57 protein-coding genes, 1 other RNA gene and 2 pseudogenes (1 of these 60 running past the window's edge) are annotated in these 55,036 nt (G+C 61.0%); 34 read left to right on the top strand and 26 right to left on the bottom strand.

Features of this window, described 5'->3' with window-relative positions; genetic code table 11:
• The 11 genes from EC86_RS0102945 to ompA form a co-directional block, all read right to left on the bottom strand.
• On the bottom strand, nt 1-1,936 hold the 5' portion of the coding sequence (locus EC86_RS0102945; RefSeq protein ID WP_029524209.1) for a heavy metal translocating P-type ATPase. The gene continues 734 nt to the left of window position 1, outside the view; the window shows 1,936 of its 2,670 coding nt (coding positions 1-1,936); its start codon is at nt 1,934-1,936; its stop codon lies beyond the left edge, outside the window.
• A 71-nt stretch (nt 1,937-2,007) separates the two neighbouring features.
• Nucleotides 2,008-2,400, bottom strand: coding sequence for a hypothetical protein (locus EC86_RS0102940; protein WP_029524208.1), 393 nt, complete (start codon nt 2,398-2,400; stop codon nt 2,008-2,010).
• A gap of 87 nt (nt 2,401-2,487) precedes the next feature.
• Entirely contained in the window at nt 2,488-2,925 is a 438-nt protein-coding gene (locus EC86_RS0102935; protein ID WP_029524207.1) for a heavy-metal-associated domain-containing protein, read from the bottom strand.
• 23 nt (nt 2,926-2,948) lie between these two features.
• Entirely contained in the window at nt 2,949-3,809 is an 861-nt protein-coding gene (ppk2, locus tag EC86_RS0102930) for a polyphosphate kinase 2 (protein ID WP_029524206.1), read from the bottom strand.
• Entirely contained in the window at nt 3,806-4,042 is a 237-nt protein-coding gene (locus EC86_RS0102925) for a heavy-metal-associated domain-containing protein (RefSeq protein ID WP_029524205.1), read from the bottom strand. Before EC86_RS0102925 ends, ppk2 begins: the two co-directional genes overlap by 4 nt.
• Before the next feature lie 346 nt (nt 4,043-4,388).
• Complete coding sequence (locus tag EC86_RS29430; RefSeq protein ID WP_029524204.1) at nt 4,389-4,841, bottom strand: hypothetical protein; 453 nt, start codon at nt 4,839-4,841, stop codon at nt 4,389-4,391.
• Between the two features lie 389 nt (nt 4,842-5,230).
• Nucleotides 5,231-5,479, bottom strand: a complete 249-nt coding sequence (locus EC86_RS30515) for an ISAzo13-like element transposase-related protein (RefSeq protein WP_408633913.1) — start codon at nt 5,477-5,479, stop codon at nt 5,231-5,233.
• A 168-nt stretch (nt 5,480-5,647) separates the two neighbouring features.
• Nucleotides 5,648-6,034: a transfer-messenger RNA gene (ssrA, locus tag EC86_RS27475) on the bottom strand.
• A 12-nt stretch (nt 6,035-6,046) separates the two neighbouring features.
• Nucleotides 6,047-6,712, bottom strand: coding sequence for an HAD family hydrolase (locus tag EC86_RS27470; RefSeq protein ID WP_084181122.1), 666 nt, complete (start codon nt 6,710-6,712; stop codon nt 6,047-6,049).
• Between the two features lie 5 nt (nt 6,713-6,717).
• Nucleotides 6,718-7,458 (bottom strand): bifunctional 2-polyprenyl-6-hydroxyphenol methylase/3-demethylubiquinol 3-O-methyltransferase UbiG, encoded by a 741-nt coding sequence (gene ubiG, locus EC86_RS0102910; RefSeq protein ID WP_036771752.1) that lies wholly within the window; start codon nt 7,456-7,458, stop codon nt 6,718-6,720.
• A gap of 68 nt (nt 7,459-7,526) precedes the next feature.
• Nucleotides 7,527-8,159, bottom strand: coding sequence for an outer membrane protein OmpA (gene ompA / locus EC86_RS0102905; RefSeq protein WP_029524201.1), 633 nt, complete (start codon nt 8,157-8,159; stop codon nt 7,527-7,529).
• A gap of 258 nt (nt 8,160-8,417) precedes the next feature.
• On the opposite strand from ompA, the gene gyrA reads away from it, so the two are divergent.
• From gyrA to EC86_RS0102840, 13 genes are all read left to right on the top strand, one after another.
• Entirely contained in the window at nt 8,418-11,078 is a 2,661-nt protein-coding gene (gene gyrA, locus EC86_RS0102900) for a DNA gyrase subunit A (protein ID WP_029524200.1), read from the top strand.
• On the top strand, nt 11,078-11,650 hold the full coding sequence (locus EC86_RS0102895; RefSeq protein ID WP_029524199.1) for a DUF2059 domain-containing protein: 573 nt from the start codon (nt 11,078-11,080) through the stop codon (nt 11,648-11,650). Before gyrA ends, EC86_RS0102895 begins: the two co-directional genes overlap by 1 nt.
• A complete protein-coding gene (gene serC / locus EC86_RS0102890) occupies nt 11,647-12,753 on the top strand; it encodes a 3-phosphoserine/phosphohydroxythreonine transaminase (protein ID WP_029524198.1) in 1,107 nt (368 codons plus the stop codon). Before EC86_RS0102895 ends, serC begins: the two co-directional genes overlap by 4 nt.
• A 1-nt stretch (nt 12,754) precedes the next feature.
• Nucleotides 12,755-13,837 (top strand): prephenate dehydratase, encoded by a 1,083-nt coding sequence (gene pheA, locus EC86_RS0102885; protein ID WP_029524197.1) that lies wholly within the window; start codon nt 12,755-12,757, stop codon nt 13,835-13,837.
• Nucleotides 13,838-13,898: 61 nt separating this feature from the next.
• Nucleotides 13,899-14,777, top strand: coding sequence for a prephenate dehydrogenase (locus tag EC86_RS0102880; protein ID WP_029524196.1), 879 nt, complete (start codon nt 13,899-13,901; stop codon nt 14,775-14,777).
• An 11-nt stretch (nt 14,778-14,788) separates the two neighbouring features.
• A complete protein-coding gene (locus EC86_RS0102875) occupies nt 14,789-16,792 on the top strand; it encodes a bifunctional 3-phosphoshikimate 1-carboxyvinyltransferase/cytidylate kinase (protein WP_029524195.1) in 2,004 nt (667 codons plus the stop codon).
• A gap of 169 nt (nt 16,793-16,961) precedes the next feature.
• A complete protein-coding gene (rpsA, locus tag EC86_RS0102870) occupies nt 16,962-18,650 on the top strand; it encodes a 30S ribosomal protein S1 (RefSeq protein ID WP_029524194.1) in 1,689 nt (562 codons plus the stop codon).
• 68 nt (nt 18,651-18,718) lie between these two features.
• Nucleotides 18,719-19,033 carry an integration host factor subunit beta gene (locus tag EC86_RS0102865; RefSeq protein ID WP_029524193.1) on the top strand — a complete coding sequence of 105 codons (315 nt, stop codon included), beginning with the start codon at nt 18,719-18,721 and terminating at the stop codon, nt 19,031-19,033.
• 62 nt (nt 19,034-19,095) lie between these two features.
• On the top strand, nt 19,096-19,380 hold the full coding sequence (locus tag EC86_RS0102860; protein WP_029524192.1) for a LapA family protein: 285 nt from the start codon (nt 19,096-19,098) through the stop codon (nt 19,378-19,380).
• Nucleotides 19,370-20,515 carry a lipopolysaccharide assembly protein LapB gene (gene lapB, locus EC86_RS0102855; protein WP_029524191.1) on the top strand — a complete coding sequence of 382 codons (1,146 nt, stop codon included), beginning with the start codon at nt 19,370-19,372 and terminating at the stop codon, nt 20,513-20,515. The genes EC86_RS0102860 and lapB overlap by 11 nt, the downstream gene beginning before the upstream one ends.
• A gap of 19 nt (nt 20,516-20,534) precedes the next feature.
• Complete coding sequence (gene rfaE1 / locus EC86_RS0102850; RefSeq protein ID WP_029524190.1) at nt 20,535-21,476, top strand: D-glycero-beta-D-manno-heptose-7-phosphate kinase; 942 nt, start codon at nt 20,535-20,537, stop codon at nt 21,474-21,476.
• A gap of 33 nt (nt 21,477-21,509) precedes the next feature.
• Entirely contained in the window at nt 21,510-22,517 is a 1,008-nt protein-coding gene (rfaD, locus tag EC86_RS0102845; protein ID WP_029524189.1) for an ADP-glyceromanno-heptose 6-epimerase, read from the top strand.
• 140 nt (nt 22,518-22,657) lie between these two features.
• Entirely contained in the window at nt 22,658-22,957 is a 300-nt protein-coding gene (locus tag EC86_RS0102840; RefSeq protein WP_029524188.1) for a ComEA family DNA-binding protein, read from the top strand.
• 129 nt (nt 22,958-23,086) lie between these two features.
• Here EC86_RS0102840 and phbB read toward each other — a convergent pair whose 3' ends face one another.
• The 3 genes from phbB to EC86_RS0102825 all read right to left on the bottom strand — a co-directional run bounded on the left by phbB (nt 23,087) and on the right by EC86_RS0102825 (nt 26,978).
• Nucleotides 23,087-23,824, bottom strand: coding sequence for an acetoacetyl-CoA reductase (gene phbB, locus EC86_RS0102835; protein WP_029524187.1), 738 nt, complete (start codon nt 23,822-23,824; stop codon nt 23,087-23,089).
• 102 nt (nt 23,825-23,926) lie between these two features.
• Nucleotides 23,927-25,105: an acetyl-CoA C-acetyltransferase gene (locus EC86_RS0102830; RefSeq protein ID WP_029524186.1), complete on the bottom strand. Its 1,179-nt coding sequence runs from the start codon at nt 25,103-25,105 to the stop codon at nt 23,927-23,929.
• 106 nt (nt 25,106-25,211) lie between these two features.
• Nucleotides 25,212-26,978, bottom strand: a complete 1,767-nt coding sequence (locus EC86_RS0102825) for a PHA/PHB synthase family protein (protein ID WP_029524185.1) — start codon at nt 26,976-26,978, stop codon at nt 25,212-25,214.
• A 102-nt stretch (nt 26,979-27,080) separates the two neighbouring features.
• Here EC86_RS0102825 and EC86_RS27465 point away from each other — a divergent pair, with 102 nt between their 5' ends.
• Nucleotides 27,081-27,422: a hypothetical protein gene (locus EC86_RS27465; protein ID WP_084181120.1), complete on the top strand. Its 342-nt coding sequence runs from the start codon at nt 27,081-27,083 to the stop codon at nt 27,420-27,422.
• On the opposite strand, the gene pgeF is transcribed toward EC86_RS27465, so the two are convergent.
• The 8 genes from pgeF to EC86_RS0102785 all read right to left on the bottom strand — a co-directional run bounded on the left by pgeF (nt 27,327) and on the right by EC86_RS0102785 (nt 32,687).
• The gene (pgeF, locus tag EC86_RS0102820) at nt 27,327-28,163 is read right to left on the bottom strand and encodes a peptidoglycan editing factor PgeF (RefSeq protein ID WP_408633862.1); all 837 of its coding nucleotides are present in this window, start codon (nt 28,161-28,163) and stop codon (nt 27,327-27,329) included. The two genes, EC86_RS27465 and pgeF, sit on opposite strands and share 96 nt — an antisense overlap.
• Nucleotides 28,160-28,798, bottom strand: coding sequence for a maleylacetoacetate isomerase (maiA, locus tag EC86_RS0102815; RefSeq protein ID WP_029524183.1), 639 nt, complete (start codon nt 28,796-28,798; stop codon nt 28,160-28,162). Before maiA ends, pgeF begins: the two co-directional genes overlap by 4 nt.
• Before the next feature lie 89 nt (nt 28,799-28,887).
• Nucleotides 28,888-29,505, bottom strand: a complete 618-nt coding sequence (locus EC86_RS0102810) for a hypothetical protein (protein WP_029524182.1) — start codon at nt 29,503-29,505, stop codon at nt 28,888-28,890.
• 68 nt (nt 29,506-29,573) lie between these two features.
• Nucleotides 29,574-30,464, bottom strand: coding sequence for a hypothetical protein (locus EC86_RS0102805; protein ID WP_029524181.1), 891 nt, complete (start codon nt 30,462-30,464; stop codon nt 29,574-29,576).
• Nucleotides 30,461-31,063, bottom strand: a complete 603-nt coding sequence (locus tag EC86_RS0102800; protein ID WP_156955200.1) for a hypothetical protein — start codon at nt 31,061-31,063, stop codon at nt 30,461-30,463. Before EC86_RS0102800 ends, EC86_RS0102805 begins: the two co-directional genes overlap by 4 nt.
• The gene (locus EC86_RS0102795) at nt 31,056-31,805 is read right to left on the bottom strand and encodes a phosphate/phosphite/phosphonate ABC transporter substrate-binding protein (protein ID WP_029524179.1); all 750 of its coding nucleotides are present in this window, start codon (nt 31,803-31,805) and stop codon (nt 31,056-31,058) included. Before EC86_RS0102795 ends, EC86_RS0102800 begins: the two co-directional genes overlap by 8 nt.
• Nucleotides 31,802-32,314 (bottom strand): PAS domain-containing protein, encoded by a 513-nt coding sequence (locus EC86_RS0102790; RefSeq protein ID WP_029524178.1) that lies wholly within the window; start codon nt 32,312-32,314, stop codon nt 31,802-31,804. Before EC86_RS0102790 ends, EC86_RS0102795 begins: the two co-directional genes overlap by 4 nt.
• 10 nt (nt 32,315-32,324) lie before the next feature.
• Nucleotides 32,325-32,687, bottom strand: a complete 363-nt coding sequence (locus tag EC86_RS0102785) for a roadblock/LC7 domain-containing protein (RefSeq protein WP_011802192.1) — start codon at nt 32,685-32,687, stop codon at nt 32,325-32,327.
• A 228-nt stretch (nt 32,688-32,915) separates the two neighbouring features.
• Between EC86_RS0102785 and EC86_RS0102780 the strand changes: the two genes are divergently transcribed.
• From EC86_RS0102780 to EC86_RS27460, 6 genes are all read left to right on the top strand, one after another.
• The gene (locus tag EC86_RS0102780; protein ID WP_029524177.1) at nt 32,916-33,218 is read left to right on the top strand and encodes an antibiotic biosynthesis monooxygenase family protein; all 303 of its coding nucleotides are present in this window, start codon (nt 32,916-32,918) and stop codon (nt 33,216-33,218) included.
• Between the two features lie 32 nt (nt 33,219-33,250).
• Complete coding sequence (locus tag EC86_RS0102775; protein ID WP_084181118.1) at nt 33,251-34,294, top strand: Bug family tripartite tricarboxylate transporter substrate binding protein; 1,044 nt, start codon at nt 33,251-33,253, stop codon at nt 34,292-34,294.
• A 159-nt stretch (nt 34,295-34,453) separates the two neighbouring features.
• Nucleotides 34,454-35,149, top strand: coding sequence for a fumarylacetoacetate hydrolase family protein (locus EC86_RS0102770; protein WP_029524175.1), 696 nt, complete (start codon nt 34,454-34,456; stop codon nt 35,147-35,149).
• Between the two features lie 171 nt (nt 35,150-35,320).
• On the top strand, nt 35,321-35,875 hold the full coding sequence (locus EC86_RS0102765) for an NUDIX hydrolase (protein ID WP_029524174.1): 555 nt from the start codon (nt 35,321-35,323) through the stop codon (nt 35,873-35,875).
• 159 nt (nt 35,876-36,034) lie between these two features.
• A complete protein-coding gene (locus tag EC86_RS0102760; protein WP_036771742.1) occupies nt 36,035-37,021 on the top strand; it encodes a recombination-associated protein RdgC in 987 nt (328 codons plus the stop codon).
• Between the two features lie 223 nt (nt 37,022-37,244).
• Nucleotides 37,245-37,532, top strand: coding sequence for a hypothetical protein (locus EC86_RS27460; protein WP_029524172.1), 288 nt, complete (start codon nt 37,245-37,247; stop codon nt 37,530-37,532).
• 155 nt (nt 37,533-37,687) lie between these two features.
• On the opposite strand, the gene EC86_RS0102750 is transcribed toward EC86_RS27460, so the two are convergent.
• Both EC86_RS0102750 and EC86_RS29805 read right to left on the bottom strand, forming a co-directional pair.
• Nucleotides 37,688-39,016 carry a sigma-54 interaction domain-containing protein gene (locus EC86_RS0102750; protein ID WP_029524171.1) on the bottom strand — a complete coding sequence of 443 codons (1,329 nt, stop codon included), beginning with the start codon at nt 39,014-39,016 and terminating at the stop codon, nt 37,688-37,690.
• Between the two features lie 51 nt (nt 39,017-39,067).
• Complete coding sequence (locus EC86_RS29805; RefSeq protein ID WP_156955198.1) at nt 39,068-39,310, bottom strand: hypothetical protein; 243 nt, start codon at nt 39,308-39,310, stop codon at nt 39,068-39,070.
• A 39-nt stretch (nt 39,311-39,349) separates the two neighbouring features.
• On the opposite strand from EC86_RS29805, the gene petA reads away from it, so the two are divergent.
• From petA to EC86_RS0102720, 6 genes and pseudogenes are all read left to right on the top strand, one after another.
• Nucleotides 39,350-39,988 carry a ubiquinol-cytochrome c reductase iron-sulfur subunit gene (gene petA, locus EC86_RS0102745; protein ID WP_051676097.1) on the top strand — a complete coding sequence of 213 codons (639 nt, stop codon included), beginning with the start codon at nt 39,350-39,352 and terminating at the stop codon, nt 39,986-39,988.
• A 14-nt stretch (nt 39,989-40,002) separates the two neighbouring features.
• A complete protein-coding gene (locus EC86_RS0102740) occupies nt 40,003-40,656 on the top strand; it encodes an MBL fold metallo-hydrolase (protein ID WP_232229764.1) in 654 nt (217 codons plus the stop codon).
• A 37-nt stretch (nt 40,657-40,693) separates the two neighbouring features.
• Nucleotides 40,694-42,117: pseudogene (gene ccoG / locus EC86_RS25835) on the top strand (cytochrome c oxidase accessory protein CcoG).
• 332 nt (nt 42,118-42,449) lie between these two features.
• Nucleotides 42,450-43,202 (top strand): annotated as a pseudogene (locus tag EC86_RS30330) (alpha/beta hydrolase); the annotation flags it as partial.
• A gap of 108 nt (nt 43,203-43,310) precedes the next feature.
• Nucleotides 43,311-43,691 (top strand): rhodanese-like domain-containing protein, encoded by a 381-nt coding sequence (locus EC86_RS27455; protein WP_084181488.1) that lies wholly within the window; start codon nt 43,311-43,313, stop codon nt 43,689-43,691.
• Between the two features lie 169 nt (nt 43,692-43,860).
• Entirely contained in the window at nt 43,861-44,721 is an 861-nt protein-coding gene (locus EC86_RS0102720) for an MBL fold metallo-hydrolase (RefSeq protein WP_029524167.1), read from the top strand.
• Nucleotides 44,722-44,771: 50 nt separating this feature from the next.
• On the opposite strand, the gene EC86_RS0102715 is transcribed toward EC86_RS0102720, so the two are convergent.
• Entirely contained in the window at nt 44,772-45,761 is a 990-nt protein-coding gene (locus EC86_RS0102715; protein ID WP_029524166.1) for a c-type cytochrome, read from the bottom strand.
• 124 nt (nt 45,762-45,885) lie between these two features.
• The gene (locus tag EC86_RS0102710) at nt 45,886-46,224 is read right to left on the bottom strand and encodes an ArsR/SmtB family transcription factor (RefSeq protein ID WP_029524165.1); all 339 of its coding nucleotides are present in this window, start codon (nt 46,222-46,224) and stop codon (nt 45,886-45,888) included.
• A gap of 164 nt (nt 46,225-46,388) precedes the next feature.
• Here EC86_RS0102710 and EC86_RS0102705 point away from each other — a divergent pair, with 164 nt between their 5' ends.
• From EC86_RS0102705 to EC86_RS0102670, 8 genes are read left to right on the top strand one after another with little or no spacing between them, the layout of a single operon-like run.
• On the top strand, nt 46,389-47,447 hold the full coding sequence (locus EC86_RS0102705) for an efflux RND transporter periplasmic adaptor subunit (protein ID WP_029524164.1): 1,059 nt from the start codon (nt 46,389-46,391) through the stop codon (nt 47,445-47,447).
• A gap of 1 nt (nt 47,448) precedes the next feature.
• Nucleotides 47,449-50,688: an efflux RND transporter permease subunit gene (locus tag EC86_RS0102700; protein ID WP_029524163.1), complete on the top strand. Its 3,240-nt coding sequence runs from the start codon at nt 47,449-47,451 to the stop codon at nt 50,686-50,688.
• Between the two features lie 3 nt (nt 50,689-50,691).
• Nucleotides 50,692-50,901 carry a YgaP family membrane protein gene (locus tag EC86_RS0102695; protein WP_029524162.1) on the top strand — a complete coding sequence of 70 codons (210 nt, stop codon included), beginning with the start codon at nt 50,692-50,694 and terminating at the stop codon, nt 50,899-50,901.
• A 13-nt stretch (nt 50,902-50,914) separates the two neighbouring features.
• A complete protein-coding gene (locus EC86_RS0102690) occupies nt 50,915-52,285 on the top strand; it encodes a TolC family outer membrane protein (protein ID WP_029524161.1) in 1,371 nt (456 codons plus the stop codon).
• A gap of 37 nt (nt 52,286-52,322) precedes the next feature.
• Nucleotides 52,323-53,594 (top strand): NAD(P)/FAD-dependent oxidoreductase, encoded by a 1,272-nt coding sequence (locus EC86_RS0102685; RefSeq protein ID WP_029524160.1) that lies wholly within the window; start codon nt 52,323-52,325, stop codon nt 53,592-53,594.
• A gap of 37 nt (nt 53,595-53,631) precedes the next feature.
• On the top strand, nt 53,632-53,961 hold the full coding sequence (locus EC86_RS0102680) for a rhodanese-like domain-containing protein (RefSeq protein WP_051675697.1): 330 nt from the start codon (nt 53,632-53,634) through the stop codon (nt 53,959-53,961).
• A 21-nt stretch (nt 53,962-53,982) separates the two neighbouring features.
• Nucleotides 53,983-54,459: an OsmC family protein gene (locus EC86_RS0102675; protein ID WP_029524158.1), complete on the top strand. Its 477-nt coding sequence runs from the start codon at nt 53,983-53,985 to the stop codon at nt 54,457-54,459.
• Nucleotides 54,456-54,836: a rhodanese-like domain-containing protein gene (locus tag EC86_RS0102670; RefSeq protein ID WP_029524157.1), complete on the top strand. Its 381-nt coding sequence runs from the start codon at nt 54,456-54,458 to the stop codon at nt 54,834-54,836. The genes EC86_RS0102675 and EC86_RS0102670 overlap by 4 nt, the downstream gene beginning before the upstream one ends.
• Nucleotides 54,837-55,036 lie beyond the last annotated feature (200 nt).

Raw genomic sequence — 55,036 nt, 5'->3', positions numbered from 1 at the left:
CCATCAGCAGGCGGTTGCCGAGGAAGACCATGCCGGCGGCAGTTTGCGCCTGCGCGCCCTGGCCGTCTATGCTCTTGAACCCGGTCGGGGTGACGACCTGCAGCTTTGCAGCGCGTCGCAAGACCGCTTGCGCCAAGGGGTGAGCCGATCCTTGCTCGACGGCCGCAGCCGCGACCAGCAGCACGTCCTCGGTGATGCCTTCGGCCATCACCATGTCCACCACCTCGGGCTTGCCCACGGTGAGCGTGCCGGTCTTGTCGAAGACGATGACGTTAAGCTTGGTGGCGTCTTCCAGCGCGGAAGCGTTCTTGAACAGGATGCCGTTGGCCGCGCCCAGTCCCGTGCCCACCATCACCGCCATCGGTGTCGCCAGGCCCAGCGCATCGGGGCAGGCAATGACGAAGACTGTGATGGTCAGCGTCACGGCAAACAGCAGCGGCTGGCCGATCCACCAGAACCACACCGCGAAGGTCACGAGCCCGACGGCGATGGCGGCGACCACCAGCCACTGCGCGGCCCTGTCGGCCAGCAGTTGCGCCGGCGCCTTGGAGTTCTGCGCCTCCTGCACCAGCTTGACGATCTGGGCCAGGGCAGTGTCGGAGCCGACCTTGGTGGCCTTGTAGCGAAAGGTGCCGCTGGTATTGATGGTCGCACCGGCCACCTTGGCGCCGGGGCCTTTTTGCACCGGCATTGACTCGCCGGTGAGCATCGATTCATCAACCAGTGAATCGCCTGACTCGACCGTGCCATCCACCGGGATCTTGTTGCCGGGGCGGATGACAACGGTGTCACCGACCACCACGTCAGCAGTTGCGACTTCGACCTCGGCGCCCTTGCGCAACACGAAGGCTTTGGCAGGTGCCAGATTCATCAGCGCCTTGATCGCCGACGACGCACCGGCACGGGCGCGCATCTCCAGCCAGTGGCCGAGCAGGATAAACACCAGCAGCACGGAGACTGCTTCGAAGAACTGGTCGCTCTCGAAAAAGAAGGTGGCGCCGACGCTGAACAGGTAGCCGGTGCCTACACTTAAAACAATCAAAGCGGCCATGCCGAGCGTGCCCTTCCTGAGCCCACGCCAGGCGGAGACGAAGAACGGCCAACTCGGGTAGATAACTGCGGCACTGGCCAGCCCGAACAGCCACTGGTTGAGCGGCAGGCCAAAGGGCGGTGTCGGTGCCGGGAACATATTGCCCATTGGCGAGTAGATGAAAATCGGTACCGCAAACACCAGGCAAATCCAGAAGCGGTTGCGCATGTCGCGGACCATGGCTGGGAGGTCCATGTTGCTGCCATGACCCATTTCCTGGGCCATGTCTGACGACATCGGCGACGATGTACCGCCGTGGGCGGCGTGACCCTTGTGGTCGGCCGCGACTGGGGCCGGCGAAGCAGCCTTGTCTTCAGCAGTTGCCGGCGAAAACCACGACTTCAGTTTCTGAAACAAGGATGTAACCGGCACCGGCGCGGCCGAATCGTGAGAAGTGCTTGGCTTGGGTGGGCTGACAGCGTCGGCAGCGGGCGGAGCCATATCAGGCATCGCCATGCCCGCAGGCATGGCGTCAGCGCTGGGCGTCGCCGTCTCGCCTGGTGTGGCTTGTACGGCTGGTGTGGCCGATGCGGCTTGAGCAGTTGCCGGGGCCACCGGTACCGCTGGCAGCGCGGCAGCAAGGGGGGCAGGGTCAACGTCATGGCCTGCTGGCCCGGTATCGGACGCAGGCCCAGCGGGCGTGGAGGGTTCGTGCGCGCGCCGGCGAAGAGCGGACTTGATGTCGGCGACTTCCAGCCGGGTCTCGTCGTAGCGCACGGTGGCGTTCTTGGCGGCGTAATTCACCGTCACGCTTTCGACGCCCGGCACCTCGCCGATGCGCTTTTCCACTTCGTCCACGCGTAGCACCGACAGCATGGCGTGAACTTCGATAACGCTGGTCTTCATCGTGTTTCCTTGGTCGGATTCATGTGCAGGGGTCTTTGCCGGTGCCATGAAACCGGCTCATCTAAACAGGATTAGTTCCGTGTTGGCATCTTATGTTTGACAGTGGGCATCTCATCGTCTGAACAGTAGTCGTTCTGCACCATCTCGCAGACGGCCGACGGCATCGACACGCCACAACGCCAAACCCAGGCTACGGGCAGAAATCGGCCCGCCTGCCTGGCGATTTCTGCTGTGGGTTGGAAGCTCACCTCCAGACCAGCCTCTACTTGCATGATCTCATCGGGAAGCGGCTGGAATTCGCCGGTGGCTTCGTCGTGCATATGCGGCATACAGATGCCCAGCCCGTACGCGGACAGCCGGCACAGCATCTCCTGCACTTCGGCCGATTGCATCGCTGCCTGGGCGGTTATCACCGCGGATGGCAAGCCTAGCGCGTTGCGTTGTGAAGCGGTCGCTGTCGTCATGGTGATCTCCAGAAGAGCAATTGCTGGCCCATTAAAGTGGCTGGGTCAAATGCCACATGCGTTCGGTTTGGAGAGCTGAAAACGGCGCTAACCTTTCTCGGCTGCACTTTTGTCTTCTTGGGAATCGCCCGCAGGGGCAGCATCCGGCGCATCTGGCGTGGTCGATGGCGCTGCCGTGTCCGGCGGTGCCGCATCGGCAGGACCCGTGGCCGCTGGTGCGCCCGGGGCACTCGTCGGTGCTGCCGACTTGGGGGATTCGGACGGCGCGGCAGGTGGTGCATGTCCAGCGTGCCCCTCTTTCAGTGCGGTACCAGCGGGCGTGGCCGCGTCATGGCCGCGTTGGCGCACGGCCGACTTGATATCGGTCGCTTCGAGCTGTGTCTCGTCATAGCGCACGGTAGCGCTGCCGGCCGCAAAGTTCACGGTCACGCTCTGGACACCAGGCACCTCGCCGATCCGCTTTTCGACTTCGTCGACGCTCAATACCGACAGCATGTCGTGCACTTCAATGGAGCTGGTTTTCATGGTGGTTCCTTGGTGAATGGGGTTCAGCGAGCCAGGCGCTGTGACTCGATACAGTCGGGTGTGAACTCAAACGCAACGTCTGCATCGGGCTGGACGAGCTTGTTCTTCTTGCCAACGTAGTGGAGCCGGGACAAGAAGTCGCGGATCAGGTTCAAGCGCGCCAATCGCTTGTTGTTCGTCCGTACGATGTGCCACGGAGCGATGGCGGTATGGGTGCGCAGCAGCATCGCGTCGCGTGCTGCCGAGTACGCCTTCCAGTGCTTGACCGCTACGGCATCAATGGGGCTGTATTTCCATTGTTTGAGCGGGTCGCGTTGGCGCTCAGCCAGGCGTTTCGCCTGTTCGTCCTTCTCGATGTCGAGGTAATATTTAAGCACCTTGATGCCCGAGTTGACCAGCATCTCCTCGAACTTCGGCACCGAACGCATGAACTCTTCATGCTCTTCCTTGGAGCAAAAGCCCATGACGTGCTCGACACCAGCGCGGTTGTACCAACTGCGGTTGAAGAGGACGAACTCCTCGGCCACCGGGAGTTGGGCGATGTAGCGTTGGAAGTACCAGCTGCGCAGTTCCCGGTCGGAGGGCTTGCCGAGCGCGACCACACGCGTCTCCCGAGGGCTCAGGTGTTTGACGATGCGCTTGATGCTACCGTCCTTGCCGGCGGCGTCGCGGCCCTCGACCAGCACCAGAATCTTGTCGCCGCATCCGATGAAGTGACGCTGCAGCTTCACCAACTCGACCTGCAGAAGATGAAGCTGCGCGTGGTATTGCTTGGACGAGATCGCCAACTTCTCGTCCACCGCGTCCACTGCGGGCGCGGCAGACAGGTTGCGGTGGTCGCTGGACGCACCGTGGTGCTTGTCCTTGTGTTCCTTCTTGCTCATGACGCGGACCGCACCTCTGACGGGTGCAGTTTGGCTTGATAGCCAAGACTACTGATCGCGGCTTCGATCTGGGTAGTCGTCACGCGCGTGGTATCGGCCTCCAGGGTGGCGGCGCCGGGGCGCAGCGTGACATCGACGTGGCTGACGCCATCGATCTTGCTGAGTGCGCGCTGCACGCTGCCGCTGCAGCCGCCGCAGGTCATGCCGTGGACATCAAATTTGAGGGTTTGCATGGTGAATTCTCCTTGAACTTAGGGGGTCAGGCCCCGGTGTGACCTCGTCAATTCTTTGGTGTTGCAGGGAAGCGGTAGCGGGTGATTTGGGTGCGAATCTCCATTGCCTGACAGTAGTCCATGCCATCTGGACAATGGTGGTCGCGATGACGGCGGTGCCAATGGCAAGGGCGAGTGAGGACATGAAGTTCATGCGAGGCTCCTGATGCAGGAAGGTGGGTAGCAATACCCGGTGTCTTGGTTGTGGGGAGCTGGCGGTGCAGCCTGTACTTGGGTACAGGGTCAAGACGCTTGCAACCGGAGGCATGAGTCGCGGATTGCGAGACGCCGGATTTGCCCCAAAAGGCTATAGGGCCAGGCGCGAGTAGAGCACTCTGATGGGTGGCCCGTATTCCGGGAGGCGCAGATCATTCGCTCGACTAAACAAAGTCGAAACGTGCCTTTCTGCAAACCATGCGGCTGACACGAAATGCGCCAACACAAGGTGTGGCGTGTCGAGGCTGGAAGGCTGCTTCATTAGCGACAAAGAACCCTCTTCACAGGCCTTCAGGCACGATTGCTTGGCAGGTTCCGCAGCGGGATGATATTCGTCGTGGGCAGTACCAACAGCATGGTTCTGGGCTATTCCATGTACCGCGTCCGTCGCCGGCAGTTGCACCGCCAGTGTTCCTTGGCTGTGGCTTACGCGCGCCTCCAGCAGGCAAGCGTTGACTGTTCCTGACGCCAACGTGAATAGCCAAACCACCAACATCATGCAGGCGGTATGGCACTTGGTACGGGTATTTGAGCGCAGCAACATGTAAATTATTTAGCGTCTGCGGTCAGTACCAAAGCTCGGGGCCGTTCTTCGAGCAAGGAATTCGTGCGCGCATTGGGACGTCAAAACACATTTGAGCGTTGACGAGGAATTTCTTCATCAAGTAATGTCTTTTTTAAGCGGCATGACGGCTCCGTTGATCGGTCCAACTGCCAGTGTGAACGCAGTGTGAGAAAAACGTCTGTGCGTTACCGCACTTAACGCTGTACTTGCGCTTAGTTTACGAAAACTTGTCGAAATATCGGTTGATCCAGCGCAAACAAGGTTTCGGTGACCCGCGCAGATCGCGCGGTTGAGACCAGACAAGCGCACGCCGAACTTTTTGATTGATTTCGAGTCGTAAGGATGTGGCCAGAAATAACTTCCCGAGCTCAGCCATTGGCCGGGACGGCACGGTAGTTCCAGCGGGGCAGATGTTCATCGAAGACGATACGCATATTTTCAAGAAAGTCTGCCGCGACTTTTTTGCCTTTGACGTAGACCCCGCCGAGTACCTCGGCCGTCACCTTCAGCCCTGTGGTAGTTTTGGCCTTTGCCATGAATTGCCGGGCGATGTCCACCGTGTGAAACGTCACGCCCTGGCAGGCGCGCGTCACATGGGCAAACAGGCGGTGATCGATCGGGTTGTGTTTTGAGCAGTACGGCGGGTAGTGCGCGATGCGGATCTCCAGTCCAAGCCGACCTTAGCTGTCAATGTCGAGCTTTGTACTTTCCTGAACTGTAACCTGTTGATTTACCAATGAAAAAGGCCGCTAGGTGTATGTCCCTAGCGGCCTTTGTCTTTAGTATGGTGGAGCTGGGGGGATTTGAACCCCCGTCCGCAAGCCTTGTTCGGGCAGATCTACATGTTTAGCGGTCTGGTTTTAGTCTCGCCACCTGTGTCGCACAGTCGCATGCTATACAGGACGCCAGCACCCTATTTTCTTGTCCCGGGTTAAGGTACCCAGCCCGAGACCAGCCGATAAAATTATCTTTACAGCCTGGAACCTTTAACTTGCGCTAAAGACCCCTTGCCCAGCCCATCGGCCTGCTGTTGTAAAGCTCACAGGCAATTAAGCTGCGAGTGCGAAACGTTCGTCGTTTGCAGTTAGTTTGTTTGAATCAGTTTTACGAGCACACTCAGCTCGACATGCACCACACCGCGTCCGAACCCGCGTCGAAACCAATGCAGCCCCAAGATAGTTATTTTAAGCCATTTTCAATAAATTCAAGAGTTCTGAAGGTTTAATGATCGTAAAGTCAGCGTTCCAGCTTTTCGTATCGCTGGTATTTCCCAGATAGCCGTAGGCTGCAGCCACTGTTGGCATACCAGCCGCGCGACCTGCGACGATGTCGCGTTCATCATCACCGACGTAAACACAGCGTTCCGGGGGCAGGTCAAGTTGCCGCGCCGCTTCAAGCAAGGGGGCAGGATGTGGTTTTGGATGAGACGTAGTATCACCACTGATGATGGTCTGGGCTGTCGCGAAAAGTGACATTGCCCGGGTCAGTGGAAGTGTAAATCGGGCTGACTTGTTGGTGACTACACCCCATTTGAATCCGGAATCACAAATTCGAGTAATCAGTTCGGCTACGCCATCAAACGCATAGGTACTCTTAACCAGCCGTGCTTCATAGTTTGAAAAAAACTCTTCCCTCAATGCTTCAAATGCAGCATCTTGAGGCGTCATGCCGAAAGCCACGGCAATCATTCCTCTGGCGCCGGCACCCGCCATTGGACGATAAAGGGACAGAGGAAGTGACTCAAGATATCTGTCTGTGCGCATTTTATCAGCTGCTGCACCCAGATCAGGGGCGCTGTCGATGAGAGTACCGTCCAGGTCAAACAGTACTGCACTTACATTATTTAACATTCTGCCTACAATTTCTCTTCGACATGATTTGATGCCATTTCAGGCCTTTGGGTAGCAACTAGATAATTCACGCTGGTGTTGTTGCTCAGCCAGTAATGACGAGTCATCGGGTTGTATTCAAGGCCCTTGGTCTGCACGAAATCGAGATTTTCTGCCCGGAAATAACGAGCGAGTTCACTAGGTTTGATCAACTTTGAATACTCATGCGTGCCGCGGGGCAGCATATTGAGCACGTATTCTGCACCGATGATTGCAAAGAGAAACGCTTTGGCGTTACGGTTGATAGTCGAAAAAAACACGTAACCGCCCGGCTTGACCAAAGCAGCGCAGGCTTTTACCACTGCGGCCGGATCGGGCACATGCTCAAGCATTTCCATACAAGTGACCACATCAAAAGTGCCCTGTTGCTCAGCCGCGAGAGCTTCTGCACTTATTTCACGGTACTCAACACCCTGAGTCTGGGCCTCAAGCGCATGAAGTTCAGCAACTTTCAATGCCTTGCCTGCCAGATCTATTCCAAGCACGGTTGCGCCTCTGCGTGCCATCGAATCTGTCAGAATGCCGCCACCGCAACCTACATCAAGTACGCGTGAACCATTCAAGGGGGCCAGACTTGCAATCCAGTCAAGCCTAAGCGGATTGATTTCGTGCAATGGTCGAAATTCACTCTCTTTGTCCCACCAGCGATGGGCAAGGTCAGAAAATTTAGCCAGTTCGGCAGGGTCAAAATTTTTGGTTGTGGGCATCAGGCTATTATCGTCGAGGCATAAAAAAACCGCGCTGATGCGCGGTTTTTTAGGTAATCTGAAAAGGATTACTTGTTGGCGCGGGTACCAACCACTTCGATTTCAACGCGGCGATTTTTCGCGCGACCTTCAGCGGTTTTGTTGTCAGCAACGGGCTGTTTCTCGCCTTTGCCTTCGGTATAAACACGGTTTTTCTCAATGCCCTTAGACACCAGATAAGCCTTCACAGCCTCTGAGCGGCGAACCGACAGTTTTTGGTTGTACGAATCACTGCCAACAGAGTCAGTATGACCGACAGCGATAATGACTTCAAGGTTGATGTCCTTGATCTTTCCGATCAGGTCGTCAAGTTTTTCTTTTCCTGCTGGCTTGATTACTGACTTGTCAAAGTCAAAGAAAGCATCGGCGGCGTACGTGACCTTGGTAGCAGCAGGTGGAGCTACAGGAACAACGACAGGAGCGGCTACAGGAGGAGCAACAGCCACAGGAGCAGGAGCAACTACAGGAACAATCGCACCATCGCAACCTGGAGCAGCAGTTGCCGGGGTCCAGAAGTTGTCACGCCAGCACAGTTCGTTGGTACCGTTTTTCCAGACCAGCTCGTTGTTGCCGTTTTTCCAGTTGTCGATTGTTTGCGCACCAGCGGCGGTAACAAGCGCTGCGGAAGCAAACAACATTGCCACTTTGTTGAGTTTGTTCATGATTCTCCTCTAGAGAAAAGCCGCAGACTTGCTGCGATTATTAAGATTACACGCCCCAAGTGACCATCACTCGGGGAGTTGGTTTGATTGTGCCACACACATTCTGGCCTTCAAGCGCGCTATAGGCTTCGTCCGACACAGAGCGGCGTTTCTTCCAAATATGTTGCGGACCTGCCACAAACAAGGCGTTTTAAACTCGAGCATTAAAATCAAACCACTTTTCGCTCATTCCTCAACACTTCCCAAACCAGGCTTTTCATGACTCAGTTCGCAAAAGAAACCCTGCCCATCAGCCTAGAAGAGGAAATGCGAAGAAGCTACCTCGACTATGCGATGAGCGTTATCGTGGGCCGGGCTCTGCCTGACGCGCGCGACGGGCTCAAGCCGGTACACCGGCGTGTGCTGTTCGCCATGCATGAGTTGAACAACGACTGGAACCGGCCCTATAAGAAATCTGCCCGTATCGTCGGCGATGTCATTGGCAAATACCATCCGCACGGTGACCAGTCGGTGTATGACACCATAGTGCGCATGGCCCAGGACTTTTCACTGCGCCATTTGCTGGTGGATGGTCAGGGAAACTTCGGCTCGGTCGATGGCGACAGCGCTGCGGCGATGCGTTACACGGAAATCCGGCTGTCCAAGATTGCTCACGAACTGCTGGCTGATTTGGACAAGGAAACGGTTGATTTCGGCCCCAACTACGATGGGAGTGAACAGGAACCGCTGGTCATGCCGACCCGCCTGCCGAATCTGCTGGTGAACGGCTCCGGTGGCATCGCTGTGGGCATGGCAACCAACATTCCGCCGCACAACCTGAATGAAGTGGTGGATGCTTGCTTGCATCTGCTGAAACAGCCTGAAGCGTCAATTGATGAACTGATGGAAATCATTCCAGCGCCAGACTTTCCCACAGGCGGAATCATTTATGGCATCAATGGCGTGAAAGATGGCTACCGCACCGGCCGCGGCCGGGTGGTCATGCGCGCCAAGTGCCATTTCGAGGATATCGACAAGGGTCAGCGCCAGTCCATCATTGTCGATGAACTCCCTTACCAGGTGAATAAAAAGACGCTCCAGGAGCGCATGGCCGAACTGGTCCATGAGAAAAAAATCGAGGGCATCAGCCACATCCAGGACGAAAGCGACAAGTCCGGAATGCGGCTGGTCATTGACTTGAAGCGCGGCGAAGTGCCCGAAGTGGTACTAAACAATTTGTACAAGCAGACCCAGTTGCAAGACACCTTCGGCATCAACATGGTGGCGCTGATCAACGGCCAGCCCAAGCTGTGCAACCTGAAGGACCTGATCCAGGTCTTTATTTCGCACCGCCGCGAAGTGGTGACGCGCCGCACGGTTTTCACGCTGCGCAAGGCACGCGAGCGCGGTCATGTGCTGGAAGGCCTGGCCGTCGCACTGGCCAATATCGACGAGTTCATCGCCATCATCCGCAATGCGCCGACACCGCCAGTGGCAAAAGCCGAACTGATGACCCGGGCATGGGACAGCAGCCTGGTTCGTGAAATGCTGACCCGGGCACGGACCGATGGCGGCATCGTCAATGCCCACGATTACCGTCCTGACGGTCTTGAGAAATCATTCGGCATGGGCAGCGACGGCCTCTACCGTCTGTCAGAAACCCAGACGCAGGAAATTCTACAGATGCGCCTTCAGCGCCTGACTGGCCTGGAGCAGGACAAGATCGTCGCTGAATACAAGGAAGTCATGGCCGAGATTGACGACCTGCTCGACATTCTGGCCAAGCCGGAGCGGGTCTCGACCATCATTGGCGAAGAACTGGCGGCTATCAAGATGGAATTCGGCCAGACCAAGCTGGGCAAGCGGCGCAGCCATATCGAGCACAGTTCGTTCGACCTGAGCACCGAGGACTTGATTACACCGACCGACATGGTCGTCACGCTCTCGCACACCGGCTATATCAAGAGCCAGCCGCTGTCGGAATACCGGGCGCAAAAGCGTGGCGGCCGTGGCAAGCAGGCCACCGCGACCAAGGAAGACGACTGGGTCGACCAGCTGTTCATTGCCAATACGCATGACTACATCCTGTGCTTTTCCGACCGCGGCCGGCTCTACTGGCTGAAGGTCTGGGAAGTGCCGGCAGGCTCGCGTGGCTCGCGCGGCCGGCCGATTGTCAACATGTTCCCGCTCCAGGAGGGGGAAAAGATCACCGTGGTCCTGGCACTGACGGGGGAAAAGCGCAGTTTCCCGGCTGACCAGTATGTGTTCATGGCCACGTCCATGGGAACCGTCAAGAAAACACCGCTGGACGACTTCAACAATCCCCGCAAGGGCGGCATCATTGCCGTGGCACTTGATGAGGGCGACTACCTGATCGGCGCCGCACTCACCGATGGAAAGCATGACGTGATGCTGTTCAGCGACGGCGGCAAGGCGGTTCGATTTGACGAAAACGATGTCCGTCCGATGGGCCGCAATGCGCGAGGTGTCCGGGGAATGAATCTGGAGGATGGCCAGGGGGTCATTGCCATGCTGGTTGCCGAAGATGGCGAACAAAGCGTGCTCACAGCCACCCAAAAGGGTTTCGGCAAGCGCACGTCCATTACCGAATATACCCGTCATGGCCGGGGCACCAAGGGAATGATTGCCATTCAGCAAAGCGAACGCAATGGCAAAGTGGTTGCGGCAACACTGGTTCATGCCGACGATGAGATCATGCTGATCACTGACCGGGGGGTACTGGTGCGCACGCGTGTCAGCGAAATTCGTGAAATGGGACGCGCCACCCAAGGTGTTACGCTGATAGGCTTGGATGAAGGTTCGCAACTAAGCGGCCTCCAGCGCATTGTTGAAAACGATGCGACTCTGGAAGAGGCAGACGAAAGCCTTGATACAGAAAACGACGCTGGCAGCGATGCCGTCAACCCGGAAAAAAATTGATGAAGAAACTGATCACCACGCTGGCTTTTGCCAGCCTTGCTCTTAGCACAGGCCTGCACGCCCAAACCACGGACGCCAAAACCGAAATGGCAGCCAAGGTCGTCAAGCTTCAGCAGGGGCCGGAACTTGACCGGCTCATCGCCCAGCTGGCAGGCAGCACAACACAGGAACTGATCGCCAGCTGGGGACCCCGGCTGGAAACGAATGTAGCCAAGGCCAACCAGCAAAAAGCGTCGGAAGCGCTGAATGCCGAACTCAAGAAGTATTCCGACGATACCAATCAGCTGATTGCCAAACAGGTCAGTAAAGTCAGCGCCGACGTTCTGGTGCCAGCCTATGCAGAGCGTTTTACGCTGGAGGAGCTGCAGCAGATTGCCGCTTTCTTCGAATCCCCTGCCATCAAGAAATACCAGGCTAATTCACCAGAACTTGGCAATATGTTTGTTCAGAAACTGATTGAAGCTTCAAGGGCCGATGTGCTCGCCCGGGCCAAGCAGTTTGATGCAGCGGCGCTGAAAATTGTGGGCGGGCCTGCAGCAGCACCCAAAGCCAGCCCGCCTGCCAAGAAATGACCCGGCCCTTCAACTTCTCGGCCGGTCCTGCCAACTTGCCGGAAGCTGTGTTGCAGCAGGCAGCCGAAGAAATGCTTGACTGGCACGGCAGCGGCATGAGCGTGATGGAAATGAGCCACCGGGGCAAGGAATTCATTTCGATTTACGAAAACGCTGAAGCGGATTTCCGGGAACTGATGGCAGTTCCCAAGAACTTCAAAATACTTTTCATGCAAGGCGGCGGACTGGCGGAAAATGCCATCGTCCCGCTGAACCTATCGCACGGTGGCTCGGCTGATTTTGTGGTGACCGGCAGCTGGAGCGACAAGTCGCAAAAGGAAGCACGCAAATATTGCGATGTCCAGATTGCCGCCACGACTGAAAGCAGCGCCTTTACCAGCCTGCCCCCCCTGGCATCCTGGCAGTTGCGCCGTGATGCCAGCTATGTGCATGTCTGCACCAACGAAACCATTCACGGCGTCGAGTTCCAGGAGTTGCCCGACTTGAAGTCCCTGGGCAGCAACGCACCGCTGGTGATCGACTTCTCGTCGCAAGTGGCTTCACGGCCCGTTGACTGGTCGAGGGTGGGCCTGGCTTTTGGCGGCGCGCAAAAGAACCTGGGGCCTGCCGGCGTGACGCTGGTGGTGGTGCGCGAAGACTTGCTCGGCCTTGCCCTGCCAGTCTGCCCGAGTGCTTTCAATTACAAGACGGTGGCAGACAATGATTCGATGTACAACACGCCGCCAACCTACGCCATCTATATTGCGGGGCTGACCTTTCAGTGGCTCAAGCGGCAACGGGCAGGCGAGGCAACCGGCATAGAGGCCATTGAAAAGCACAATGCGGCCAAGGCGCAGCTGCTGTATGACGCCATCGACAGTTCGGCGCTGTATGTCAACAAAGTCAGCAAGGACTGCCGTTCCCGGATGAACGTGCCATTCTTTCTGTGCGACGAGTCACGCAACGATGCCTTTCTGGCTGGCGCAAAAGCACGCGGCCTGTTGCAATTGAAAGGCCATAAATCCGTAGGTGGCATGCGGGCTAGCATCTATAACGCCATGCCATTGGCCGGTGTTCAGGCACTGGTGAGCTATCTGCAAGAATTTGAACAAAAACACGCCTGATATGACTGCCAACCTTGCTGATTTGCGCGTCCAGATCGACGCGCTGGACAAACAACTGCTGACACTCCTGAACCAACGCGCACTGGTTGCAGAACAGGTTGGAGAAGTCAAAAAGCGCGAAGGAACCCCTTTTTTCCGGCCCGACCGGGTTGCCCAGGTGATTGAAAAGATCCAGCAGAACAACAAGGGGCCGCTCAAAAATGAACATGTGGCTGCCGTCTGGCGTGAAATCATGTCGGCCTGCCTGGCGCTTGAGTCACCGGTGCGGGTAGCGTACCTTGGCCCTGCGGGAACGTTCAGCGAAGAAGCCGCCGTGCAGTTTTTCGGCTCCAGCATTGAACACGTCCCCTGCACCAGCTTTGATGAAGTGTTTCGTGCTGCCACGGCAGGCACGGCCGAATTTGGCGTGGTGCCGGTTGAAAACTCGACAGAGGGCGTCGTGTCACGCTCGCTCGACCTGCTGCTGAACTCGCCGCTGCACATCGTGGGAGAAGTCAGCCTGATGGTGCGACACAACCTGCTGCGGCTTTCAGACTCACTGGAAGGCATCGAAGTTGTCTTTGCGCACCCGCAAGCCCTGGCCCAATGCCAGGGATGGCTGACCACCCATTTGCCTCATGTCGAACGCCGCACCGCTTCCAGCAATGCAGAAGGCGCGCGCTTGGCAACCACCCATCCGGCCTGGGCCGGCATTGCCAGCGCCAGAGCAGCCACGCAGTTTTCACTGCACACGGCAGCGCATGCCATTCAGGACGACGCATTCAACCGCACCCGCTTTGCGGTGGTTTGCCTGCCCCAGACACTTCCAGCCCCACCCGCCTCGGGCAAGGACTGCACCAGCCTGGTGGTTTCAGTCCCCAACCGGCCGGGCGCCGTGCATGACATCCTGGTGCCGTTGAAAACCCACGGCGTTTCCATGACGCGCTTTGAATCACGTCCAGCACGCTCGGGTCAGTGGGAATACTATTTTTATATCGACCTCCAGGGCCATCCGTCCCAGGATCATGTGAAAGCCGCGCTTGCAGACCTCCAGCAGCTTTGCGCGTTTTACAAGATCCTGGGCTCCTATCCCGTCAGCGACTGATGCGCAATTCACGGCGAGATCGACCCGAGCCGGGTCATCACCATCATTTCAGGAATTCAGCATGTTCGAACAATTAGGCCTCATCGGCTGCGGTCTGATGGGCAGTTCCTTCGCACTGGCGCTCAAGCGCGCGGGTCTGGTCAGGCGAGTTGTTGGCTACAGCAAATCCCCCTCCACCACCGAGCGGGCTCGCCAGATGGGGGTAATCGACGTGGAGGCACCGTCGGCACTTTTGGCGGTTTCCGGTGCAGATATCGTCTTGCTGGCCATCCCCGTGTCGGCCACAGAAGCTACTTTCAAGGCCATACGGCACTTTGTCGGACCGACGACGCTGGTGATGGATGTAGGCTCAACCAAGCAAGATGTCGTGGATGCAGCACGCCGCGTACTGCGTGATCAGGTCGGCTCATTCATTCCCTGCCATCCGATCACCGGCAAGGAAGTTTCGGGGGTCGAACATGCGGACGTGAACCTCTACGCAGGCAAGCAGGTCATCCTCACACCGATCGAACGTACCTTGAGTTCACAGTTGCAAAAGGCAACGGATATGTGGACGGCCTTGGGCTGCAAGGTATTGCGCATGTCGCCCCAGGCACACGACGCAGCTTATGCAGCAGTCAGCCACCTGCCGCACCTGATTGCCTTTGCCATGATCAATGGCATCACGTCCCAGGCGCAGGGCCATGACTACATGGCACTTGCAGGACCGGGCTTTCGTGATTTCACCCGCATCGCCGCGAGCGACCCGAAGGTCTGGCGCGACATCCTGATGGCCAACCGCGAAGAGTTGCTCGCGCAGTCCAGAATTTTCCAGCGATCCCTGCAATCGCTTGAACAGCTGATTTCAAGTGGCAACAGGGAGGCGCTTGAATTACAAATCGGGCAAGCCCGTAAAACGCGCGCCAACTGGCGTATTTCCTCGCATCAAGCTCCCAAGTAAAGCACCGCTTCATGTACGACATCGAGTTTCTGGACCTCCCGCCGCTGACATGCGCCGCAGGAGAGGTCCACCTGCCCGGCTCCAAAAGCATTTCCAACCGCGTACTGCTGCTTGCCGCATTGAGCCACGGCCAGACCACGGTTCATGATCTGCTGGCGTCCGACGATACCGCCGTCATGCTCACCGCACTCAAGCAACTCGGTTGCACGGTGTTGCAAGATGGCGATACCGCCGTGATCGGCGGCCTGGGCGGTCAGCTCATCGAGCGCAAAGCCACGCTTTTCATGGGCAATGCGGGCACCGCCATGCGCCCCCTGACCGCTGCACTGGCGCTGCTGGGCGGCGAGTTTGAACTGTCGGGCGTGCCGCGCATGCACGAACGGCCCATTGGCGACTTGGTCGATGCCCTCAGGCAACTGGGATGCGCCATCGACTACCTGGGCGACGAGGGTTTTCCCCCTTTGCGGCTGCATCCAGGGTTTTTGAAGCTCGACCAGGCTATTCGTGTCAGGGGCGACGTTTCCAGCCAGTTTCTCACAGCCCTGTTGATGGCTTTGCCGCTGGTGGCCAGGAAAGCCATCTGTATCGAAGTCGTCGGCGAATTGATCTCACGGCCTTACATCGAGATCACTCTCAAGCTGCTCAGGCGCTTCGGCATTCAGGTCGAGCGCGAAGGCTGGCAGCGTTTCACGATTCCGGCTGGCAGCACCTACCAGTCGCCGGGTGAAATCCATGTAGAAGCCGACGCCTCATCCGCTAGTTATTTCATAGCACTTGGTGCAATAGCAGCAAGCGGAAAAGGCAAAAAAGGCTTAAAAATATTGGGAGTAGGAGCGGATTCCATCCAAGGAGACATCCGTTTTGTCGAGGCCGCTCGTCTGATGGGCGCCCGCATTGACAGCCTGCCCAACTCGCTGCAGGTATCGCGCGGCGCCTGGCCGCTCAAGGCCATTGACATGGACTGCAACCACATCCCCGACGCCGCCATGACGCTCGCCGTGATGGCGCTGTATGCCGACGGAACCACGGTGCTGCGCAACATCGGCAGTTGGCGCGTGAAGGAAACCGATCGCATCGCCGCCATGGCCTGCGAGTTGCGAAAGCTGGGGGCGACTGTCGAGGAAGGCGCTGATTTTTTGAAAGTCACCCCGCCCGGCCAAGCCGGCGCCTGGAATCCCGCAGTCATTCATACCTACGACGACCACCGCATTGCCATGTGTTTTTCGCTGGCGGCCTTCAACCCGGCCGAACTGCCAGTCCGGATTCTGGACCCCAAGTGCGTTGCCAAGACTTTTCCGGACTATTTTGAAGCGCTGTTCTCGGTCACCGAAGCACGAGACGACCAGATACCCGTGATCTGCGTGGACGGTCCGACCGCCTCCGGAAAGGGAACGCTGGCAGCGCTGACGGCGCATCACCTGGGTTATCACTACCTGGACTCGGGCGCCCTGTACCGCTTGAGCGCTTTCGCGGCCTTGCGCGCCGGCCTGTCGCTTGATGACGGCGACGCCATTGCCGAGATTGCACGCAGCTTGCCGGTCCGGTTCAAGGGCGACCGCATTTTCCTGGCCAACGGCGATGCAGAAGAAGACGTTTCCGAGGAAATTCGCACCGAAGTCGCCGGCATGGCGGCGTCCCGGGTTTCGGCCCATCCGCAGGTGCGCAATGCCTTGCTGGACCTGCAGCGCAGTTTCCGGCAACTGCCCGGCCTGGTGGCTGACGGCAGGGACATGGGCACGGTCGTGTTTCCCGACGCGCCACTCAAGATTTTCCTGACCGCCAGCGCCTTGCATCGCGCCGAACGCCGGTACAAGCAATTGATTTCAAAAGGAAACGCGATTACAATCGCCGCCATTCAACAGGATTTGGAAGCGCGCGACCAACGGGACATGTCCCGCAAAGCCGCACCGTTAAGACCTGCTGATAATGCCCGGCTACTGGACAATTCCGACCTGACGATCGATGAATCGCTGGGTCTGGTGATGGACTGGTGGCAAGGCACCCGGCCCTTCTGACCCTCGACGCGCATCCCCCTCATGGGCCGCAGGGTTCGCAGGAATATTTCAAGTAACCTGCGGTCTTACCTGTCGTTTGACCGCGTAAACCTCACCAAACCGCCGCAAGCAGTCGTAAAAACAATAGCAATTCCGCTATTGGAAACCTGTTGTGTGGATTAGGAAATTCATGTCTGAATCTTTTGCCGACCTGTTTAACGAATCACTCGAACGCTCTGAAATGCGCTCCGGTGAAGTCATCACCGCTGAAGTAGTGCGCATCGATCACAACCATGTGGTTGTGAACGCCGGCCTCAAGTCAGAGGCTTACATTCCTCTCGAAGAATTCAAGAACGACCAGGGCGAAGTTGAAGTCCAGGTCGGCGACTTCGTCTCCGTCGCCATCGATTCCGTTGAAAACGGCTACGGCGACACCCTGCTGAGCCGCGACAAGGCCAAGCGCCTGGCGTCGTGGATGAGCCTGGAAAAAGCCCTGGAATCCGGCGAATTCGTCACCGGCCAGACCAGCGGCAAGGTCAAGGGCGGCCTGACCGTTCTGGTCAACGGCATCCGCGCTTTCCTGCCCGGTTCGCTGATCGACACCCGCCCCATCAAGGACTTGTCTCCGTACGAGAACAAGACCATGGAATTCAAGGTCATCAAGCTCGACCGCAAGCGCAACAACGTCGTGCTGTCACGCCGCGCCGTGGTCGAAGCCAGCATGGGCGAAGAGCGCGCCAAGCTGATGGAAACCCTGAAAGAAGGCTCTGCCGTCAAGGGCATCGTCAAGAACATCACCGAATACGGTGCATTCGTTGACCTCGGCGGCATTGACGGCCTGCTGCACATCACCGACATGGCATGGCGCCGCGTGCGTCACCCAAGCGAAGTGGTGACGGCTGGCCAGGAAATCGTAGCCAAGATCCTGAAGTTCGACACCGAGAAAAATCGCGTGTCGCTGGGTCTGAAGCAGATGGGCGACGACCCATGGATGGGCGTGAACCGCCGCTACCCGCAATCGACCCGCCTGTTCGGCAAGATCACCAACATTGCCGACTACGGCGCATTCGTGGAACTCGAACCCGGCATTGAAGGCCTGGTCCACGTGTCCGAAATGGACTGGACCAACAAGAACGTAGCTCCTAGCAAGCTCGTGGCCCTGGGCGACGAAGTCGAAGTCATGGTCCTCGAAATCGACGAAGACAAGCGCCGCATCAGCCTGGGCATGAAGCAGTGCAAGGCCAACCCATGGCAGGAATTTGCCGTGGAAACCAAGCGCGGCGACCGCGTCAAGGGTCCGATCAAGTCGATCACCGACTTCGGCGTGTTCGTGGGTCTGGCTGCCGGTATCGACGGTCTTGTGCATTTGTCTGACCTCTCGTGGAACGAGCCCGGCGAAGCCGCAGTTCGCAACTACAAAAAGGGCCAGGAAGTCGAAGCCATCGTGCTGGCTGTCGATGTGGACCGTGAGCGTATCTCCCTGGGCATCAAGCAGCTTGATTCCGACCCGTTCACCACCTTTGTGTCGATCAACGACAAGGGCGCGATCGTGACCGGCAAGGTCAAGACCGTTGATGCCAAGGGTGCCGAAATCGACTTGGGCGAAGACATCATTGGCTACCTGCGCGCCAGCGAAATCAGCCGTGACCGCGTTGAAGATGCGCGCAATGTGCTCAAAGAAGGCGATGAAGTGTCGGCAGTCGTGGTGAACGTGGATCGCAAGACCCGCAACATCCAGTTGTCGGTCAAGGCCAAGGACAACGCCGACCAGCAGGAAGCCATGGCTTCGCTGAGCCAGCAGTCCTCACGTGAAAGCGCCGGCCTGACCAGTCTGGGCGCCCTGCTGCGTGCCAAGCTGGACAGCAACGAGTCCAAGTAATCTTGCGGGACAGTCCACATGACGCGGCTTGCCGCCCATGTGCTCTGTCCCCAACCAGATAATTTCGGATGACCCGAAGCGATTTAGTCGAAGAACTGGCAGCCCGATTCAGCCAGCTGACGCACCGTGATGCCGAGTTGGCGGTCAAGACGCTTCTTGACGCCATGGGTGACACCCTGGTGCGCGGCAACCGGATTGAAATCAGGGGTTTCGGCAGTTTTTCCATCAACCGGCGCCCTCCTCGCATGGGACGCAACCCTCGCTCCGGCGAGAGCGTGGCGATTCCTGAAAAGCGGGTGCCGCATTTCAAACCGGGCAAGGCCTTGCGCGAAGCTGTTGATGCCCGAACGGAAGAATTGCTGAAGGTTCCGGTGTCGAGTTGACGCTTGGGGCTTTCTCGCTCGATGGGCTGGCTACAATTGCCAGACCACTCCGGGAATTGCCAGTGAAATACCTGATGTGGCTGCTAAAGGCAGCCATTTTTTTTACGCTTTTTGCTTTTGCGCTGAACAACCAGCAAACGGTTGCAGTGCACTTCTTCTTTGGTACCTTGTGGCAAGCACCCCTGGTGCTCGTGGTGCTGGTCACCTTTGCCTGCGGCCTTTCAATGGGTATTTTGGTCATGATGCCGCGCTGGTGGAAGAAACGCAAAGCGGCCTTGGCCCCTGCGCCGGCTTCGCTGCCAGATAAAGCCGCGAACAACCCCATCCCGCTTCAACATGGAATTTGACTTCACCTGGGTTCTGCTCGGATTTCCGATTGCCTTTACGCTGGGCTGGCTGGCCTCCCGGCTGGACTTACGGCAACTGCGTATCGAGAATCGCCAGGCACCCAAAGCCTACTTCAAGGGACTGAACTTCCTGCTCAACGAGCAGCAGGACCAGGCCATTGATGCCTTTATTGAAGCTGTTCAGAATGATCCCGACACGTCCGAGCTGCACTTTGCCTTGGGCAACCTGTTTCGCCGCCGTGGCGAATACGAGCGCGCCGTAAGGGTTCATGAGCATCTGATGTCGCGCGGCGACTTGACCCAGCCTGAACTCGAGCGCGCCCAGCATGCACTGGCACTGGATTTTCTGAAAGCCGGTTTGCTTGATCGCGCCGAGGCTGCGCTTCGAAAGCTCGAAGGCACAGCGTTTGAAGAAGAAGCCCGGTTGGCGCTGCTGTCGATTTACGAGCGTTCGCGAGACTGGGCCAATGCCACCGAAATTGCCGCCCGGCTTGGCAATTCCAGCCACGGCAGCTTCAGCACGCGGCAATCGCATTATTTGTGCGAACAGGCGAGTGCGTCCGTTGCCATGGGTGATACCGGCGCGGCACTTGGCGCGCTGATGGAGGCTGTTGCCATGGCGCCCGCTTCAGCCAGGCCATTGATTGATCTGGCCAAGCTCCAAAGCCAGCTAGGCCAGGGACAGGATGCGTTTCAGACTCTGCGCACGCTCACCACAGTCGCCCCGCAGGCATTGCCACTGGCCGCCAACCTGTTGGCCAATGTGGCGCAAAACAGTGGCGAACAGCAAGCCGCGCTGGCGCTGCTCAAGGCCGGCTATGCCCAGACACCTTCGATTGACCTGATCGAAGCCATCGTCAAGCTTGAAAAGGATTCCTTGTCCGCGCGTAACTGGTATGTCACACACATGGAGCGTGAAATTTCCCTGGTGGCGGCCGGCAAGTGGATTGCGGGAGAGAAACTTGAAGACGAACATCACCACACGCTAGTGCAGCGGGCGATGGATCAGGCCACCAAACCCTTGATGCGCTACCGTTGCGCCGCCTGCGGCTTTGAAGCCACGCAGCATTTCTGGCATTGCCCAGGCTGCCAGGCATGGGACAGCTACCCCGTGCGCCGCATTGAAGAGTTGTAACGCTGTTGACCTTACAAAAATGAAACCGACCATCACTCCCGAAAAAATCGCATCGGCCCGCGTCCTGGTGGTTGGCGATGCCATGCTGGATCGCTATTGGTACGGTGCCGTCGACCGGATTTCGCCCGAGGCGCCAGTTCCCGTGGTACGCGTGACCCGCACCGAAGAACGGATTGGCGCGGCGGCCAATGTGGCCTACAACATCGTGACGCTGGGGGCCCAGGCTTCGCTGTTGACGGTGGTAGGCGAGGATGAAGCCAGCCACACGCTGGAAGACCTGGTGGCGAAAACCGGTATCACGCCCTACTTCGGTCGTGATGCAAATCTTAAAACCACGGTTAAATTGCGCGTGATCGGGCGCCAGCAGCAACTGCTGCGGCTGGACTTTGAAAACACACCTGAGCATGAAGTGCTGGCATCCCAGTCCGCCACCTTTGAAACGCTTTACCCCGAGCATCAGGCGGTCCTGTTTTCGGATTACGGCAAGGGCGGCCTGGCGCACATCGTGACCATGATTGCCCAGGCGCGCGCTGCCGGCAAGGTGGTGCTGGTGGACCCCAAAGGTTCGGATTTCGACCGCTACAGGAATGCCAGCGTCATCACGCCGAACCGCGCGGAACTGGAGCATGTCATTGGTCCCTGGAGCAGCGAAACCGAACTGCGAACCAAGACACACAACCTGCGTTCGGCGCTCAATCTCCAGGCTTTGCTGGTCACCCGCAGCGAAGAAGGCATGACCCTGTTCGACGCGCAAGGAGAACTGCATGTGCCCACGGTGGCCAGGGAAGTTTTTGATGTCACCGGCGCTGGTGATACCGTGATTGCCACGCTGGCCACCATGGCGGCGGCCGGCTTGAGTCTGCGCGACGCCGTACTGATTGCCAACCGTGCCGCAGGCATCGTGGTGGGAAAATTCGGCACGGCCACGGTCAATTACAGCGAGCTTTTTGCCACTTCCTGAGCGCTGCGTCGCCCTGAACACCTAGGAAATTTCATGAAAATCGTAGTCACCGGCGCCGCCGGATTCATTGGCAGCAACCTGGTCAAGGGACTCAATGCCCGCGGCATTGATGACATCATTGCTGTCGATGACCTGACCCAGGGCGACAAATTCCGCAATCTGGCCGACCTGAAAATCGCCGACTATATTGATACAGATGATTTTTACGGCCAGTTTGCCGACGGCGCTTTTGGCCATGTCGAGGCAGTGTTTCATGAGGGCGCCTGCAGCGACACCATGGAACTTGACGGCAAATACATGATGGCCAACAACTACACGCTGTCGTGCGATCTGTTTCGTGCCTGCCAGAACCAAAATACCCGCCTGCTGTATGCCTCGTCAGCCGCCACGTACGGCGGATCAAGCACCTTCAGCGAGTCTCCGGAATTTGAACAGCCGCTGAATGTCTACGGTTACTCCAAGCTGCTGTTTGACCAGCACTTGCGGCGCGAACTCGGCACGAGATTTGAAAACGGGGAGACGCAGGTCGCGGGATTTCGCTATTTCAACGTCTATGGCCCGCGCGAGCAGCACAAGGGCCGCATGGCCAGCGTGGCCTTTCACCAGTACAACCAGTTCCAGGCAGAGGGCAAAGTCAAGCTGTTTGGCGACTACGGCGGCTACGGCCCGGGCGGGCAAATGCGAGACTTTGTCTTTATCGACGACGTAGTCGCGGTGAATCTCTGGTTTTTTGACCATCCTGAAAAATCGGGTATTTTCAATCTTGGGACGGGCCGCGCCCAACCGTTCAACGATGTCGCGATTGCCGTCGTCAACACCTTGCGCCAAGGCCAGAATTCAGCTCCATTGAGTCTTGAAGAGGCAGTGCGCGGAGGCATGATTGATTACATCGGTTTCCCCGAGGCACTCGTTGGTAAGTATCAAAGCTACACGCAGGCCGACTTGAGCGCATTGCGTGGGGCAGGCTGCGAGCATGCGTTTGCTGATGTGCAAACCGGGGCAGCGGCTTATATGCGCTGGCTGAGCGACGGTAAAAAATAACAGCTTGTCCGATTGCCCGTTTTTTCTGCCGTGAATCTTCCCAGGCCATGCATTCAGTGAAGGCTTGACCACTTTGAAAGCGCTTCGTTGTTCCATGGTGCATCGCTAGATGCCAATCCACTCCAGTTCAAGGATTTCCAATGCTGAAACAATTATTGGCATTTTTTGCGGCGCTTTCTTTCACGGCAGCCTTTGCCGCCGTTGATGTCAACCAAGCCAGCGAAGCTGAACTCGACGGGGTCAAGGGTATCGGACCTGCCACCAGCCAGCTGATTGTTGCCGAGCGTAAAAAATCCGAGTTCAAGAACTGGGCAGACTTCATCGGGCGCATCAAAGGCCTGGGCGACAAAAGCGCGGCAAGGTTTTCCGCACAAGGCATGACCGTGAGCGGCGCGGCCTACGAGGCGGATATGGCTGACAAAAAACCTGCCAAAAAATGACCCGGTGCATACCGAGTGGCATGAACTCTACGCAGAAGAGTTCCGTTGAAAACTGAATTTGATTTGCCCATGAAAAAACCCGCTTCGAAAGCGGGTTTTTTTTAATTGAAAGCCAAGGCGTCCAAACCATCAGCCCATGTGCAGTCCACCATTCAGCGAGAAGTCAGCGCCCGTGGCATAGCCGCCTTCTTCGGACGCAATCCAGGAAATGATGGAAGCAATCTCTTCCGGTTTGCCCAGACGCTTGGCGGGCACGCCAGCCACGATTTTCTCCAGCACTTCCGGACGAATGGCCTTGACCATGTCGGTGCCGATATAGCCCGGGCTGACCGTGTTGACGGTCACGCCCTTGCTGGCCACTTCCTGCGCCAGCGCCATGGTAAAGCCATGCAGGCCGGCCTTGGCGGTGGAATAGTTCACCTGGCCAAACTGGCCTTTCTGGCCATTGACCGACGAGATGTTGATGACGCGGCCAAAACCTGCGGTCACCATGTCTTCGATCACCTGCTTGGTGACATTGAACATGCTGTCGAGGTTGGTCGAGATCACGGCGTCCCAGTCGGCCTTGCTCATCTTGCGGAACTGACCGTCACGGGTGATGCCTGCGTTGTTCACCAGCACGCTGACCGGGCCATGCTCTGCCTTGACCTTTTCGAAGGCAGCCACTGTGGAATCCCAGTCGCCCACGTTGCCAACCGAGGCATGGAAGGAATAACCCAGTGCTTTTTGCTCGTCGAGCCATTTGGCGAAGTCACGCGTGGGACCGCAGCCGGCAATGACGGTGAAGCCATCCTTGGCCAGCCGCTGGCAAATGGCCGTTCCGATGCCACCCATGCCGCCGGTTACATACGCTACTTTATTGCTCATTGTCTTCTCCTAGGATCGTTGGATTAATTTAAAACTGTTGCTATTACTCTAATAGCTGCTCACGCCCTGCTGGCAAGCGCGCATGGCTGTTTTACCTGATATTTAGCGTTCCAGTGTGAGGGCAACCCCCATGCCGCCGCCAATACACAGGCTGGCAATGCCTTTTTTGGCATCGCGCCGCACCATCTCGTGCAGCAGCGTGACCAGAATGCGGCAACCGGACGCGCCAATCGGGTGGCCAATGGCAATCGCGCCGCCGTTGACGTTCACCTTGCTGGTGTCCCAGCCCATTTCCTGGTTGACCGCGCAGGCCTGGGCGGCAAACGCCTCATTGATTTCGAGCAGGTCAAGATCCTGCGCCTTCCAGCCAGCGCGCTGCAAGGCCTTGGTCGAGGCAGGCACCGGACCCATGCCCATGTAGGCGGGGTCCAGGCCGGCCGTGGCATAGCTGGCGATGCGGGCCAAGGGCGTCAATCCCAGGGCGGCGGCCTTTTTGGCGGTCATGACCATAACAGCGGCAGCGCCATCATTCAGTCCGGATGCATTGCCTGCGGTGACGCCGCCCGCCTTGTCGAATGCCGGTCGCAAGCCGGCCAGGCCTTCGGCGCTGGTCTTGCGGTTCAGAAATTCGTCTGCCGAAAACACTACCGGATCACCCTTTTTCTGGGGAATCGAGATGGGAATGATTTCATCCTTGAATTTGCCCGCATCCTGGGCCGCCGCCGCCTTCGTCTGGCTGGCAAGGGCCAGCGCATCCTGGGCTTCCCGGCTGATGCTGTACTTCTTGGCGACGTTTTCGGCGGTAATGCCCATGTGGTACTGGTTGTACACGTCCCACAGGCCGTCAACGATCATGGTGTCGACCATTTTCCAGTCGCCCATGCGCTGGCCGTCACGCGAGCCGTTCAAGACATGCGGCGAGGCGCTCATGTTTTCCTGACCGCCTGCAATCACGATCTCGCTGTCGCCGGTGGCCACGGCCTGGGCTGCGAGCATGACGGATTTCAGGCCGGAGCCGCAAACGGCGTTGATGGTCAGGCCCGGAATGCCCTGGGGGAATCCGGCTTTGAGCACGGACTGGCGAGCAGGGTTCTGGCCTGCACCAGCAGCAAGCACCTGACCCATGATGACTTCGCCAATCTGTTCAGCGTTCAGCCCCGAGCGCTGCAGCACGGCCTTGATGACGGCAGCGCCCAGTTCGGTGGCAGGTATTTTTGCCAGCGAGCCGCCGAATTTTCCGACAGCGGTCCGGCCTGCTGACACGATAACGATATCTTCCATGTTGTCTCCTTAAAAAACCTTAGATGCTTCCGGGTGCTGTTGAACCAAAACACCGAGACGGTGAAACCTGTCCGCGCCTGAAACCGGCAATGGTTTGCGGCCTGATTCAGGCCTTGGCCTTGACGTAGCGGCCGGGTGCGGGTTCGATGGTCTTGAACTTGCGGCTGCCATAGGTTTTGGGTGCCGCTATCTGCTTGCCGGCTTGGCTCTGCAGCCAGTCGGACCAGTCAGGCCACCAGCTGCCGGCATGCTCGGTGGCATTTTTTTGCCAGTCTTCCTGCGACGCGGGGTATTTATCGCCAGCCGTACGGCTGGACGCCAGCTGGTCATTGGTCCAGTAGCTGCGCTTCTTTTTGGCAGGCGGATTGATCACGCCGGCAATATGGCCGGACGCCCCCATCACAAAGCGCTTTTTGCCCGGCAGAACCTGGGTTGACGCATAGGCGCCGCCAATCGGCACGATATGGTCTTCGCGCGAGCCATAAAGGTAGAACGGCATGTCGAGCTTGCCGAGATCGACCTTTTCGCCACACACAACCATTTTTCCGGGCTTGATCAGGTTGTTTTCGAAATAGGTATTGCGCAGGTACCAGGCATAGAACGGTCCTGGCAGGTTGGTCGAATCGCTGTTCCAGTAGAGCAGGTCAAACGGCGGCGGGGTTTCGCCCTTGAGGTAGTTGCCGACCACATAGTTCCAGACCAGGTCGTTCGGGCGCAAAAAGCTGAAGGTGGACGCCAGGTCCTTGCCCTTGAGCAAGCCGCCCTTGCCCATTTCGGCTTCACGGTACTTGACCGACGTTTCGTCAATGAAGATGTCCAGGATGCCGGTGTCGCTGAAGTCCAGCAGCGACGTCAGCAGCGTGACGCTTTCCACCGGTTTTTCGCCGCGTGCTGCCAGCACCGCCAGCGCCGTGCTCAGGATCGTGCCGCCGACACAGAAACCCAGGGCGTTGATGGTGTCGGCGCCGGTGATCTCGCGCACTACTTCAATCGCCTTGATGGGCGCGTTCTCGATGTAGTCGTCCCAGGTCTTGCCAGCCATGGACTGGTCCGGATTGCGCCAGCTCATCACGAAGGTCCGGTGACCCTGGGCCGTGGCATAGCGAATCAGGGAATTTTCAGGCTGCAGGTCGAGGATGTAGAACTTGTTGATGCAGGGCGGGACCATCAGGAAAGGCTTTTCAAATACCTGTTCCGTCAGCGGCTTGTATTCGAGCAGCTGGAAATACTCGTTCTCGAACACCACGGCGCCTTCGGTGGTGGCGACGTTTTTTCCGACCTCGAAGATACTTTCGTCAGTCATCGACACATGGCCCTGCTTCATGTCGTGAAGCATGTTCGCCAGGCCCTTGGCGATGCTTTCGCCCCGGGTTTCGATGGCTTTTTTCTGCGCTTCGGCATTGAGCGCCAGAAAGTTGCTGGGTGCTGAAGCTGCCATCCACTGCTCGACCGCGAAACGCAGCCGCGCCTTGGTCTTGGCGTCGCTTTCGACGGCTTCGGCCAGACTCATCAGGGTGGTGGCGTTGAGTTGGTAAGCCGAGGCCAGGAATTTGGACACCGGGCTGGCCTGCCAGGCGGGATCGGAGAAACGCCGGTCGGCCGGGGTCGCGGCCTCGTCGCCTGCGTGCAATCCCTGGTTCCAGAGCGCCGATGCGCCGGCAATGTAGCGCTGCTGAAGCTCAAGGAGCTTGGAGGGCTCGAACGTGATGGACGGCTGGGAAGAAGGCGCCATGGACTTGAACGCCGACAGGTCCATCGCTGGAAAGCCGGGCGCGGTCCCAGCCCCAAAGGACGACATCACCTGCTTGATCCCTTCTCCAAGGGTTTCCTGCATTTGTTGAGTCGCCTGTGTCCAGTTCAGTTCAGAATTCATCCGTGTCTCCTCGGTTATGCAATGTCTTGGCAAACGCCATCTGCTGCTGCCAGTATCCTATCAATTACTTTTTAGATCCTGACAAGAAAGCATGAACTCACTATGTATTTGGTCGTTATAGCGTGGATGTATGTCGTGCTGATGATGAGCGCCGCCGAAGCCGCGAGCATCAATGGAACCGTCCTGGGCGCATTGGTCACCCTTTTACTCTATGGCGTGGGTCCGGTGATATTGGTGGTTTACCTGATGGGCGCGCCTGCGCGCAACAAGGCAATCAAAAAGCGCGAGGCCGAGGCGCGGGCAAGCCATCTGGCCTCCGCCGGCCAGGTGGCGAATCCGGCCACTGCTTCAGCCGTCGAGCCAGATGCAGGCAGCCATGCGCCCGGTGGTGGCGAAGCCATTGCCCGGGATGCCGGCATCGCGCCGGTGGGAAAAAAATCTTGACGGATTGGCCACCGTACACCAAGGCGCGCTGCCGTCGTTTCCATAAACCTGCGTGATACCCAGCGCCTGCAACCGAAGGCGGGCCAGGGCTGGCAGGTCGGCCAGGTATTTGCCCGGCCCGATGGTGGTGAAGCAACGCGCAGCTTGCGGCTGCCGCGCTGCAAACGCAGCCCTGACCTCATCGCCCACCTCGAACGCCGCAGGCCCGATGCACGGGCCCAGCCAAGCTATTATTTTTGTAGCTGCCTGCGCATGCCCGTATTGCGCAAGCGAACTAAAAGACTCAAAAACCGACTCGATGACGCCCTGCCCTGCGGCATCAGCACTGCCGGCCAGCCCCCGCCAGCCGGCATGGGCCGCGGCGACCTTTTTGCCGTCCAGGGAGGTCAGCAGCACCGGCAGGCAGTCGGCCACCATGACGGTGCAGGCGAGCTGGCGATGCACCGTGACGCAGGCATCCGCAAGCTGGCCGTCGGGCGTGTCCGGGTCCAGCAGTTCCACCCGGACGCCATGCACCTGGTTGAAGAAGACTGCGCGCTCGGCGCCCGTGGCCATCTTCAGCAGATGGCGGTTGGCATCCACCGATGCCGGCATGTCGCCCACATGGCTGCCCAGGTTCATGGCGTCGAACGGCACGGCCGACACGCCGCCGGCGCGGGTGGTGAACACCGCCCTGACGCTAGCCGGCGCAGGCCAGTCCGGGACCAGCCAGTCGGGATGAAAACGGCTGTACAAGTTCAAGCCCGACTGTCAGGACAGGCTGACGGCTGCGCCTTCTGGAAGGCTGGCAGCGCCATGCACGCATGATAGGCAGCCATGGTGAGCGGCAGGCTGTCAAAACTCACCTCGAAACGTTCGGCATTGAAAATCTGCGGCACCAGGCAGCAGTCGGCCAGCGTTGGCGTGTCGCCGTAGCAATAGCCAGAGGCGGGCAGGCGGGCAAGCTGGCGCTCGAAGGCCTCCAGCCCCTGCCTGCACCAGTGGCGATACCATTTGTTTTTTTCCTCGTCCGCCACATGCAGCTCGCCCACCAGATACTTCAGGACGCGCAGGTTGTTGAGGGGATGAATTTCGCAGGCAATCGACTGCGCCAGTGCCCGCACCTTGGCGCGGCCCAGCGCGTCGGCGGGCAGCAGAGCGGGCGCGGGATGCATTTCGTCAAGGTATTCGATGATGGCCATCGACTGCGACAGCTTCTCGCCCTGCACCTCGAGCAGCGGCACCAGGCCATCAGCGGAAAGCGCCGCATAGGGCTCTTTCATATGCTCGCCCCGGGTGAGCTGGACCGCGATGTAGTCGTAAGCCAGGCCCTTGAGTTCCAGCGCGATGCGCACCCGAAATGATGCCGAAGAACGGAAATAGTTGTGCAGCTTCATGGCCGAAAGCATAAACCGGGATTGCGTTCCCTGCTTTTTCGGCTGCGCGGAGGGTTGCCTGGCCGTTGGCGCGAAGACAGGCCCGCCAGTCAGCCGATGGCGGCAAAGCGGGTGCCGGCCTGCTTGATGCTCCAGAGCAGTTCGACCAGCGCCGGATTGTTCAGCAGCGGTTCGCCCATCAGGATCAGCCAGTAACCCGCACCGTCCACCCAGAAGGGCAGAAAGGCCTGGTCTGGCAGCAAAAATTCCGGGTCGCTGTGAAACGACACATAGCGCGTGGCGCCGTCCCAGCCGCGCCGCGCCTGCCGCGCCGCAAAATCCGAATAGTCGGCAGCGGCAGCGCAGAGCAGTTCGGCCTCGTCCTGGCCGACGCCGGCGCGGCCCAGGCAGAAGCCACCTTCAGACGCCAGCACGGCGCGGCGCTCGCCCGACAGCGAGGCAATCACATGCTGCAAAAAATCGTCCAGCCTGGCATCGGGACCCTGAAGCGATCCGGGCAGTGCCTGCACCCAGCCGTTTTCAAGCGCGCCGGCCAGCAGACCGGGCGCGGCTGGCTCGGTGGCGGTCCAGGCGGCCAGACTTAGTGAATGCTCGCCGGCCAGCAGACTTTGCAGGGCGGCGGCGGTGTCATCGGGTGTTTTTCGGGCAAACGCACGCAGCACGCCGGCGGGCGTCAGCATGAAGCATTCGGATGCAGTCAGGGTCATGGCATTTGCTCGACAAAGTGGTTGTTTGAAAAAGTTTTTGCGGCAAGCCCGCGGCAGGTTCAGGCCTTTCAGCCTGGAAGGAGTTGGACCAGCTTCCACAGCAAGGCTTGCAGCGGCTGCGCGGGAATGTCCAGTCGCGCAGCGCGCGCCCGGGCATCCCGGCTGTCAATTGCGTCGATTTCGATGCTTGAGGCCAGTTCGTCGTCCTTGCACAGTTGTTCGAGCACCGGCGCGGGCGTGTTGCTTGCCGCCCATTGCTCGCCGGGATGAAAGATCATCCGGTTGACGAACGATATCCGCAGCTCAAAAGGCTGCTGCTGCGCCAGGGATTCGGCCAGCCTTCGCAGGAAAAGCGGCATTCCGGGCAAGGCGGCCATACGTGCCTGGAATTCGCTGGAAGCCAGCGTGCCCTCCACCAAGGCAGGCGCAGCCAGCGGCGGCCGTTCAACGGCATCAGGCAGCGCCATGGTGCCAGTCGGCAAGGTCTGGGCAGGCTCCACGGGGAGCAATGGCCGCGAAGACGGGCGGGCTTGGGCTGTGCGCACCCTGTCAGGTGCTGCTGGCTTCATGGCCGTTGATCTTGCCGGAGCGGTCCGGCCGGCCGCCGCCTGCTGGAGCGCAGCCCGCATGGCTTCGACGCCGTAGGGCTTGTTCAACAGCACCAAAGGCTGGCTTTGGCTGCAATGGGGGCCCAGCGCCGACCAGGTCTGGTCAAAAGCGGGCGCTACCAGCACGGCGGGCGCGCCGCCGAGCGCCTTGAGCAGTTCATCTTGCGCCGCATCGGTCCAGCGCGCCATGCCCCTGCCCGCCAGATCGACCACGTAAAGCTCCGCCGGTGGCAGGGGCGCCCCGGGTCCGTCCGTGGCCGGCAGGCACTGCCAGCCGGGCAGTGACTTGCCCACCAGCATGCCCAGAGCCACTTCTTCTCGGGCCGTCAGGCCGGCCAGTGCGATGTTCATGTCGTCTCCCGGGGTTGTTCGAGTTGCAGGCTCACCGCTTCCCAGTCTGCGGGCAGGGCCGCGCCCGACTGGCGCAATGCACGCCGCGCCAGCATGAAGGCCAGGTTGTCATGGCAGGTCACGCAGTGGTGCAGGAATTCGTTTTGGGCCGTCTGGTTCCGGGCCTCGAAGGCCAGCACCGCCTGCCCGGCCAACAGGCGTGAATCGTCCACGCTGCAGCGCCGCGCGCGGGTGGAAATGTCGGCCGAAGGATGGGCCAGCACGCTCCATCGCGTGGCCAGGGGGTTGATGGCGGGCAAAGGCGCCTGGTCGAGCTGCGCCTCGAACCAGCGGGCCGCATGGGCCGAAAGCCGACCTTTCGCCAGGTGCAGGGCGGTGCGCTTGAGCGTTGCGTGTGGCGTGCCGAAACTACCGAACAGATCGGCCAGCGCCCCCTGCACTGGTTCGGCGCCGGGCAGTTCGAGCGTGGCCTGCAGACGCGCCATGTGGGCGTCCGGGTCGCCCGGAACGCGCAGCATGCGCCGCGCATGCCGCCTTGCCGCCAGCCGGGCGACTCGGGGGCCGGGCCCCGCGCCAGCCGTTTGCGCGCGCTCAGTCAAGAAGTGTGTCCATCAGATCGATCATGAATTCCGCGTCTTCCTGGCTCATGGGTTCAAACCCCTTGGGAAGGCCCAGCGCGTCGAGCACGTCGCGGTCGGCCGGCTCGCTGCCGATACCGAGCAAGGCCTGGCTGACGCGCGGCAGGTCGCCGGCCATGCGCGGATGGGCCAGCACCACATGCGAGATGTCGCTGATGCGGCTTTCCACCAGCACGCGCAGCTGGCTGCGGGTCATGCGTGTCAGCGACGCATAGGCTTCGGCCAGGAAAAACCCGGCCTGCACCTCGCCTTTGATCGTCAGGCGCGCCGCCGCCTGAAAACTGTCCACCGGCACCCATTCGATCAGAGCCTCCGTCAGGTCGGCCGGCTCCAGCAGGCGCAAGCCGATCAGCTTGACATCCTTGTTGTCGGTCAGTGCAATTCGGCTGCCGGGCCGGAGGTCCTCCAGCCGTTGCAAGGCCGATTCGGCAGCGGTGGCAATCACCATCTCGTCAGACTTCCCGGCTGGCCGGGCGAACGGCACGTACCCCTGCTGGCGGATCATGTCTACGGCGTCGAAGGGGTTGGCATAGACCAGGTCAACGTTGCCCCCGGCAAGCAGGCTGGATTGTTCCGGCGGGCTGGCCGGGGTCAGCAGGTGCAGCCTGATGCCGGAGCGGCGCTGCAGCAGGGTGTTGAGCATGTGCCAGCCGGCAAAACGCTCGGGCGAAAAATCGGGGGCGATCAGGAAATTGAGGGTCATGGTGCGGCTTTCTCTTTGTCCTGGGCCTGTTCCTGCTCCAGCCACTGGCGGTACACCGGAATCAGCTCGTCGATGCGGGTGCGCGAGGGCTTGCGCCGGACCGAGGTATAGCCCGCAATCTGCCCGTTGCGTATGTTGGGAACGGCGGTGGCGTAAACCCAGTAGTAAGAGCCGTCCTTGCGCAGGTTCTTGACGTAGCCATGCCACTTCTTGCCCTCGGCGACCGTGTCCCACAGCCCCTTGAACGCGGCCTTGGGCATGTCGGGATGGCGCAGGATGTGGTGCGGCTTGCCGATCAGCTCGTCCCGCTCCCAGCCGCTCAGCTCGACAAACGCGTCGTTGGCATGCGTGATGATGCCTTCCAGGTCGGTGCGGGAAACAATCAGCCGCCCTTCGGGAAACGGCACTTCCACACTGGTGGTGAAAACCGTGCGGGAGGTCCCGTCGGTGTAGGTCAGGCTGGACTCGACGGCGTCTGGGGTCGGCCGGGACATGTCGGAAAGTTGCATGGCGGCTCCTTTAGATCAGCTTGGACAGCGTTTCGGCGGCCCGCTTGATGTCCAGAAAGATCAGGCCGAGCTTGGCGTTCGACTTGGCCAGCACCGTCAGCACGGCCTCGGGGCCCGCCGAACTCATGATGACGTAGCCGCGCTCGCCCTGGATCAGCACCCGCGCCAGCGTGCCGCGCGCCAGTTCGCGGGCGGTGCGCTCGCCCAGCGACAGCAAGGCGGCCGACATGGCGCCAATGCGGTCCTCGTCCATGCCGTGCGGCAGTGCCGAGGCAATCATCAGGCCGTCGGTCGAAATCAGCGCCGAAGCCTCGATGTCGGCGGTTGAGCCGTTCAAGTCTTCCAGCGCCTGCTGAAACATGTCTGTGCGCATTATTTACTCCGTGTTCATGCATCCAAATTCGTTGAAACCATTAAACAGCACACACCAAACGTAACGACTGACACAAATCAATACTGATTAAAAAAAGTTCTCTGGAGGCCACCGGATTTTTCATTTTTCAGGACCGGCGCAGCGATTCTGGCGGGCGCCAAGCCATGGCAGCTGAAATTTGCGGCTAGAGTCAAGCCTTTGCTGATCACCCCATTGACCGGAGCTTTCATGATTCTTGAACTTGCCGACATCCGTATCCACCCCGGCCAGCAGGCCGCTTTTGACGAAGCCATCGAGCGTGGCGTTCGCACCGTGATTGCCCATGCCAGGGGATTTGTGGGCTACCAGGTCTTCAAGGGCATCGAAAGCCCCGAGCGCTACCTGCTGCAAATCCGCTGGGAATCGCTGGAAAACCACACCGTCGATTTCCGCGAGTCGGCTGCGTTTGCCGACTGGCGGGCGATTGTCGGACCGTTTTTTGCCGGTCCGCCCACGGTGGAACACTTCAGCATGGCGGCCGGATCGGTCTGACACTGCCGTCCTTCAAACCCGCCCGACCAAAAATGAAACTCCCCACTTTGATGCCCAGCCGGCTGAAGCTGCGTTGCCGCGCCATTTCAAACCATGCCGCATTTGCTATTATTTCAATAGCTGCCTGCGCCCTGCCTATAAACGGGAAAGCCCAAAACATTGATAAAAAAGCGGAAGCCCCACAGGCCTGGCCGACACGGCCGGTCCGCATCCTGGTGGGCTTTCCAGGAGGATCGACGCCCGACATGTCGGCCCGAACGCTGGCCGAGCCCCTGTCCAGGGCCTTGGGCCAGCCGGTCATCGTCGAAAACCGGGTGGGCGCTTCGGGCAACATCGCAGCCGACCTGGTCGCCAAGGCCACTGACGACCACACGCTGGGCGTCGTCATCAACGGCAACCTCACCTCGGCCAAGCAGCTTTACGCCAAACTGCCCTACGACCCGGCCAGGGACTTTGCGCCCATCTCGCTGCTCACCACCGCGCCGCTGATGCTGGTCGCACCCAGCAGCCTTCCGGGCGGGGCCGAATTCTTCACGCTAGCGCGGCAGGCAGGCAGGCAGTGGAACTACGGCTCCGTCGGCAATGGATCGGTCGGACACCTGGGCATGGAGCTGGTCAAGCTGCGCTCGTCGGGCATGACGCCGGTGCATGTCCCGTATTCAGGCAACCCGCAGGTGGTCACGGCGATGCTGGGCGGCCAGATCCAGATGGCGCTGATACCGCCCGGCATCGCCCTGCCGCACATCCGCTCGGGCAAGCTCAGGGCCATCGGGTTGACAGGCGGGCGCAGCCTGCTCGCACCCGATGTGCCGCCACTGGCAGAGGCTGGCCTGAAAAATGTCAACCTGGAGGTGTGGACCGCGCTGATCGGTCCGGCCCGCCTGTCCAGCGCGGCCCAGTCGCGGCTGGCCCAGGAGGTGCCGCGCATCGTCCGCGATGCAGACACGCGCCAGAAACTGTTTGCGCAGGGCTGGCAGGCCGTCGGCACATCGCCTGACGGACTGCGCAGCCGCCTCAAGGACGAAAGCGCCCTTCTGGGCAACATCATCCAGACGCGCGGCATCAAGATCGAATAGCGCCAGGCACGATGGATGGCTGCAGGCTGGCCCGGCCTATCCGGGGCCATCGTGGCACACTGAGCCGCTGGCCTGATCCCTGGCCAGCCTGTACGCTTCACGATTTTTCAACCGCCCGGCCGTCAGGTCCGGGTTCAGACCTGTCAAGGAATGCCCGCCATGCGTTTTGTCGTAACTCCGCCCGCCACGGTTTCAGTGCCTGTCGTGGGCACCGAGGACCGCTTTCCGGTCCACCGCATTTATTGCGTCGGCCGCAACTATGAAGACCATGCCAAGGAGATGGGGTTCACAGGCCGAGAGCCGCCGTTTTTCTTTCTCAAGCCAGCCGACGCCATCGTCGCGGTCGAAGCTGGCAGCACCGGCGTCATGCCCTACCCCAGCCTGACCCGGAACCTGCACCATGAAATCGAACTGGTTGTGGCCATCGGCACGGGCGGCAAAAATATTCTGGCGGCTGACGCGCACAAGCACATCTTTGGTTACGCCGTTGGCCTGGACATGACACGCCGCGACTTGCAGGGCGAAATGAAAAAACAGGGCCGGCCCTGGTGCATCGGCAAGGGCTTTGACCATTCCGCACCCATAGGCCCGATCACTCCTGCAGCGCAGGCCGGCGATGTCGCCAACGCCGAAATCCATGTCCAGGTGAACGGCCAGGACCGCCAGCACAGCAATGTCTCCAAACTGATCTGGAATATCGGTGAAACCATCGAGCACCTGTCGGCCGCCTGGGAACTGCAGCCCGGCGACCTGATCTACACCGGAACCCCTGAAGGCGTGGCGGCCGTGTTGCAGGGCGACACCCTGACGGGCGGCGTCGCGGGCCTGGAGCCGCTGAACCTCAAAATTACCTGAGCGATAAAATCCGTGGCCGGACGACCCGTGCGGCCCAGCTGCATTTTCAGGGTCATTCAGGCCTCCTGCGCTTTACCAGCCTACCTTTTCAGCTATGCTTTTTGAAATAGATCAAAGCCCTGAAGGCTGCCACGAAGCGAACACAAACGCCAAAGCCGCTACACTTATTTGATGCATCGCCCCCCTCTGAAACACTGCCGCGTCTGCGGCACCGCCGTGGTTTACCGCTTGCCCGACGACGGCGATACCAAGCAGCGGGCAGTCTGCCCGGCCTGCAACACCGTGCATTATGAAAACCCGCTGAACGTCGTCGGCACGGTGCCGGTGTGGGGCCACGACGGCGCTCAGGTGCTGCTGTGCAAGCGCAACATCGAACCGCGCTGGGGCAAATGGACCTTGCCGGCCGGCTTCATGGAAATGGGCGAAACCACGGCAGAAGGCGCAGCCCGCGAGACCGACGAGGAAGCCGGAGCGCAGTATGAACTGCAGGACCTCTTCAGCATCATGAATGTGGTCCGCGTCGGCCAGGTCCATCTGTATTACCGTGCCCGGTTGCTGAGCACCGACTTCAATCCCGGCCACGAAACCATTGAGGCCAGGCTGTTCACCGAGTCCGAAATCCCGTGGGAAGAGCTCGCCTTTCGAACCGTCAAGGAAACGCTGGAGCGTTATTTTGACGACCGGCGCAAGGGCCGATTCGGCATTCATGTGCTGGATGTTTGCTGAGCTTGCGGCCTGCGGCCCCTGCGGGCCAAGCGCGTCCGGCATGGCAGGCCGGGCTTAGAATTTCAGGCTTCGACCCGACTTGTCGCCTGGCTTTTTGCTCTGGCTTTCGCCGTTGACGCTCCTCCCTTTTTCACCAGATTTCCCCAACACCGAAACCCCATGTTCAAATCCGCCTCCTTTTTCCGCATTGCCTCCGATTTTGTTCTGCCGCCGCTCGAAGCGCTGGAAGAAGTGCTCCAGACCGCCCAGTTCATGCCCTGCGGCGCAACGCAGCCCGAGTCTGTCGGCTGGGTGCCGCCGCGCGGCAATAAAAGCACGGTGATGGTGGAAACCGTGGGCACGCAGGTCATCTTGCGGCTGAGCATCGAGCGCCGCCCTGTGCCCGCCTCCGCCGTCAAGGCCGAGGTCGAAGCACGCGTTGAAAAGTACAAGCAGGAAACCGGCCGCGAACGCGCCAGCGCCAAGATCAGGAAAGAATTCAAGGAAGAAGCCATGCAGGCGCTGTTGCCGCGCGCCTTCACCAAGCGTTCCTCGACGACGCTGTGGATCGACCCGGACAACAAGTTCCTGGTGGTCGATTCCGCCAGCCTGACCGGCGCCGACAAGGTGGTCAGCCAGCTGATCGAGGCGCTGAGCGAGATTCCCGGCTCGCGCCCGGGCCTGATGGCCAAGCCCGTGCAGACGACCATGGCAGCCGGCGCCGCCATGGCGCATTGGCTGGCCAGCCGCGAAGCGCCTGTCGGCTTTACCGTGGACCGCGACTGCGAACTCAAGATGCCTGACGACCAGAAGTCAACGGTCCGCTATTCGCGCCACACGCTGGAGATCGACGAAGTGGCCGAGCACATTGCTTCGGGCAAGGTGCCCACGCAGCTGGCCATGACCTGGAACGAGCGGGTGTCGTTCATGCTGACCGACATGGCCCAGGTCAGGAAGATCAAGCTGCTCGACGTGGTGCTCGACGGGGTGCAGGAAAACGGCAAGGACGACGACGGCTTCGACACCGACGCAGCCATCGTCACGGGCGAGCTGTCGGCGCTGATTCCGGATCTGCTGGAAGCACTGGGTGGCGAGTTGTCCATGGACGGCGCGGCTCCGCCCGCAGCAGTCGGGCAACTTGCGGAACGCCTTCGCGCGGCGGCATGAAAGCCGTTCGCAGCTGAACGCCGTGGGCCAGCGGGAGTGACGAAATTTCAGCGGATACCCGTGTAAATTGCCAAGCCACCATACGTATGACGGCAAAATCAGAACCGTCCGATTGACAAAATCAGAGCAGGCCTCTATCAATGATTTGACAGGCAGGACGGGAATTTTTTCAGACTGGACTCTGTTTTAAAGTCATCAAGCCACATCTCGGCAGGAGGGTGTCATGCGATTTCATTTATTCGGGCCACGCACTGAGGCGCACATTCGCAGGTCTCTGGAATACCTTGAAGAGGCGAACCTGGCCTGGGTCGAGCATCAGGCGGCGGCAGAACACCATGCGGCACTGGCGAAAATGTATTCCGAGAGAATCGCCCGAATCGAGGCGGAAATCAAAAATGCGCATCCGCTCCGATCCATGGTGCCTCGTCAGCCACCGGAAGATCCACGCGACGAAATCGAGCGGCCAAAGGCAGAATCCGTCGTGGTTTATCCCTCCCGAACCACGCGATAAATTCAGTAGCGGAAAGCGCCACAGCCGGGGAATGACTGCTTGGCGTCTTAATCCTGCCCCGGTTTTTCCCCGGAACGTTCTCCCGGGCTGGCCGTGCCTTTCAATGCAGCGCTTTGCTCGTCGTTGGCGGCCTTTGTCAGATCAGCCATAAAAGCTTATTTCAGCGCCTTTAGCTTGCGGTAAAGCGAGCGTTCGCTGATGCCCAGCTTGTTCGCCAGGTCTGCCCGGCTGCCCTGGTGGTTGCTGACCAGTTGCTGCAGCGCAGCGCGCTCTATGGTTTTGAGCGCGCCTGGCGCCAGGGCCAAGCCCTTCAGGCTGCGGGCGGCAGTGTCGGCATCGCCAGCTTGCGGATGGACACGCGGCCCGGCCGGCGGGCGCCTTCCCGACATAAGGGCCTGCTCGATATGGCTGGTTTCCAGCGTGTCGCCATCGCACAGCAGCGCCGTGCGTTCCAGCAGGTTGCGCAGTTCCCTGACATTGCCCGGGTAATCCTGCGCCTGCAGCAAGCGCAGTGCGGGTTCGCTGATGCGCAGCTTGCGCTGCGGGGCCACGCGCTCCAGCAAGGCGGCTGCCAGCAGGATGATGTCGTCCCGCCGTTCGCGCAAGGCGGGCAGGTGAATCGGAAACGTGCTCAGGCGGTAATACAGGTCTTCACGAAACAGCTCCTGGGACACCATGCGGTCCAGGTCGCGGTGGGTGGCCGACACCACGCGGATGTCGGCATGGCGCAGCTCGGTGCTGCCCACGCGGCGGTAGGTGCCGGTTTCCAGCAGGCGCAGCAGCTTGACCTGCATGGTCAGCGCAATATCGCCCACCTCGTCGAGGAACAGCGTGCCGCCGCTGGCCGCCTCGATCAGCCCGCCCCGGGCGGTGCTGGCGCCGGTGAAGGCGCCGCGCTCGTGGCCAAACAGCTCGGACTCGAACAGGTTTTCGGGCAGGCTGGAGCAGTCCACCGCCACCAGCGCACGGTGGGCGCGCGGGCTGGCCTCGTGGATCGCCTGCGCGACCAGCTCCTTGCCGGTACCGGACTCCCCCAGCAGCAGCACCGTGGCCTGCGACGGTGCAACGCGTGCCACCAGCGCCAGCATGTGCTGAAAGGCAGGCGCCCGCCCGATCAGTCCCTGCGCTGCCGGCTGACCCTGCGCCACCCGCAGCCTTTCCATCTTCTCGACGAAATAAGCCTGCTCGCCGTGTGCGTCCAGCAGCGGGGCAAGCTCAATGTTGACGTACTCCTCACCCTTGGGCGTGTGGTGCAGGTGAAGCACACGCTCGCGCTGGCCGGACACGCGTGACCGGGCCAGCGGGCACGATTCGCCGGCTTGGTCGCACGGCACGTTGAAGTGGTGCGACACCTCGTAGCAGGTGCGGCCCACCACAGAGTGAACCGGGCTGAACTGCTGCCGGTAGGCCGCGTTGGCCGCCAGGATGCGGTATTGGGTGTCGAACAGGATGTGCGGCTCGCTCAAGCCCTCCAGGTAGGACATCAATTCGGGCAATGGCTTCACGCTGGCTCCTTGGTTTGGCTGACATGCAGTCTATGCCGGAATTGGCAGCCACTGCCAAATATGGCGGTTATTTCCTTCCGGCATCTCACGCTGGCCTGATTTAAAACCGTAACTCATTGAAATTAAACGATATTTTTTCGGATTGCAGCTCGGCACGGTTCTTGAGTTACAGCACGCACAAGCGCATTGATGGTCATGCAAACCCTGAAAAATTCCCTCGCTAAAAGCATGGCCTTGCAGTTTTTGCAGAGCGCTCCTATCCGTGCCGCTCATGAAACGTTCTGCGCGGCCACTTCACGCAAGGAAAACACGATGACGCCAACTGCTGCCCTTTCCGCTTTCCCGGCGATTGCCGGCGCTGCGCATGAACATGACGCCGAGCGCCGCCGCATGATCGTGCTCACCGCAGCCACTGCCAGCGCCGGCCTGGCCGCTGTCGCCGTGCCTTTCGTGTCGAGCTTTGCGCCCAGCGAGCGCGCCCGGGCTTCCGGGGCGAGTGTGGAAGTTGACATTTCGGACCTTGCGCCCGGCGGCATCAAGACGGTGGAGTGGCGCGGCAAACCGGTCTGGATCATGCGCCGCACGCCCGAGATGCTGGCGCTGCTGCCGACGCTCGACGCCCGCCTGGCCGACCCGGCTTCTTTACGAGATCAGCAACCAGGCTACGCGCGAAATGCGCAGCGCTCGATCCGGCTCGACGTGTTTTTCGGCGTGGGCATCTGCACCCACCTGGGCTGCACGCCCAGCCAGGTTCCCGCAGGCAGCGCCAACCCCAGCGTGGGCGAAGACTGGAAAGGCGGCTTTCTCTGCCCCTGCCACGGCTCGACCTTTGATCTGGCGGGCCGGGTGTTTCTGAACAAGCCCGCACCCACCAATCTTGAAGTGCCGCCGCACAAGTACCTGGCCGAGAGCAGATTGCTGATCGGCGAGGACGACCTCGGCGCGGCCTGAGGAGGGATGTGAAGATGGACATGTACTTTCGCATCCTGCATGACGAGGCCAGCGGCGAGCTGACCTATCTGCTGGCCGACCAGGACACCCGCGAGGCCGTGCTGGTGGACCCGCGCGGCCGCGATCTGCCGGTGCTGGCCGCCTTGCTGGCGGAGCGCGACTTGCGCCTGCGCTGGGTGCTGCGCACGCATCAGCACGATCACCTGCAAGTCCGGGAGCCGGCGCAACTGGCCCGCCTGGGCGCGCCGCTGGTGCAGGGCGCTGCCGGTGAAAACATCCGCATGGCCAGAGACGGCGACGTGCTGCCCTTTGGCCGTGAAGGGGTCCGCGTGCTGGCCACACCGGGCCATACCGCCGGATGCCTGAGCTTTGCCTGGCGCGACCGGCTGTTTTTCGGCGGCCTGCTGGCGGCCGATGCTTGTGCGCACCAGCCCCTGCCCGCCCAGCCCGAAGCCCTGTGGGACAGCGTGACGCAGCGCGTGTTCACCCTGCCTGACGAAACGCTGCTGTTCGCCGGCCATGCGCGCCGCGCCCGCGCCGTCAGCACCGTGCTGGAGCAGCGCCGCTGGCATCCGTTGTTTGCCGGCGTGTCGCGCGACGAGTTCCTGGCGCGCGTCGCAGCGCTGGCGCCTGCACCGCACCCTGCCGCGCTCAATGCGCCTGCATGAAAACCATTCAAGCCAAGCTTTCACCTGGAAAAACACCATGCCAACACCCCGCAAAGTCATCCCCATCGTTGCGCAGCCTGCGGACGGCGAACCGATCTCGCTGTACGCGGCGCACGAGAAAATCTATCCCCGCAGCGTGTCGGGCTACTTTGCCCATTGGCGCTGGGCCGTGGTGTTTTTGACCCAGCTGGTGTTCTACGGCCTGCCGTGGATTGAATGGGGACAGCGCCAGGCGGTGCTGTTTGACCTGGCGTCGCGACGTTTTTACATCTTCTGGCTGGTGCTGTATCCGCAGGACTTCATCTACCTGACGGGCCTTCTGGTCATCTCGGCCCTGTCGCTGTTCCTGTTCACGGCGGTGGCCGGGCGCCTGTGGTGCGGCTACGCCTGCCCGCAGACGGTCTACACCGAGATTTTTCTCTGGATAGAGCGAAAGATGGAAGGCGACCGCACGGTCCAGATGCGCCGCGATGGCCAGCCCTGGTCGCCGGGCAGGCTGTGGCGAAAAGGCGGCAAGCACCTGCTGTGGCTGGCCGTCGCCCTGTGGACCGGATTCACGTTTGTCGGCTACTTCACGCCCATCAAGCTGCTGGGCCTGGAATTTGTGCAGTTGAACATGACGTCGTGGGAAAACTTCTGGGTCTTTTTCTACGGCTTTGCCACCTACGGCAATGCCGGCTTCATGCGCGAGCAGGTCTGCAAGCACATGTGCCCGTATGCGCGCTTCCAGAGCGCCATGTTCGACAGGGACACCTTGATCATCACCTACGACGCCGAGCGCGGCGACCCGCGCGGCGCGCGCTCGCGCAAGGCTGACCCGGGAGCACTGAGTCTGGGTGCGTGCATCGACTGCAACCTGTGCGTGCAGGTCTGCCCCACCGGCATCGACATTCGCAAAGGCCTGCAGTACGAGTGCATTGGCTGCGGCGCCTGCGCCGATGTGTGCAACACGGTGATGGACAAGATGGGCTACGCGCGCGGGCTGGTGAAATACACCACCGAAAACGCGATGAAGAACAAGTGGACCCAGGCGCAGACCTGGCGCCATGTGCTGCGGCCTCGCATCCTGATCTACACGGCCATCTTGCTGGGCATTGTCATGGCCATGCTGGTCAGCCTGACGCTGCGCACGCCGTTCAAGGTCAATGTGCTGCGTGACCGTGGCGTCATGGCGCGCATTGTCTCGGGCGGCAACATCGTGACGTCTACCAGCTGCAGGTGATGAACGCCACGGAAACCAGCCAACGCTACAAGATCCGCGTCACGGGACTGCCCGGCCTGGCCATCACGTCGGAAGACGTGGTGGCGGTGGAGTCCACCCAGGCACGCAAGCTGGCCGTCCGGGTGCAGGCGCCGTATGAAGCGGCGGCGCCGGGAACGCACCCGATCGCGTTTGAAATCGACGCGCTGGACGCTGCGGGCCATTTGTCGGAAAAATCAGTGTTCATGCTTCCCCGCTAAAGCGAAGCCAGGCTGGCGTGTTCAAGTAATCCTGCAGTTTTTGCTACTGAATTAATAGCTACTTGCGCCGTCCAGGCAAGCGCAAGTGGCATATTTGATACATGAAAGCATGTCTGCTGGACAAAACGAGGACGCCGTATTTGAAGACACATACACAAGGAACTGCCAATGACTGCCGAAGCGACCGCAACACCTTATGACGCACTTGGCGGCGAGACAGGCATCCAGCGCCTGGTTCACCGCTTTCATGACAGGGTCGAACATGCCCAAGATGCCGGCCCACTGCGAAGCGCGCCAGGCCTTGTGCCCTCGCAAAAGGCTGGCACGCCGTGATGAAACGCCTGCGCCGTGGTGTGCATGCGCAGATCCTGCGCCGGCTGCGCGCGCCGCGCCTGGCCCACCACGGCTCGCCTTCAGCGCTCGGCCTTGACGCGCAGGCGCTGCGCCTGCCGGCCGCAGGCGGCAAAACCTTGTTTGCATGGTTCGTGCCTGCCCTGGGCGCTGGCCCCGCGCCGGCCGTCGTGGTGATGCACGGCTGGGGCGCCAACGCCAGCCTGATGCTGCCCGCTGCGGCCCCCCTGCATGCCGCCGGCTTTGCCGTGCTGCTGGTGGATGCGCGCTGCCACGGCGCCAGCGACGATGAAGACTTCACCTCGCTGCCGCGCTTTGCCGAGGATATTGAAACCGGCCTGGACTGGCTCGGGCAGCAGCCCGGCGTTGACGGCGCCCGCCTGGCCATCATGGGCCATTCGGTAGGGGCTGGCGCTGCGCTCTTGTGCGCCGCGCGCCGTGCGGACGTGCGTGCCGTGGTGAGCCTGAGTGCTTTTGCGCATCCCCGCGAGGTGATGCGCAGGTTTCTGGCCGAGGCGCATATCCCCTATCCGTTGCTGGGCTGGTATGTGCTGCGCCATGTGCAGCGCGTCATCGGCGTTTGCTTTGACGAGATTGCCCCGCTGACCAGCATGCGCCGCATACGCTGCCCCGTGTTGCTGGTGCATGGCACGCACGACGAGGTGGTGCCGTTCGACGATGCCAGGCGCCTGCAGGCAGCGGGCCTTTCTGGCATGGTGCAGTGTCTGTCGGTGGCGGGCGGGCATGACCCCAGCCGGGCGATGGAAGCGAACTTTCCTCAGCTGATAGACTTTTTGCAGCGTTCCCTCCACGCCATCCACCCACATCGTCAGGAATTACCCATGAAAAATGCGCATGATCTCGTGACGGCCGCCAAGCTGCGTATCGACGAAGTAGCGCTGGACGATGCCGAGCAAGCCATCCGGGAAGCCGACGTGCTGCTCGACGTCCGCGAAGCTGACGAGTATGCGGCGGGCCACCTTGTCGGCGCCATCCATGCCTCGCGCGGTGTGCTGGAGTTCAAGCTCAGCAGCACGCCCGAACTCAGCTCGCGCGATTTGAAGATCGTGCTGTATTGCAAGACCGGCGGACGGGCTGCGCTGGCGGCCTGTGCCTTGCATGACATGGCTTACCTGCAGGTCAAGTCCATTGCCGGCGGCTTCGATGCCTGGGCCGGCGCAGGAAAGAGCGTCGTCAAACCGACTGCGCCCACATTCGAATAAAGTGCATTCGTTTGAATCGGCAAACACCTTTTCAGCATCAAATACGCCTTTTCCGCACTACTGGCGTGCTTAAGCAGCTCTATATTCAGTAGCAAAATAGGTCAGGCGCCTTGAACGCCAAGATGCACTGCACCGACAAACACTGAACCCCTTTTCAGGCTTGAAACATATGCAAGAACCCACCATTCAGTCGTTTTTTGACCCTGACACCTTCACCGTCACCCACATCGTGTCCGATCCGGCGACGGCGCGCGCGGCCATCATCGACAGCGTGCTGGACTATGACCCGAAGTCGGGCCGCACCTCGCACGCCAGCGCCGACAAGGTGGTGGCGCATGTCCGGCAGGCCGGACTGAAGATCGACTGGCTGCTGGAAACCCACGCGCACGCTGATCATTTGTCGGCCGCGCCCTACCTGCGGGAAAAGCTGGGCGGCAAGATCGCCATTGGGTGGCACATCTGCGAGGTCCAGGGCGTCTTCAAGAAGATTTTCAATGCCAGCGACATGAACACCGAGGGCGCAGAGTTTGACCACCTGTTTGACGACGGTGAACGATTCCAGATCGGCCAGGTCGAGGTCCGCGTGATGCACACCCCGGGGCATACGCCGGCCTGCCTGACCTACCTCATGGGCAAGGATGCGTTTGTCGGCGACACCTTGTTCATGCCCGACTACGGCTCGGCGCGCTGCGACTTTCCCGGCGGCGATGCGGCAATGCTCTACCGCTCGATCAAAAAAGTGCTGGCGCTGCCGCCCGATACGCGCCTGCACCTGTGCCACGACTACCCGCCGGACGGCCGTGCCCCGGCATGGGTCAGCACCGTGGCCGAGCAGCGCGCTGGCAACATTCATGTGCATGACGGTGTGACCGAAGCCCAGTTCGTCAGCCTGCGCACGGCGCGCGACAAGACGATGGCCATGCCCATGCTGATCCTGCCGGCCGTGCAGGTCAATGTGCGCGCAGGCCAATTGCCGCCGCCCGAGGACAACGGCGTGCGTTACCTGAAGATTCCTGTCAACCTGCTCTGAGCGCCCGGCGCACGGAACTTGTCGCGCCCGTCTCACCTTGCGCAGGCTGATTACTTGACGGTGGCTTTTGTCAAGCTGGCCTTGAGGGACTTCATGTTTTCCTGCAGCGGGCCGAACGGGCCAAATTTATGCTGGTCTGCCTGAGCGCCATCGACATAGGGCGGGAACGGGGCATCGACCGGCTTGTTCCAGCGGGCCGGAAAGTCACGCTCGGTATGGGCCTTGACCGGCCGTGGCTTGCTCAGAACGAAGGCCGCGACGTCGTAGGCCTGCTCATCGCTCAACTGGGGCTGGCCGTGCTGCGTGCCCAGCGGCATGTTGGTTTTGATGAAGGAAGAGGCAAACAGCAGGCGGCTCATGCCGGCGCCGTTGTTGAATGAATCCTTGCCCCACAGCGGCGGGAAGGTGTAGCCCGTGGCGCTGCCCGGTGCGCCGGCCCGCACGCCCGCACCTTCGGCGCCATGGCAGCTGGCGCATTTCTCCTGGTAAACCGTGTTGCCCGCCACGGTGTCGGCACGGCGGTCCGGCGCCTTGAAGGGTGGCAATCCCTGGCCTTCGACCTTGGCGCCCACCGGCACATCTTTGGACAGGAAATGCATGTAGGTGATGAACGCCTTCATTTCCCGGCTGTCCAGCGGCAATACCTTGCCCGCCATGCTGCGCTCCATGCAGCCGTTGACACGCTCCTGCAGCGTGCTGACTTCGTCTTCACGGGCACGGTATTGCGGAAAAGTGGCGTGCGCGCCAACCCAGGGAATGGCGAATTTCTTGGTGGCCGAGGCTTGATGGCAGGAGGCACAAGCCAGGTTGTTGCCGGAAAACCGCATCTTTTCATTTTTGACCTCGGGACCGATGTAGGCAAAGGTGCGGTCCGTCAGCTCCTTGCCGTACCGGACCAAGCGGCCATAGGGGTCGTCAGGCAGGCGCGAGGCATCATAGGCTTCGGCAGCGCCCATGGCAGGCGCTGCCGGGGCAGAAGTCTGTGCATGCAGCCCCCCAGCTGCAGCAAGCAGGGCCATGAAAATCAAGGGTTTGGTCATGTTGAACTCCTTTGGCAGGGTGAATAAAAAAGCGCTCGCCTGAATAAACCGGAAGTTGACTCAAATCAAACGCAAGGGCGATGGGATCGTTAAATTCATGCGCAGGCGTCCCGCCATCGGCGCCTCATTCGGAGGGGGAAAAGACTTGGTGCTTCTGGGCGGCTTGCTGCAGTTGCCTTGCAATTTTTCCGCAGACCAGATCGCACAGTTCATACACCGACTCATCGGCAATACGGTAATACGCGCTGGTTCCCCGGCTTTCGCGGGCCACCAGTCCGTGTTTGGTCAGCATCGTCAGGTGGCGCGATATGTTGGCGGCCGTAAAACCACACAGCTGCGCCAGTTCGCCCACGTTGCGCTCCTCCTGCCTGAGCAGGTTGAGGATTTGAAGCCGTGTCGGCTCCGACAGGGCCTGGAAGTAGGCGGCGATTTCAGTCAGCGCCTCGGGCGGCAAATTTTCCATGATGGGATGTCCTCGTCAAGCTGTGTCTTCAAGCCTGTCAAAACCTTTGCACAACAAAAGTACAAGCTTATTATTATACAATTTGACTAATTAACTAAGTAGCTAAATAATCAACAATGATTCGCTGACGCACTGTAGTCAGGAAAGCACATGAGGAAATCCGGATGTCCCAAAAACGTCTTGTCGCTATTGCAGCCCTGACCAGCCTGTTGGTCTGCGCGCCCGTCCGGGCGGCTGAAAACAGCCCGCTCGCCACCGTGGTGGTTCAGGCCTCTGGCACTGGCGCGGCCGACAGCATCAGCCTGGATGCCGTGGTGGAGGCGGTGCGGCAAACCACGTTGTCAGCCCAGGTGCCCGGCGCCATCGTTTCCTTGCGTGTGAAGGCGGGCGACAGCGTGAAGGCCGGCCAGGAACTGCTGCGCATCGACGCCCGCTCCGCCAGCCAGAATGCGGCCGCCAGCGATGCCCAAGTGCAGGCCGCGCAGGCCAGCCTGAATGTGGCGACCAAGGACTATGAACGGCAAAAGCAGCTGTTCCAGAAGCAGTACATCAGCCAGTCGGCACTCGACCGGGCGCAAGCCCAGTGGCAGGCGACGCAGGCCCAGGTCAGGGCGCTGCAGGCGCAGGCCGGCGCGGCCCGGACCCAGTCGGGATTTTTTGTGGTCAACGCGCCCTATGCCGGGGTGGTCAGCGACGTTCCCGTGACCTTGGGCGACATGGCCATGCCCGGCCGCGCACTGGTCACGATGCATGACCCGGCGGAGTTGCGGGTGACGGCCGCCGTGCCGCAAAGCGCCATCGCCGGCCTGGGCGACACCAGCGCCGTCCGGTTCGAGCTGCCCGGCCTGGCCACCGGCCTGCTGCGCCCCACGCAGGTGCAGGTGTTGCCGGTGGTGGATGCCGCCACGCATACCGCGCAGGTCCGGTTGGGCCTGCCCGCTGGCATCAAGGGCGTGGCGCCCGGCGCCTTTGCCCGCATCTGGCTGCCGCTCGGAACGGCAAAGGGCGCTATGGCCAAGAGCGAACGTTTGTATGTACCCGCCAGTGCCGTGGTCCGGCGCTCCGAAATGACCGGGCTGTATGTGGTGAATCCCGAGGGGCTTGCCTTGTTGCGCCAGGTCCGGCTCGGCGGCACGAAGGGCGATCAGGTGGAAGTGCTGAGCGGCGTCAGCCCCGGCGACAAGGTGGCGCTGGACCCGCAAACTGCCGCACGGGTGCGCTGACATGAGCACGAAACCAAGCATGGGCGTTTCAGGCCGCATCGCCGCCCTCTTCCAGAGCGCGCAAATCACCCCGCTGCTGGCGCTCGTCGCCTTGCTGCTGGGCATTTTTGCGGTGCTGGTCACGCCGCGCGAGGAAGAACCGCAGATCAACGTCACCATGGCCAATGTGCTGGTGCCGTTTCCGGGCGCCTCGGTGCGCGATGTCGAGCAGATGGTCGCCACGCCGGGAGAACAGGTGCTGTCGCAGATTGCCGGCGTGGAGCATGTGATGTCCGTGTCGCGCCCCGGCATGGCAGTGCTGACGGTGCAGTTCAAGGTGGGCGTGCCGCGCACCGAGGCGCTGGTGCGGCTGCACGACACCATCAAGGACAACGCCGACTGGCTGCCTAAAGGGCTGGGCGTGATGGAGCCCATCATCAAGCCCAAGGGCATTGACGACGTGCCCATCGTCACGCTGACGCTCTACAGCAAGGATGCAACGACCAGCGCCTACGACCTGGAGCGGGTGGCGCACAGCATCGAGGCCGACATCAAGCGCGTTCCCGGCACGCGCGAAGTGCAGACGCTGGGCGGCCCCGGCCGCGCCGTGCTGGTCGAACTGGACCCGGGGCGCATGGCGGGCTCGGGCGTGACGGTGCAGGAGATGCGCCAGGCGCTGCAGTCGGCCAATCTGGGCATGCCGGTGGGCGAACTGCTGGCCGGCAACCAGAGCGTGGCCATCGAAGCCGGCCCCTTCCTGGCGCAGGCCAGCGAGGTCGCCGACCTGATGGTCAGCGTGCGCGAAGGCCGGCCAGTATTCCTTAAAGATGTGGCGACCGTGCGTGACGGCCCGCTGCCCGCCAGCCGCTATGTCTGGCATGGCCTGTCCGCAAAGAACGGCGGCGGCGAATATGCCGCCGTGACCGTGGCGGTGACCAAGAAGCCGGGCGAGAACGCCATCGACGTGGCCAACGCCGTCATGGCGCGGGTGGCGCAACTGCGCAACACCCTCATTCCCGAGGCCGTGCAGGTGGCCGAAACCCGCAACTACGGCGCCAGCGCCAACGACAAGGCGCAAAAGCTGATCCAGAAGCTGCTGTTTGCCACGGCCTCGGTGGTGGCGCTGGTGTTCCTCGCGCTGGGCCGGCGCGAAGCGGCGATCGTCGGCACGGCGGTGATTCTGACGCTGACCGTGACGCTGTTCGCCTCGTGGGCATGGGGCTTCACGCTCAACCGGGTGTCGCTGTTCGCGCTGATTTTTTCGATTGGCATTCTGGTCGATGACGCCATCGTCGTCGTGGAGAACATCCACCGGCACCAGGCACTGTTTCCCGGTAAAAAACTGGTGGACATCATTCCCGGCGCGGTCGATGAAGTCGGCGGCCCGACCATCCTGGCCACGTTCACGGTGATTGCCGCGCTGCTGCCGATGGCTTTCGTCAGCGGCCTGATGGGGCCGTACATGAGCCCGATTCCCATCAATGCCAGCATGGGCATGCTGCTGTCGCTGGCGATTGCCTTTGTGGTGACGCCTTGGCTGGCCCGGCTGTGGATGAAGGAAAGCCACGGCGACCACGCCACTGCGGGCAAAGCCACCGGCATGGCGGGCAAGCTCGCGCCCCTGTTCGAACGCGTCTTCAAGCCGCTGCTGGACGACAAGCGCGGCGGGCGCAACCGGGGCCTGCTGGGGCTGGGCATTGCCGGGCTGATTGTGCTTTCCCTGGTGCTGCCGGCCACCGGGCTGGTGCTGCTCAAAATGCTGCCCTTCGACAATAAGTCCGAGTTCCAGGTCATCGTCGATATGCCGGCCGGCACGCCGGTCGAGAAAACCGCCGCCGTGCTGCATGAACTTGGCGCCTACCTGGCCGGCGTGCCGGAAGTGACCGACTACCAGGCGTATGCCGGCACGGCCGCGCCGATCAACTTCAACGGCCTGGTGCGCCAGTACTACCTGCGCGCCGGCGGCGAGGTCGGCGACATCCAGGTCAATCTGGTGGACAAGCACCAGCGCAGCGACCAGAGCCATGCGATTGCCACGCGCGTGCGGCCTGAGTTGCAAAAGATCGGCCTGCGCCATGGCGCCAACGTGAAGGTGGTCGAAGTGCCGCCCGGCCCGCCGGTGCTCGCTCCAATAGTCGCCGAAATCTACGGCCTAGATGCCGACGGCCGCCGCGCCGTGGCCAAGGCGGTGCGCGCCATTTTCGAGAAAACCGACAACGTGGTCGATGTGGACGACAGCAGCATTGCCAGCGCACCGCGCGTCGTGCTGCTGGTGGACCGCCGCAAGGCCGCCATGCTGGGCGTGCCGCAGCAGGCCATCGTCAGCACGCTGCGCGCCGGTCTGGCGGGCGAGGCCGTGACTTATCTGCACGACGGCAGCAAATACCCGGCCCCGGCGCTGCTGCAGTTGCCGGCCGAAAGCCATGGTGACCTCGATGCCCTGCTGCAACTCGCCGTGCGCAGCGCCTCCGGCAAGCTGGTGCCGATTCGCGAACTGGTCACGCTCAGCGACACGCTGCGCGAGCAGCCGGTGATCCACAAGGACTTGCTGCCGGTGAACTTCGTGACGGCCGACATGGCCGGCAAGCTCGACAGCCCGCTGTACGGCGTGTTCCAGATGCGCAGCCAGATCAACGCCATCACCGCGCCCGACGGCGGCAAGCTGGCCGAGTATTTCATCAGCCAGCCAACGGACGCCTGGCGCGGTTATGCGCTCAAGTGGGACGGCGAGTCGCAAATCACTTACGAAACCTTCCGCGACATGGGCGCGGCCTATGGTGTCGGCCTGATATTGATCTACCTGCTGGTGGTGGCGCAGTTCGGCTCCTACCTGACGCCGCTCATCATCATGGCGCCGATTCCGCTGACCATCATCGGCGTCATGCCCGGCCATGCGCTGCTGCATGCGCAGTACACCGCCACCAGCATGATCGGCATGATCGCGCTGGCCGGCATCATCGTGCGCAATTCGATCTTGCTGGTCGATTTCATCAACCTGCAAACGCGCGAAGGCATGCCTTTCAAAGAGGCCATCGTGCATTCGGCCATCACCCGCGCCCAGCCCATCATGCTGACCGGACTGGCCGCCATGCTGGGCGCCTTCTTCATCCTGGACGACCCGATTTTCAACGGGCTGGCGATTTCGCTGATCTTCGGCATTTTTGTCTCCACCGTGCTCACGCTGGTGGTGATCCCGACGCTGTACTACGCGGCCTATCGCAAGCAGTTTTCGTCCCCTGTAGCCATCACCTTCAAGGAGTAAACAATGAAATCATGGCAACTCGTCCGGCTGCTGGCCGGCACCTTTATCCTGCTGTCGCTGGCGCTGGGCTCACCTAGCAGCCCGGTGTTTGTCAGCCAGTGGTGGCTGGCCTTCACCGCTTTCGTGGGTGTCAACCTGCTGCAAAGCGCCCTCACCCACTGGTGCCTGATGGAGTCCATCCTGCGCAAGCTGGGCGTGCAGCCCGGCTGCTGAACAAAGGTACGCCATGAAGCAAACCCACCTGCTGGCCGCGGCCGCCCTGGCGCTGTGCGCTTTTTCAGCCCAGGCCACCGACCTGATGCAGGCCTGGCAGGCGGCGCGCCAGCATGACCCGCAAGCCGCCGTGGCCGATGCCGCCCGCGCCGCCGGAGAAACCCGCCGCGCGCAGGCGGCTTCGCTGTGGCGGCCCAACGTGATGCTCAGCGCCGGCGCCGGCCGCGTGAGCGCCAACAGCGCCACCAGCGGCGCGCAGTTTGCCGCGCCCGGCTTTGGCCAGTCCAGCGGCGTGTCGTTTGACACGTCGGTCAACAACGGCAATTCCACCCGCTGGGCCATGACGGCGCGCCAGCCGCTCTACAACCCCGAGCGCAGCGCCCAGCGCCAGCAGCTGGAAATCGGCGCCGACTCGGCCAGCCTGCAATGGCAGGCGGCGCAGCAGGACTTGATGCTTGCGACCAGCCAGCGCTATTTCGACGTGGTGCTGGCCGAGCGCAAGCTGGCCTTGCTGCGACAGCAGCAGGCGGCCGTGGACCGGGCCTTTACCGAAGCCAAGGACCGGTTTGAACTGGGCGATGCGCCCGTCACCGACACCCACGAGGCCTCGGCCCGGGCGCTCGGCCTGCAGGCGCAGGTGCTGGCCGCCCAAAGCGAGCTGGTACTGGCCCAGACCATTCTGCTTGATGCCACCGGCCTGCCGCCCGATGCGCTGCAGGTGATGGCGCCCGCCGGCGAAGTCGCGCCAGCCGACCTGCCGCCGCTGGCGCAGTGGCTGGCCCTGGCGCAGGAAAACAACCCGCTGCTGCGCCTGCAGCGGGCCAACGCCGACGCCGCCCGCCAGGAAACCCGCAAGCACAGCGCCCTGGCGGCGCCCACGCTGGACCTGGTGGCGCAGGCCGGCCGAGAGCGCCTGAGCGGCAGCGGCGACTTCGGCGCGGCCAGCAACACCTCGCGCCAGCAGATGATTGGCCTGCAGCTCAACGTGCCGCTGTACACCGGCGGCATGCGCAGCGCCAAGCTGGACGAAGCCCTGCGGCACGAAGACAAGGCTAGAGCCGAAGTCGAACAGGCCGGCCAGCAAACCAGCCAGCAAACCCGCGCCGCCTGGCTAGGGCTGCAAACCGGACAGGCCCGGCTGAGCGCCCTGGCCGAAGCCGTAACGGCCAGCCAGGCCCGGCTCGACGCCACCCGGCTCGGCCGGCAGGTGGGCGACCGCACCACGCTGGATTTGCTCAATGCCGAAAACGATGCCAGCGCCGCAGACCTGGCGCTGCTGCAGGCCCGCATCGAGGTGCTGCACAACCGCTTGCGCCTGCAGGCGCTGGCCGGACAGCTCGACGAAACACGGCTACAGACCGTGAACGCGCTGCTCCAGCACTGAACCCGTTCCCTTTTCAAACCCCCAGAGGAGACAAGCCATGGCCCACATCATCATCATCGGCGCCGGCACCGGCGGCATGCCGGCGGCTTACGAGTTGCGAGAGCAACTCGGCGCGCAGCACCAGATCACCGTCGTCAACGCGGTGGACTATTTCCAGTTCGTGCCGTCCAACCCGTGGGTGGCGGTGGGCTGGCGCCAGCGCGAGGCCATCACCTTCCCGATCCGGCCGCACCTGGAGAAAAAAGGCATCGGCTTTGTTGCCCAGCCGGTCAAGCGCATTGACGCCGAGCACAACGCGCTGGAGCTGAACGACGGCAGCCGCCTGGACTATGACTACCTGATCATCACCACCGGCCCCAAGCTATCGTTTGACGAGGTGCCCGGCTCCGGCCCGGCGGGCCACACGCATTCGATCTGCACCATCGACCATGCCGAAAAGACCTGGGCCGACTATCAGGAGTTCCTGAAGGCACCGGGGCCGGCCATCATCGGCGCCATGCCGGGCGCTTCGTGCTTTGGTCCGGCCTACGAGTTCTCGTTCATCTTCAACAAGGACTTGCAGCGCCGCAAGCTGCGCAACAAAGTACCCATCACCTACATCAGCCCCGAGCCCTATGTCGGCCACATGGGCCTGGGCGGCGTGGGCGACAGCAAGTCGATGCTGGAGAGCGAGTTCCGCAACAACGACATCAAGTGGATCACCAACGCCAAAGTCACCAAGGTCGAAGCCGGCAAGATGTTCGTGAGCGAAATGGACGACAGCGGCCAAATCAAAAAAGAGCACGAACTGCCCTTCAAATTCAGCATGATGCTGCCGGCCTTCAAGGGCGTGGACCCGGTGGCCGCCGTCGAAGGACTGTGCAACCCGCGCGGCTTTGTGCTGATCGACGAATACCAGCGCAGCAAGAAATACCGCAACATCTTCTCGGCCGGCGTGTGCGTGGCGATTCCGCCGGTCGAAGTCACTCCCGTGCCGACCGGTGCGCCCAAGACCGGTTACATGATCGAGACCATGGTGACTGCCATCGTTCATAACATCGCCGCCGACCTGGCTGGCCAGAGCGCCACGGCCAAGGCCAGCTGGAACGCCATCTGCCTGGCCGACATGGGCGACACCGGCGCGGCCTTCGTGGCGCTGCCGCAAATCCCGCCACGCAATGTCAACTGGTTCAAAAAGGGCAAGTGGGTGCATGTGGCCAAGGTCGGCTTCGAGAAATATTTTCTCTACAAGATGAAGAGCGGCACCTCCGAGCCGATCTATGAAAAATACCTGCTCAAGGCGCTGGGCATCGAGCGGCTGGAGCGATGAACTTGAAGCCTGATTTTTTTGTTCCTGAAAGAAGCCTATGAACTGGTTTTCCAGAATAAGCGGCCCCGCAGAACCGGCCAGCGCCCCCTTGCCCGGCAACACCCTTGTCATCGATGTGCGCTCGCCAGGCGAATATGCCTCGGGCCATGTGCAGGGCGCGATCAATCTGCCCCTGGACCGCTTTGAGCAAGAGATCGGGCGCGTGGCGCCCGACAAAAGCATGCCCGTGATGATGTACTGCCTGTCGGGTGGCCGCTCGGGCGGCGCCTGCCGGCTGATGCAGCAACTCGGCTACCGGCAGGTGATCAATGGCGGTTCGGTCGGCGCCGTGGCACTGAAACTCAACCGACCCATCGAACGGGCTTGACCCCGGAAAGAAGAAACCCCCATGAGCGAGAACTCCGTCACTGTCGAGCTGATACAACAGCACGACTACCGCTTTGACATCCACTTCGCCGACGCCATCCCCGTTCTCACCAGCGACGAGCCGGTGCCGCTGGGAACGGGCCAGGGCCCCTCGCCCGTGCAACTGCTGTGCGCCGCCGTGGGCAACTGCCTGAGCGACTCGCTGCTGTTTGCGCTGCGCAAGTTCAAGCAGGCGCCCGAGCCGCTGCGCTGCACCGTGCAGGCCGAAGTCGGCCGCAATACCGACAACCGCCTGCGCGTGCTGCAGATGACTGCGACCCTGCGCCTGGGCGTGCCCGCCGCCCAGCTGGAGCATCTCGATCGTGTGCTGACGCAATTTGAAGCCTACTGCACCGTCACCCAAAGCATCAGCCAGGGCATTCCCGTCACACTGCAGGTGTTTGACAGCACCGGAATGCAGCTGCGACAAGACCCGCTCAACCCTCAGGAAACGCCATGAAAACCGCCCACGACCTCGTTGCCGCCGCCAAAACCCGGGTGCAGGAAATCGCCATTGCCGACGCCGATCAGGCCATCCGGGAAGCCGACTTGCTGCTCGATGTGCGCGAGGCCGACGAATACGCCGCTGGTCACCTGAACGGCGCAATCCATATTTCGCGCGGCATGCTGGAGTTCAAGTTCAGCAGCAACCCCGCGCTGCAGCCGCGCGACCTCAAGATCGTGCTGTATTGCAAGACCAGCGGACGCGCCGCACTGAGCGCCGCCGCGCTGCATGAGATGGGTTATCTGAACGTGCAGTCCCTGGCCGGCGGCTTTGACGCCTGGTTGGCAGCCGGCAAGCCGGTGGTCAGGCCGCAGCCGCCGTCGTTTGAATAAGCCGCTTGCGCAAAAGCGCACTCAGCGGGGCTCTGCCGTACGGATAGAACCTTCTTAATGCTATGAATTAGATAGCTACTTACGCCCACAGCTATTGCGCAAACGACTGTTTTTATGCAGAAAAACGTAAAAACCCGGCGAGTCTGCGGTGCGCCTTTCCCAGCGGCGCCCCTTCGGTATTGTTGAATCCCCCCGACTGG

The sequence above is a fragment of the Polaromonas glacialis genome, assembly GCF_000709345.1.
GTDB lineage: Bacteria > Pseudomonadota > Gammaproteobacteria > Burkholderiales > Burkholderiaceae_C > Polaromonas > Polaromonas glacialis.
The sequence above is the reverse complement of the archived record's forward strand: the minus strand, read 5'-3'. Positions and strand labels throughout refer to the sequence as shown.

Bases quoted from the DNA above. Each gene is read 5' to 3' on its own strand.
- EC86_RS0102940 (WP_029524208.1), bottom strand. From the start codon at position 2,400: ATGACGACAGCGACCGCTTCACAACGCAACGCGCTAGGCTTGCCATCC.
- EC86_RS0102935 (WP_029524207.1), bottom strand. From the start codon at position 2,925: ATGAAAACCAGCTCCATTGAAGTGCACGACATGCTGTCGGTATTGAGC.
- ppk2 (WP_029524206.1), bottom strand. From the start codon at position 3,809: ATGAGCAAGAAGGAACACAAGGACAAGCACCACGGTGCGTCCAGCGAC.
- EC86_RS0102925 (WP_029524205.1), bottom strand. From the start codon at position 4,042: ATGCAAACCCTCAAATTTGATGTCCACGGCATGACCTGCGGCGGCTGC.
- EC86_RS29430 (WP_029524204.1), bottom strand. From the start codon at position 4,841: ATGTTGCTGCGCTCAAATACCCGTACCAAGTGCCATACCGCCTGCATG.
- EC86_RS27470 (WP_084181122.1), bottom strand. From the start codon at position 6,712: ATGTTAAATAATGTAAGTGCAGTACTGTTTGACCTGGACGGTACTCTC.
- ubiG (WP_036771752.1), bottom strand. From the start codon at position 7,458: ATGCCCACAACCAAAAATTTTGACCCTGCCGAACTGGCTAAATTTTCT.
- ompA (WP_029524201.1), bottom strand. From the start codon at position 8,159: ATGAACAAACTCAACAAAGTGGCAATGTTGTTTGCTTCCGCAGCGCTT.
- gyrA (WP_029524200.1), top strand. From the start codon at position 8,418: ATGACTCAGTTCGCAAAAGAAACCCTGCCCATCAGCCTAGAAGAGGAA.
- EC86_RS0102895 (WP_029524199.1), top strand. From the start codon at position 11,078: ATGAAGAAACTGATCACCACGCTGGCTTTTGCCAGCCTTGCTCTTAGC.
- serC (WP_029524198.1), top strand. From the start codon at position 11,647: ATGACCCGGCCCTTCAACTTCTCGGCCGGTCCTGCCAACTTGCCGGAA.
- pheA (WP_029524197.1), top strand. From the start codon at position 12,755: ATGACTGCCAACCTTGCTGATTTGCGCGTCCAGATCGACGCGCTGGAC.
- EC86_RS0102880 (WP_029524196.1), top strand. From the start codon at position 13,899: ATGTTCGAACAATTAGGCCTCATCGGCTGCGGTCTGATGGGCAGTTCC.
- EC86_RS0102875 (WP_029524195.1), top strand. From the start codon at position 14,789: ATGTACGACATCGAGTTTCTGGACCTCCCGCCGCTGACATGCGCCGCA.
- rpsA (WP_029524194.1), top strand. From the start codon at position 16,962: ATGTCTGAATCTTTTGCCGACCTGTTTAACGAATCACTCGAACGCTCT.
- EC86_RS0102865 (WP_029524193.1), top strand. From the start codon at position 18,719: ATGACCCGAAGCGATTTAGTCGAAGAACTGGCAGCCCGATTCAGCCAG.
- lapB (WP_029524191.1), top strand. From the start codon at position 19,370: ATGGAATTTGACTTCACCTGGGTTCTGCTCGGATTTCCGATTGCCTTT.
- rfaE1 (WP_029524190.1), top strand. From the start codon at position 20,535: ATGAAACCGACCATCACTCCCGAAAAAATCGCATCGGCCCGCGTCCTG.
- rfaD (WP_029524189.1), top strand. From the start codon at position 21,510: ATGAAAATCGTAGTCACCGGCGCCGCCGGATTCATTGGCAGCAACCTG.
- EC86_RS0102840 (WP_029524188.1), top strand. From the start codon at position 22,658: ATGCTGAAACAATTATTGGCATTTTTTGCGGCGCTTTCTTTCACGGCA.
- phbB (WP_029524187.1), bottom strand. From the start codon at position 23,824: ATGAGCAATAAAGTAGCGTATGTAACCGGCGGCATGGGTGGCATCGGA.
- EC86_RS0102830 (WP_029524186.1), bottom strand. From the start codon at position 25,105: ATGGAAGATATCGTTATCGTGTCAGCAGGCCGGACCGCTGTCGGAAAA.
- EC86_RS0102825 (WP_029524185.1), bottom strand. From the start codon at position 26,978: ATGAATTCTGAACTGAACTGGACACAGGCGACTCAACAAATGCAGGAA.
- EC86_RS27465 (WP_084181120.1), top strand. From the start codon at position 27,081: ATGTATTTGGTCGTTATAGCGTGGATGTATGTCGTGCTGATGATGAGC.
- maiA (WP_029524183.1), bottom strand. From the start codon at position 28,798: ATGAAGCTGCACAACTATTTCCGTTCTTCGGCATCATTTCGGGTGCGC.
- EC86_RS0102810 (WP_029524182.1), bottom strand. From the start codon at position 29,505: ATGACCCTGACTGCATCCGAATGCTTCATGCTGACGCCCGCCGGCGTG.
- EC86_RS0102805 (WP_029524181.1), bottom strand. From the start codon at position 30,464: ATGAACATCGCACTGGCCGGCCTGACGGCCCGAGAAGAAGTGGCTCTG.
- EC86_RS0102795 (WP_029524179.1), bottom strand. From the start codon at position 31,805: ATGACCCTCAATTTCCTGATCGCCCCCGATTTTTCGCCCGAGCGTTTT.
- EC86_RS0102790 (WP_029524178.1), bottom strand. From the start codon at position 32,314: ATGCAACTTTCCGACATGTCCCGGCCGACCCCAGACGCCGTCGAGTCC.
- EC86_RS0102785 (WP_011802192.1), bottom strand. From the start codon at position 32,687: ATGCGCACAGACATGTTTCAGCAGGCGCTGGAAGACTTGAACGGCTCA.
- EC86_RS0102780 (WP_029524177.1), top strand. From the start codon at position 32,916: ATGATTCTTGAACTTGCCGACATCCGTATCCACCCCGGCCAGCAGGCC.
- EC86_RS0102775 (WP_084181118.1), top strand. From the start codon at position 33,251: ATGAAACTCCCCACTTTGATGCCCAGCCGGCTGAAGCTGCGTTGCCGC.
- EC86_RS0102770 (WP_029524175.1), top strand. From the start codon at position 34,454: ATGCGTTTTGTCGTAACTCCGCCCGCCACGGTTTCAGTGCCTGTCGTG.
- EC86_RS0102765 (WP_029524174.1), top strand. From the start codon at position 35,321: ATGCATCGCCCCCCTCTGAAACACTGCCGCGTCTGCGGCACCGCCGTG.
- EC86_RS0102760 (WP_036771742.1), top strand. From the start codon at position 36,035: ATGTTCAAATCCGCCTCCTTTTTCCGCATTGCCTCCGATTTTGTTCTG.
- EC86_RS27460 (WP_029524172.1), top strand. From the start codon at position 37,245: ATGCGATTTCATTTATTCGGGCCACGCACTGAGGCGCACATTCGCAGG.
- EC86_RS0102750 (WP_029524171.1), bottom strand. From the start codon at position 39,016: ATGTCCTACCTGGAGGGCTTGAGCGAGCCGCACATCCTGTTCGACACC.
- EC86_RS29805 (WP_156955198.1), bottom strand. From the start codon at position 39,310: ATGAGCGGCACGGATAGGAGCGCTCTGCAAAAACTGCAAGGCCATGCT.
- petA (WP_051676097.1), top strand. From the start codon at position 39,350: ATGACGCCAACTGCTGCCCTTTCCGCTTTCCCGGCGATTGCCGGCGCT.
- EC86_RS0102740 (WP_232229764.1), top strand. From the start codon at position 40,003: ATGGACATGTACTTTCGCATCCTGCATGACGAGGCCAGCGGCGAGCTG.
- EC86_RS27455 (WP_084181488.1), top strand. From the start codon at position 43,311: ATGAAAAATGCGCATGATCTCGTGACGGCCGCCAAGCTGCGTATCGAC.
- EC86_RS0102720 (WP_029524167.1), top strand. From the start codon at position 43,861: ATGCAAGAACCCACCATTCAGTCGTTTTTTGACCCTGACACCTTCACC.
- EC86_RS0102715 (WP_029524166.1), bottom strand. From the start codon at position 45,761: ATGACCAAACCCTTGATTTTCATGGCCCTGCTTGCTGCAGCTGGGGGG.
- EC86_RS0102710 (WP_029524165.1), bottom strand. From the start codon at position 46,224: ATGGAAAATTTGCCGCCCGAGGCGCTGACTGAAATCGCCGCCTACTTC.
- EC86_RS0102705 (WP_029524164.1), top strand. From the start codon at position 46,389: ATGTCCCAAAAACGTCTTGTCGCTATTGCAGCCCTGACCAGCCTGTTG.
- EC86_RS0102700 (WP_029524163.1), top strand. From the start codon at position 47,449: ATGAGCACGAAACCAAGCATGGGCGTTTCAGGCCGCATCGCCGCCCTC.
- EC86_RS0102695 (WP_029524162.1), top strand. From the start codon at position 50,692: ATGAAATCATGGCAACTCGTCCGGCTGCTGGCCGGCACCTTTATCCTG.
- EC86_RS0102690 (WP_029524161.1), top strand. From the start codon at position 50,915: ATGAAGCAAACCCACCTGCTGGCCGCGGCCGCCCTGGCGCTGTGCGCT.
- EC86_RS0102685 (WP_029524160.1), top strand. From the start codon at position 52,323: ATGGCCCACATCATCATCATCGGCGCCGGCACCGGCGGCATGCCGGCG.
- EC86_RS0102680 (WP_051675697.1), top strand. From the start codon at position 53,632: ATGAACTGGTTTTCCAGAATAAGCGGCCCCGCAGAACCGGCCAGCGCC.
- EC86_RS0102675 (WP_029524158.1), top strand. From the start codon at position 53,983: ATGAGCGAGAACTCCGTCACTGTCGAGCTGATACAACAGCACGACTAC.
- EC86_RS0102670 (WP_029524157.1), top strand. From the start codon at position 54,456: ATGAAAACCGCCCACGACCTCGTTGCCGCCGCCAAAACCCGGGTGCAG.